This is a genomic window from Bariatricus massiliensis, from assembly GCF_900086725.1.
Classification (GTDB): Bacteria; Bacillota; Clostridia; order Lachnospirales; family Lachnospiraceae; genus Allocoprococcus; species Allocoprococcus massiliensis.
Map to the genome: position 1 here is coordinate 230,687 of NZ_LT574838.1, position 57,671 is coordinate 288,357.

Here is a 57,671-nt window from a genome sequence, read left to right on the forward strand (position 1 = left end):
ATTGGCCCCGGCTTCTCAGCGGGGAAAATACCTACTTCCTCTATGCGCCGGACTGCCGTTTCACCTTCACTCACAGGGAGCTGAGAAAGGCGGGTGCATAACATGAACATCGCTTTTGACGCTTACCAGAACATGGACCCCTCTCATATCCTTCTCGCTTCACCCGGCGGCAAACTGCTTACCACTCTAAACGGTATCCAGCCGGACTCTGTCTCCTTAAAGCTGCAGCTAAATAATACCTGCGAGCTCTCCTTCACGGTGGAGCGCTACATTTCCATCGAGGGAACGGTCACGGAGTCCAACGGCTACCGGCTGTTAGATGAAAAGATGAAGCTCTATGTGGAAGGTATCGGCTGGTTCATTATGAAGACACCGTCCATTTCAAATGACGGAACTTGTGAGACGAAATCGGTCGAAGCCGAATCTGCGGAAATCGAATGGGTGGATAAGAATCTCAAAGGCTTCAAGGTGAACTGCGGCACAACTGACTCCGCAGAAATGCTGATTCCCGGAAATGTAGAACAGGTGGACAGCGTCGAATTTGCCCGCCGCCAGATTCAGTTCTGCGACAAGGAGGAACCGGAGTTCAGCCTGCTTCATATTGCCATGAAAACCGCCGGACTCACCGGCTGGTCCATCGGTTATGTGGATGATATACCTAAGGTTTATACGGCTTATGAGGACGGTGTGCAGAAGGAGAAAGCGGTACAGCTCAAGGATGAAATCGGAGTGTTCGACGTAAGCTCCTCCGGTCTTTATTCCTTCTTCACACAGGATTTAGCCAAGTTCTTCGAATGTATCTTCCTCTTTGACATCGAGAACTACGCGGTCAATGTCTACCGTGCCGAACATCTAGGAAAAGATACCAATGTCACTATTTCTTTCCGCAATTTCCAGAATTCCAACGAGATTTCCTGCTCCAACTCCGAAGATATCTGTACCTGCTGCTATGTATCCGGCGGCGATAATCTGGGCATCGAGCAGGTGAACTTCGGCTGGAACTATATTGAGGACAAATCTTACTTCCTCAACACCCGCTATTTAAGTCCTTCCCTCATCGCTAAATATAACGAGTGGAAGCAGTACACCGAATCACGCCGCTATGAATATATCGACCTCACCCGGCAGTACAACCAGCAGCTGGATATTATGACCGAGCTCACCGACCGTGTCCCACTGGACGACTGCTCCACGGAGTGGAATAAGTTCAGTGACGAGAAGCTGCTTGCGGCCCGGGATAATTACACCGCGCAAAAGGCCGGATATGAGTCCTTCTATGTGGATGAGAACGGCAATTTTGACGAGGCAAAGCTTGCGGCCTCTGATGACGCTGACACCTATTATCAGGTGCGTGATGTCATCTTACCCAACATTGAAATTGAATTGTCCAACCGCAGCCTGCCTTCTTCTGTAGGAAAACAAGATTACGTCAGCACCTATCTCACGGACTGGAAGCTCTACGGTACCGCCGAACTGTCCGTCAAGCTTGAGATGTACCAGAATCAGAAAGAAGTCTGCGAATCCGGCCACTATGACCTTCCTTATGAGGAATATGAAGCCCTCTCCGGAGATACAGATAATGTTGAGGCAGCCCAGCAGTACCCGCCCCACACCCGGGATATGCACGAAGAAATGCACGCCCAATACCAAGACGCCCTGCTTCAGCTCGACGAGACCATCTCCGGCTCCTGTGCAGAAGCCTATGCCATGCGTATGCTGGAATACGGAGAGGCCGAGCGGCTTATGGAACAGATTTTCGAGAAACGGGCTACGCTGGTAGAGGAGGTAACAAAAGAGACATGGCAGATAGAAGGGATTGCCCCCTTTACCGTTCAGGAGCTGGACGAACTCTCTCGTCTGGACAGCTTTACTGATTATGTCAATGACAACATGTTTCTCACAGACAGTGACGATTCCATCACCGCGCTGGACGAACGCCTCCGCCTGTTGGACGCGGCCAAAGCTGACTTAGAGACCCTCTGCCGCCCCCAGTACCAGTATGACACCTCGCTGGAGCATTTTATCAGTGACTATGCCTACCGGGAATTGACCCGCAGCCTTCAGCTCGGAGACTTCCTCTATCTGGAAGCGCAGGAAGGTTATTTTGTCAAGCTTCGCCTGATTTCCATCTCCTATAATCCCCTGTCACCGGAAGGCAGTCTAAACCTCGGCTTCTCCAACATGCTGCGAACCGCCTCCAAACGCTACGACACCACCTACCTTCTGGACATGCGGGGCTACTCCGGGCGGAACCAGATATCCGGGACACCGGGCAGCTCTCTGCGGCAGGAGGACGGTATCACCCTGCTTCCCGGTCTTTTGGAGAAGATACTAGCCTCCTCCCAGTATACCAACAACGTAGAACACGCCGTCAGCCAGCATTTCCAGAGCATCATCGGACAGCTCGTGGTGGCCAAGGGGCTGGAGGCGGAAATGATAAAAGCCACCGACCTCACTGCAGACAACGGCTTCTTCCAGTATCTCCAATCCGCCCTCATCGCGGCTGATAAGATTGTGGCCGACAGCGGTGAGTTCAAGCAACTAAGCGCTCTTGTGGCTGCGGTGGATTCCCTGCTTGCGGGCAATGTATCGGCAGAGTTAGGACACATCATCAGCCTGACCGCCCAGAATGTCCGCATCGATGAGGCGGTAATCCGCGATTTGATTGCGGCCCAGATTACCGTGGGCATGTTGAAGGCCGGGGACATTTCTGCCGACAGCTTCCATATCGCCTCCGACGACGGCGGCCTCCAGATTGCAGGAAACACGATGCAGTTCAAGGACGCCGGCGGAACCGTCCGCATACAGATAGGACGTGACGCCCACGACCAGTTCACCTTCTGCCTCTACGACGAGAGCGGAAAAGGCGTGCTGATAGATTCACAGGGCGTGAAGGCGTCCGCCCTCTCCGACGGCCTGATCAAGAATGAAATGCTGGCCGGTGGAATCACCAAGGATAAGCTCTCCTTCCACACTGTGGAGACCGACGAAAACGGCAAGGTCAACTCCAGCCAAATCGTGATAAACGGACAGGGGCTGGATATGAAGTTTACTTCCATTGAACAGACGGTACACAATCTTGACGATAAGATTGAAAGTAATCTCCCCTTCCGTCTGGAGCTGTTCAGTTCCGGCGGAAATGTATTTACAAACGGAAAGATTGACTCTTATCTCACCGTCACCCTGTACCGTGGTAATGAAGAAGTCACAAGCCAGTACCCGGACTCCTGCTTTATCTGGACCCGCCACAGCGGCGATGCCGAGCTGGACGCCTACTGGAATTCCCAGCACTTGAATGGCACAAAAGCGCTGCATATCACAAACGAAGATTTATATAAAAAGGCACAATTTCGATGCTGCTTCTGGCTGGACAACGAAATTGCCGCACAGACAACTTAATTTAGGAGGATATGTAAATGGCAATAAAAGCTAGTAACCAGATTACAATTATTGATATCGACGACGTGGGGAGGCTGGGAGTCTATCTGACCAGCAGCCTTCCCCTGTCAGCGATCTATGACCCCAACACCGATACCTACGCCCCCAGCTGGGCGGCCACCAATCTGAAGGTGACTCCCGTACTATACCTCAATGACAAGGCGCTGTCCCTCACCGCTCCCGGTGTATCCATCTCTTGGAAACGGAGAGAGGGGGCAGACTCTGAGGGAAACCTGACTGCGGGAGAATCGGTGGCCGGTGGAATCCTGACGGTGAGCCAGAACAAGCTGAGTACCGTGAGCAGCCGCCTTCTGAGCTACCTATGTTATGTGACCTACACCGACCCCGATACCGATGTGACCGTCAACGCCCAGAGCGTGCTCTCCTACTCCCTCCTACAGAACGCCAACGAGCTGCACTATATTTCTATAGACGGTGGAAATGTATTTCTATATGACTCCGCCGGAAACCTGACCGGAGATTCTCAGCTTACGCTCACAGCAAACCCGGTAAATGTCACAATCAGCCAATGGCAGTACCGCAAAGCTGACGGCGCCTTTGAAGCTTACCCGGCCACCTCCGACAACGCTACGGTCAGCGGCAATACCTTACATATCAAACCGTCCCACGCCGTATTTTTCCACGATACGGCAGTCATCAGGGTACTTACCGATGACGTGGATGTCTACGATACCGTCACAATCACCAAACTGCGGGACGGGGCCCATGCCGTGGCAGGCGCCCTCACCAACGACGCACACACACTGTACGCCAACAGTTCCGGCACCGTTTCCTCCTATGCAGGCGCGGCCTCCACTCTGGCAATCTACGAGAACGGCAGCGACATCACCAATACATTTACCGTCACCACCACCCCCTCCTCCGGCATCACCGGTACACAGTCCAGCGACAAAAAGACTTATACCGTCACAGGAATGACCGTGGACAACGGATACGTGGATTTCACGGCTGTCCGCAGCGGCTACGCTTCCATCACAAAATGCTTCGTTCTTACACGCGTCAAGGCCGGAACCAACGGCGCGGCGGCCCGGACTTATTTTATCGAGACTGATACTTTGGTACTGAATAAAAATGTTAACAATGTATTTACCCCGTCTAAAGTCACCTTCCAATCCTTCTACCGGGACGGAACGAGCGCCGCCCGCAGCGCTTACAGCGGACGTTTTAAAATCGAAGAGTCTACAGACGGCTCTGCCTATACCGTCAAATACATCTCCACGGCCAACGAGGCCTCCAAAGAGTACACCCCTTCCGCCGCCAACATTGCGGCCATCCGCTGTACACTCTATGCGGCCGGAGGCACGACAACCGCTCTCGACACCCAGACTGTCCTGATTACAAGCGACGGCAGAACCGGGGCGGCGGGAGCAGGCGGCAGCTCTGTAATCGTCGGCAATGAAAGTCAGGTCATCCCTTGCAGCAGCGCCGGGAATGCCCTCTCTGCCACAGACATCGTTATCCCCTTTGCCGGATATAAGGGCACGGTAAAGGTTCCCTGCTCTGTGGCTGTGGGCGCCCTCCCCACCGGAATGACCGTAAAAAGCAACACCGGCAGTACCACAGCCGCCGACGGCTCTCTTGTTCTGACCGTTGCCTCCGGCGCCTCTCTGGGCTCCGCCGACACGATGAGCGGAACTGTAGATTTGACCTTCACCTGCAACGGCACTACGGTTGTGAAAAAGTTTACTTGGACGAAATCAAAAGCCGCGGTAAACGGCACAAACGGAGTCAACGCGGTACTCTTCCAGATTACCTCCCCGGCAGGAAATATTATTTTCAATTCCTCAAACAATGTCTCTCTGGAGACGGTCATGTACTCCGGGACATCCACGGTCACCCCCTCTTCCTTTGTCTGGAAAAAATACGCCAGCGGTTCTTGGGCGTCCATCAGCGGGCAGACTGCCTCAAAGCTTACCGTCACTCCCGACATGGTGGACGGTTATGCCAGTTTCTCCTGTACGGCCGTCTACGGCGGAAAGAGCTATACCGCCTATGCTACCGTCATAGATAAGCAGGACAATTATGCAGTCGAATGTATCAGCACCATGGGCCTGCAGATTAAGAATGGACAAGGTTACGGCGTCATTTATTACCGCTTGTTCCAAGGCGGCACCGAGGTAGACGCCCTGAAGTCCACTAACTTCCTCACCGCCGCTCCGGCCAATCCGGCAAACGGCGACTTTTATTATGCCGTAAACCGCACGGCCAAAACAGTAACACTGAAAAAATACAACGGCACAACTTGGGCAGACGCAGCTGCCTCCGACCTTCCAAAAGAGACCTACCACACCTACAGGCTGGATAAGAATTCCCTTCCACTTGACGGCGGCGAAGTCTGGAAGACCGGAAAAGCCATCTATATAGACGGCTCTGACATCGATGAAAAATGCACCTTTGTCGTTGAAGTTGAGTAAAGGAGTGACAAACGCTTGAAAACATCAAACCAAATAACCATCACGAACGTGCTGGACGGCGCCGACGGCTCCAATGCCAGACTCTACATGCTGGAGCCCTCCACGCTTGTCATCAAAAAAAGCAGCGATAACCGGCTCTCCCCTGCCGCCGTCACCTTTTCCGCCTATTACCGTGACGGTACTGGCACGGAGCGCACCGCCTACTCCGGGCGTTTCCTCATCGCCGAATCCATAGACGGTACGAACTTCACAAACAAATACACCTCCTCTGCCGACGAGGCCGCCAAGACCTACACACCGTCTGCGGCCTCCAAGGCCTTAAAGTGCACGCTCTACGCCGGCGGCGGGACCTCCCGTGCACTGGACGTACAGACTGTCGTCATCCTGACGGATATTGACAATCTGGAAATCAGCGGGCGCAACCTGCTGCAGGGAAGCGGCACTTCCTCCGAAATTATCGGAACCGGAGCCGCCAATACCGTGGGATGCCAGTATGATCTGACCGTGCCCTCCTCTGCCATTCAAGGGAAACAGACTGTCTTCGCCTGTGAATGGGCCTATGAAGGCAACACCCCCGCCGGGACATTTTACTGGCAGACCGTGGGCACAACAAATGCCTCGGTCACCTCTCCGGTGACCATCGCTTCCGGCAACGTGTCCGGGCAGATACAGCAGACATTTACGCCCGCTGCCTCCGGCAGCTTTACCGCACTCCGTGTGCGGACTGACGGAGTGAAAGGAAAGCTTGTTATCCGCAATCCAAGACTCTATCTGGGGATGAAAGATATCGGGTGGACACCGGCGCCAGAGGATTTTGACGCGGCGGTGGGAGCGGTGACAAGCAGTGTCAGCTCCTTAGAGACAAAAGTGAACCAAAACACAAAGGAAATAACTACTAAAATCACCCAGAGTGATATGACAACTGCTATCAATAATTATGATGGTTCCAAAATTAGTGCCATACGGGAACAAGTGAGCTCCACGACAGAAAGTATCAAAGGAATAAATACTAGTGTTGGATTACTGGAGACTAAAGTAGAAGAAAAAGCTGACGGCTCCACAGTCAAACAAATTCAAAAAGATTTCACCGATTTTGTACAAAATGAAAAAGAATTTCGTACATCTGTCGCTTCCACTTATGCCACAAATAATTCATTGAATAATTATCCAACGACAGCGCAGATGAAATCTGAAATCGACCAAAAAGCTGATACAATAACTAGTTCGGTTAAAGAAGAAATAGATGGTGTCGTGGCTAATGCCACCGATCTTAAACAAACGGTGGATACTATTTCCGGAACTGTGACCTCCATAGACGGCAGAGTCGGAGACTTGGAGGTGACTGCCGGTAAGATAACTGCGGAGCTGAGTGACGCAAATGGTAATATTACTAGTCTGAAATCTGAAGTTGGCAAAATTACCACTACGGTTACCAGCAATGGAGAAAATATAAGTAACTTGCAGCAAACGGCAAAAGAACTCTCTTCCACTGTCACATTAAAAAAGGATATTGACTTAAATAATATCCGTTATGTCCGTGACTGGTTAAAAAGAAGCTCTGCTAATGAGGAAAACCGCTGGGTCAACTGTCAAATCTGGGGACACAATGAGGACTATGCTGAGGGGCTAACTCCGGCTGGTTATGCCAATTTTGAATCCCCAGCCGCAATCGGTGTGTCCAATCCCGGTAACTATACCGCTAAATCCTCTCTTGAAGACAATAATCACAAAACTCAATATTCCGTCATCAATTCTTCCGACTGGTGCTGCTTACAGCTTGACTTAGGCGAAATCAAAAAAGTAGATTACATAATAATATGGCATTATTTTGCTGATGAACGTCAATGTGAGCACAAACTTCAAGTATCTCGTGACGGCAAAAGCTGGTACACTCTTTATGACAGCACGTCTCAAGGCCGTTATGTTGAATCTGTGGATGGCAAGGTCTATATTTTAAATGATACTTATATTGTCGACAGCTTTTCAAATATTACTCAGGATTTCAACGGTATTAAAACATTGGTCTCTAACACTGGAACGGCTATAAAAACTTGGGATGAAGCAGTCAAAGAACTAGCCGAAAAAGCAAACAATAATACAGAAAAGTTAAGCGATATGGAAGCTTATAAAACGGAAACCAACACGAGTATAGGAGCACTAACTGAAAAATATACAAGCATAGAATCAGACCTTAAATCTATTCACTCCACTGTACAGAGTTTTGATGAAAATTATGCCAGCAAAACTGAAGTGTCACAGTCTGAGACAGAATGGAAAGTCCGACTCTCTCAAATAGGTCTATACGACGAAAGCGATATCGTTCAACAGGAAACTAATTTTACTGTTTCCTCAAAAGGAGCAGTCCTCAGCAATGGTAAGGACCAAGAAATTTGTCTGGTGGCTAACGACGAAGAAACCGGATTGTTTGGAAAATATAACGACAAAATAATTTTTCAAGTAACTCAAGACTTAACTATAGCCGAACGATTTCAGGCCAAAAATGGTATGGACTGTCTGACTATAAAATTGGTACCCAAGACCTACACAAAAGATGGCAAAACCCTCGGAGCATTGATGCATGTAAAGTCCGGTGGTACATCATAAACATAAAGGAAGGTGATAATCATGGCAGGAACAACAAGTGGTTCCTTTTCAGTAAATGCCACATATACCACAAGTGGCAATATCGGAGACTATGTAACTTTTTCATGGAACAGAACAGGGTATTCTAGTAACACACCTTGTTACAGTGATATTAGCTGGAGCCTAGTGCTACATTCTAATGGCGCCGGATATATTAGTTCAAGCGCCTCTAAAAGCTGGAGCGTCACAATTAACGGCTCCACATACTCAGGCACGAACACTATAGGAATTGGAAATAACACTTCTAAAACCTTAGCTAGCGGTTCAACAAGAATTAATCACAATGATGATGGTACAAAAACTTTCAGCGTGTCTTTTAGTCAGGCGTTTAACATCAATTTTAACGGATGGGTCGGCACAATCTCCGGCTCTAAGAGCTTTGAGATTCTGACTATCCCCAGATATGCAAATTTTAATGGCATGCCAGCAATCACAGACATCACACAGACGTCTTTGAATTTGAGCTGGTCAGCAAACGCAACCTGCAGTTATGTTAATTATTATCTCAACGGTGAAGTTGTTAATACTGAGCACAATATCAGCAGCACCTCCCACAGCTTTACATTTACCAACTTGTCACCAAATACAACTTACACTTTGAGCGTAAGAATTTGGCGTAAAGACTCTAATCTTTATACAACATCCTCAAACATCAGTATCACAACTTTACCCATATCTTCTCTTGTAACGCAAGATACCTTCTCTTTGAATATCGGTGACAATTTGTCTCTATCATTTCAAAATGAAGACAAAAATGCCTCTACACTGAAATTAAGTGTGGAGGATGATTCAGGCTCTTGGATTACCATTAATTCCGCTCAGGTAACCGTACCAATCAATGAAGCCACTTATTTATGGCATCTTTCTTCGTATGCCACTACCTTATATGAACACTGTACTACGAAAAACGAGATGAATTTCCGAATATCATGTGGTGTTACTTTAAATGGAAAATACTATGAAAACATCTATAGTGGTATCATGCATGTCACAAATGCTAATCCGTCCTTCAATGCATTTACTCTGGCAAATACGAACACCACAATAACCAATCTCCTTGGCGTTACGACCTCCACCATACAGAACATGGGAAACTTCCGGGTACAAATCCCCTCTGCCAGCAAAGCCATCGCACAAAAAAGCGCTTCAATTGTAAAATACATTGCTTATCTCATACCTAAAGGTGCCACAAATGTAGTCAAAACTGCTGAAGCCGTATATTCATCTACTTCTCAAGTTAACATAGATATCGGAACTTACTCAACAGCAGGTACCTATCAAATTTGTGTATTTGCAGTTGACTCACGTCAAAATGTCTCCTCTACAATAGCAAAAGACTGCATTATTATTCCTTACCATGCTCCAGTTACCAATATTAATATTTATAGGATGAATGGTTTTGAAAAAGAAATATTTTTAGAACTGTACTCACAATACTCTCGTCTGGCTATCGGCTCTACAGACAAAAATTCTCTTGTATCTATCATGTACCGGTATGCTGAGGTGGGTACTTCACTTCCCTCATCCTGGAAGTCAATAACAGATTATTCATCTGGTATAACAAGTGTCAATGCAACAGATTCAAAACTCACTTATATTAGAAACACTTTGTCTAACTATTTTATTAAAGACTTATCTATTGAAAAATCTTATAATTTTGAATTCAAAATTACAGATAAAGTAGACTCTGTCATTTACTCTATGACCGTAGAACAAGGAATTCCAATACTGGGTGAATTTGATGACGGGCATATTACAATCGGAATGTCGCCGGAACTGGACAACAGTGCAAAATTACAGGTAGCCAGCGATATTCTTGTCACAGACACAGACGGCACAAAACGCATGCTTCTTGAAACATTAAAAAATTTTATGATTTCAAGTGATACAGAACCAACAAACCAGATAGTAGGAGGGATTTGGAATAAAACCTCTTAACTTATGAATAAAAGAAAGGACTAAACAGATGGCTATTTTACAGGGAAAAGAAATTTTAAACCCTTTCATCCACAAAGCAGGCGGTTATGTCAAGTCCCTGCTCTCTTCTAATCATGTAGAAATGAATGACGGCAATACCTTACAGAATGCCATGGATCATATGTTAGACAAAATTTATCCTGTTAGCAGTATTTATCTAAGTATCAACGCTGCTAATCCTAATACTTATTTAGGTGGCACATGGGTTGCTTGGGGCGGCGGACGAGTACCTGTAGGTGTGGATACGTCCCAAGCAGAATTCAGTACTGTCCAGAAAACGGGCGGTTCAAAAACTCATAAGTTAACGTCAAATGAAATGCCTAGCCATTATGGCCATGTTCCTTCTGACGGGGAACAATGGAATGTCGGTAACACAGCACGATATATGGACATTGCAAAGTTAACCGCTTACGGTTCTAGCGGAAGAGGATGGAGTATCTTCGCCGGGAATGAAGTCATTCCCGGCGGAGTAAACAGGGGCGGGAATGCAGCTCATAATAATCTTCAGCCATATATAACTTGCTATATGTGGCTTAGGACTGCCTGATTAGAGTATAGAAATTACACAATAATTAAATGAACTAACCTAAAATGGGAAATGAAACATCTAGAAGGAAGAGGAACTAAAAATGGCTGTTTTGACCGGAAAAAATGTATTAAAACCATATATTAAAAAAACAACTGGTTACATAAAATCTTTATTGTCATCCCAACATGTAGAAATGGACAATGGCAAGACTTTACAATTTACAATTGATGAAATTTCTAACATTTTAACCAACAAATTCTCATATAAACAAATAGGTAATACCGTATTGAAATTTGAAAGCGGCGTACTTATGCAATAGGGTGCTGTAACTTTAGGCAAAGCAAGTTCTGCCGGAGGTATTGCTACTTCTACAGTTACTCTGGTAACTCCTTTTTGCAATAACCAATATCATATATTTCTCTCTCCTTACAATAATGGTAATGTTACAAATTCATATTGGGCCGGGGATGGCGGTGGTAATGACGCTAGAACAACCAACAGTTTTCAAGTAGACTGTAAAAATCAAAGTACTATTATTTGAAATCAAATTTGTCTACTTCGCTATTGGAAGTTGGAAATAATACCTTATCCCATATTAATTAATCACTCGAAAGGAGGAGCCTTGAAATATGGCTATTATAGCAGGCAAAGAAATTCTAAGACCATATATTAAAAAGACGGCTGGATACATAAAGTCACTCATCTCTTCTCAACATGTAGAAATGAGTAATGGTACGACATTACAATCTACTATTGATAAAATTAACAACAATTTATCTTATGAGTCGGGTCAGATCGTAATGTCTGGAACTCCTGTTGGATGTACCGCTACCATTCTTGAATCCAATAGTCTCTATGTTAAAATAGGAAAATTAGTATTTTTCAATGCAGAATTAACAATTGGAAACAATGGTACCAATCCAAATCTTACTGTTTCCATACCGTGTCTACCGTACAATACTAAAGTACATTCTACCTTTTCCGCTGGATACCAAAATTGTGTTGTTAAAGCAAACGGAAGTGATAATAATACAGTATTGAAGGCTGGAGCATATGGGAATGGTAAAAATGTTTACCTTTCCTATTCAAGCGGCGGACGTGTTTGGACTGCATCACAAAAAGATATCATATCGGGCAGCGGAGCTATTTTGATAAGTGGATTTTATATCACAGACGAATAATACATCGATAGTCCAAGCAATATTATAATTTCATATACAAAACAAAAAGGGGGGGACATAAAATGTCCATTATAGCAGGAACAGAAATTGTAAAGCCATATGTAAAAAAAGCAGCCGGATATATTAAATCGCTATTATCCGCTCAACATGTGGCGATGAATAATGGAATGACACTACAATCCACTGTTGATGAGATAAATAATAATTTGTCCTTTTCTTATATTAAATCATCATATAGAACAGCTCTTTGGAAAGAATCTGGTACTGTACCTTTTGTTTTATCGGAAAAACAAGGAAATTGTTTTTCATTAGATTCCTCTGGGCAAGTTATTATTGGTGATAACGTCTCTGCAGTCAGAGTTTATGCGAGCGTTGGCTGCGGCAGTGGTACTAATAACAGAGCATGGGCATATTTAGTCCATAATAATACCGAAATAGATAACGGATTGGAATATGGGAATTACGCAATAATTAAATTAACTAATATAATATCAGTTAAAAAAAATGACAAAATAAGTATCACTTTTTATGAAACAAGAGGAATTTGTATTGACGGGTTATCTTGTAATTTAATTGTAGAAAAAATTTATTAAAACATAATAAAACGAGAAGTGAAACATCTAGAAAGAAGAGGCGCTAAAAATGGCTATTTTGACCGGAAAAAATGTATTTAAACCATATATTAAAAAAACAACCGGATACATAAAATCTCTATTATCTTCTCAACATGTGGAAATGAAGGGTGGAAAAACATTACAGACTGCTGTCGATGAGATAAATAATAATTTAATTAGTATAAATAGCAATTTGCAGACCATGCTAAAATGTGCTGTACATAGCGATACTTACACAGTTGGTGGCAAATCTATTCGGAAGATTGACATTAGCAGCAAAATCCCCCGCACAGTTGAATATGTAGCTGGATGGACCGCCGTTAGAACAGACAACCCATCATTGTACACAGCGACACTCAGTACATTCGGTGACATCACTGAACTTATCGTTACTAACAGCGACACCAATAACAAGGATATTAGCCTTGTTGTTTATGTGTTATACAAAGACAAACTATAGTTTTGTATTATTAAGAACTGTCATAAACATATAATACCCAGTCATCTCCACTCCGCTCTCTTTTTTGATTTGCGTAAACTTGGTTCCCACTCTCAAATTGATTACACATCGCAGATTAGAATATATTGCACAAGGAATAAGTATACACACTGGTGCCACCGAACAATTATTATACACTTGTAACATTGAAAGAAACTCCGTATTAAAAGGATATTTATATTATGCCTTATCAAATTAATGAATGGGATTTTCTACTTTTATGATGAATGATATAAATAAAACTTCATGTTTTAGAAATTAACATTTGAAATGGGGTGATTGATATATGTCTATATTGACTGAAAAACAAATATTGAAGCCATATATTAAAAAGGCAACCGGATACATAAAATCTTTATTATCTGCTCAGCATGTTGAAATGAATAATGGTATAACATTACAATCCACGGTTGACCAGATAAATAATAATTTAACTTTATTAAATAGCAATTTAGGTGCCGGGGGAATCGTGGAATCCGGCAACGGTTACGTGCGTTATAGAGATGGCACACAACTATGCTGGACAGCCAAGAGCGCAACATACAATTACAGCACAGCATACGGTTCCGTATATCACACCGGAATTCAATACTTCGAGTTTGCAAAGGCATTCATCACCAGACCTTCAATAACCGCTTCTGCCGGTTCCGCCGGCCTAACATATGTGGCGAGTATACGAGTATCCAGTGACTGGAAATCTGTAGGATTAATATTCTGCAACCCTGCAAGCACGTCAGGGTTGTTAACTGATATCAGCATTATAGCGGTCGGCCGCTGGAAGTAATTTATAGCTTACTCAACGTACCATTCGGCACAAGAAACAATGTATCCTCCGCACTGTACTTGGATATTCGTGCCTTTGAAGAACCCTACTTTCCCTGTGGATGGAGTTATGACACGAAATAGTCCCCGGTCTGTCCACGGAATACAGCAACCGCTTGGACATAGGAATCTGGTCTGTCAGATGTAGTAAGGTTGGCTATAGCTCCGTCAACAGACGATACACCATTCATTATTTGGAGGATGCGATGATTACCGCATCGGGTCAGCTTGGCACCGTTTCCCAAGTCTATAATATCGAGAACTAAATTGCTATTTAACTCTCTAATTAATTTAAATTTCAGAATTTATAATATATTCTCATTAAAAATATATATTCACTTTAAGCATATAAAATATGACAATACAATAAAACCTCCGAGTTTATATACCTGACCGTTGGAAATAGATTAAACTTTAATTCTTAGAAAGTAACATTTGAAATGAGGTGATTCAAATTTGTCCATATTGACTGGAAAACAAGTACTAAAGCCATACATCAAAAAAGCAACTGGATACATAAAATCTTTATTGTCCTCTCAACATGTGGAAATGAATGATGGAAAAACATTGCAATCCGCTGTTGATGAAATAAATAATAATCTAAATGCTATGTCTTATGAGAGGTTAAGCATAGGCAAATGGCTATTAAAAAAATATAGTGACGGTAGTTGTGAGATGAGGGCAACTTTTGAGTACATTGACGCAAGCACAGACTATGTGCAGCATATAGAAATGCTCCCGATACAACTGATTTGGAAGCAAAATGCTTTTCTGAATTCAACTGGGCAAGGAGGATATGCTAAAAATGTTTCGCCTTATGATAATACCTCTTTGATGGACAGGGTCAACATTACTTATCGTAATTCGTCTTCTAATTCAATAAAAAGTCAAATTGTTGTATATGTATATGGACATTGGAAATGATGCATAACTGTAGTTTGTATTTTACGATTCTGAATATGTAAGATGTAGCCTGAATTGTTGTGCGTAGCATATATGCTGCTGGGACAATGCCCATTGCGTAGCCAGCAGGGCGGCTACCAGATACTCCAAAGAGGAATGTAACCCCGCCTGTTGCACAATTATAAAATCCTTTACCGCCCTCAAGAGTAGCACTTGAAGAAACTCAACATTAATAAAATTCTTACATCCTAAAATAACAAGAATACATAATCGTTGGAAATAGGTTAAACTACAAGTTTTAAAAATTAACATTTGAAATGAGGTGATTTAAATTTGTCCATATTAACTGGAAAACAAGTATTAAAACCGTATATCAAAAAAACAACCGGATACATAAAATCTCTATTATCCGCTCAGCATGTTGAAATGAATAACGGCATAACATTACAATCTGCTGTTGATGAGATAAATAATAATTTGACTACTTTAAATTCTTATGATCTAAATGTCCCTGTGGTTATTGGATATCGTAACAATAAGCCAGTGTATAAACTTATAAAACAGTTTCCTTCCACAACTTATAATTTAAGCATTAACGGAGAAATAAAAATCAGCATACCAGAAATAGTAGGTAAACAGCTAATAGGATATACTTCAAATCTATTTGCTAGTTACGGTTGTTACATGCTTCCGTATGCTTCTGCCCCCAATAGATATCCCACTACATTAGTTCGTCATTTATACACAACTGCCGACGCATATGCCAGTTATCATAACAATGGAGAAAACTGGGCAAATTGGACGCTCGAAATTGTAATATATTATGTGTAGACAACAAAGATAGGAAGTAAAACATCTAGAAAGACGAGGAACTCCAAATGGCAGTTTTGGCCGAAAAACAAGTATTAAAACCATATATCAAAAAAGCAGCTGGATACATAAAATCCTTATTATCCGCTCAGCATGTAGAAATGAATAACGGTATAACATTACAGTCCGCTGTTGATGAGATTCATAATAACTTATATGAAACAAAAAAGAAAATGAGCGTTTTAAGTATAGACACTCAGACAACAATTACTCACCCAACTGCTTGGGGAATTACAATAGTACCCTTTAGAGAAGAAACCATAAATACGGATACTTCTCTTTTCACCTTTGATACTGCCTTACATGGTATTGTTATAAACAAAAATGCCGCCATTAAAATTAATGGTTATTTCTTTTCGCTTGATAACGGACTCTATACTATGCCTACGATTAATGGAAGCTATGCTCGAACTTATGCGTCAGGAGTAAATGATACTTATCTAGGTGGATACACGGCAACATTTGAAGTGTATGCTAAAGTGTCTAAAAATGATAAAATACAACTTGGTTTTGGCAAAAAGCAATCTATAACAACATCAATTTATGGGCAATTATGTGTAGAACTTATTGAGGCTTTATAAGTTCCACGGTATATAGTATCACTTGAATTATTATTTCTCTCCCACTAAATGAAAGGATCAATTCCCATGATAAACAACGACACTAATCTTCTTCTCTCCATGTTGGAAGGTCACGATGCAGTGGAAGTGGCCACCGTCCTTCTCTGCATCCTCATCCTTACTGTCATGGTCTGGAAGATAAAACAAAAAATTAACCAATATCTCACCTCCCGTCTCCAACACATGGAGGAGGAAGCACAGGAAAAGCAAAAGCTCTTCTCTTTAATAGAAAAATGTGAAAACCGCATTACTGAACTGGAGAACAGGCAGGCCATAGACTCCAGTCAATCTGACATTTACATTCAGACGCTGAAAGAATCTATAGAAAATCTATCCAAGCAAGTCACACAAATCAGTCAAAAGCTCGATTCCACCAATCTGGAACTTCTCAATCAAAAAAAGGAATCCAACGAAACAAAGGTAAACGAACTGCGGGACCGGCTTCTGCAAGGTTACCGCTACTACACATGCGCTTCCACCAATCCGTCCCGCACATGGAATGAGATGGAGGCAGACGCATTCTGGAAGATGTTCCGGGATTATGAAAACAGGGGTGGAAATGGTTACATGCACACAGATGTGGAGCCTGCAATGAGAAAACTGCCTATAACGAAACTATTTGACGAAGCCAAAGAATAAGGAGGTCATTATGGCATCATATAACATACACGCAGGGCATTGCCCACAAGGAAACGGCGCTTCCGGAGCGGTCGGTATTTTAAAAGAATCTGTCGAAGACCGTCTGGTCAAAGACGAGGTAATCCGCCTATTGAGGAATGAAGGACATACCGTCTACGATTGTACCGTCAATTACAACACAACTCAGACAGGCTGTCTCAGAGGTATCGTCAACATGTGTAACCAACATACGGTAGCACTTGATGTAAGCATACACTTGAACAGCGGCCGGAACGATTATTCTGGTGATGGGAGTACAGGCGGAACTGAAGTGTTCAACTATGACACCCGCACAAAAGCTATTTCAGACCGTATCTGCCACAATATCAGTTCCACCCTCGGCATCCGCAACCGTGGCACCAAATATTCCAAAAATCTCTATGTACTAAATAGTACTAAAAATCTTGCTATTCTTATTGAATGTTGCTTTGTTGACGACAAAGACGATACAGACAGATGGGATTATCGAAAATGCGCACAGGCTATTGTAGAGGGAATCTTAGGGCGCACCATTTCCCCCTCCTCCTCTTCATCTAACACTTCCGTAAGCGCTCCAACTATTTCTTCCAATTCTGGCACTTCATCCGAAATTCAAGTAAAATATCAGGCTTACGCAAACGGCAGATGGTGGGCTGATATTACCAATTACAATACTAGCAATTCCGACGGATATGCAGGCGTCATCGGGGTGCCCATTATGGCTCTTCGCGCGAACACAGTGGGTAAACCGGAAGTTTGCGGTTATCTCGAATATCGGGCACACAGCCTGAACGGCGGATGGTTCAACTGGCAGCGCGATCGGCAAAAGGACTCCGCCGGTGAAAACTTTGCGGGTAACTGCCGCACAAAGCTAGATGGACTACAGATGCGTCTCATTTCCTGCCCCGGACATGATGTACACTACCGTGTCCATACAATAGGAAAAGGCTGGCTCCCATGGGTGACCGGATACGGCAGCGGAGCCGACGGATATGCCGGTTGGTATGGATATCCCATAGACGCAGTTCAAATTTATGTGTAATGGGGACAGGTCCCAACGCGTTGGGACCTGTCCCCCTCTACAATTCCAAAAATATTCCGACTACTCAACTCTTCCTCTCTCCCTGCAGCTTTCCTCTACACATTGTGTGCATCCCTCGGAGGTTTTTTGTCACAAAAAATCTCCAGCCACATCATCGTGGCCGGAGACGAATTATATAACATCCTATGTTTTGAATTGTCTGAATATTCCCAGATTTGTCGACGGGGACGGGTCCCAATGCATCGGGGACTGTCCCCAATGCGTCCCCAACGAGTTATTCTGATAATTCTAACCCTAATTCTTCTAATTGTTTTACATCTACCGCGCTCGGTGCCTCTGTCATCAAGTCGGAGGCATCTTTCACTTTCGGGAATGCAATCACGTCTCTGATGCTGTCTTCTTTTGCCATCAGCATGACCATGCGGTCCAGACCGTAAGCGAGTCCTGCGTGTGGCGGTACTCCGTACTTGAATGCCCTGAGGAGGAAACCGAACTGTTCTTCTGCCTGCTCCGGCGTGAAGCCCAGCACCTCGAACATCTTATTCTGAATTTCCTGATTGAAGATTCGCACGCTGCCCCCGCCGATTTCGTTTCCGTTCAGCACGATATCGTAAGCCTTTGCACGCACCCTTCCCGGGTCGGTATCGATATACTGCAGGTCTTCTTCCATCGGCATGGTAAATGGATGATGCATCGCGGTGAAACGGTTCTGCTCATCGTTCCACTCGAGAAGTGGGAATTCTGTTACCCACAGGAACTTGTACTCGCTCTTATCGAGCAGCTCCATCTGGCGTGCCAGCTCGAGGCGGAGATTCCCGAGGACATCCCAAACCACCTTATTCTTATCGGCCGCGAAGAGAAGTAAATCCCCGTTCTCGCCGCCCATCGCCTGAATAAGCGCGCTCATCTCTTCCTCTTTCATGAACTTCGCGAAGGAGGATTTCACGGTACCGTCTTCTTGAATCGCGATGTACGCAAGTCCTTTCGCGCCGAAATCCTTGGCAAAATCTACCAGCTTGTCAATCTTCTTTCGAGGCATTGCTCCCTGTCCTTTTGCGTTGATTCCACGGACGGACCCCCCATTTTCAACAGCGCCCTTGAACACGACGAACTCGCAGTCTTTGACTGTCTCCGTCACGTCCACAAGCTCCATTCCGAAGCGGGTATCTGGCTTATCGGAACCGTATCTGTCCATGGCCTCCTGCCATGTCATCCTCGGAATCGGAAGGGACACTTCCTCCCCAAGAATCTCCTTGAACACCTTAGCCAGCAGTCTTTCATTGACATCGATGACATCATCCACATCCACGAAGGACAGCTCCATATCAATCTGCGTAAATTCCGGCTGGCGGTCCGCCCGAAGATCCTCGTCGCGGAAGCATTTTACTATCTGGAAATAACGGTCATACCCGGAGCACATCAATAACTGCTTAAATATCTGCGGTGACTGGGGCAATGCATAAAAATTGCCCGGATGCACACGGCTCGGCACCAGATAATCTCTGGCCCCCTCCGGGGTGCTCTTTATCAAAAACGGAGTCTCAATCTCAAGAAATCCTTCTTCCGCAAGGAACTGACGTGTCAGCGTCGCCACCTGACTCCTCATAATCAAGTTACGCTGCAAGTCCGGCCTTCTCAAATCAAGAAAACGGTATTTCAGGCGAAGCTCCTCTTTTGTCTTAGAATTCTCCTCAATCGGGAACGGCGGCGTCTCTGACTCAGACAAAATCCGCAACTCCTCCGGCTTGATTTCCACAGCGCCGGTAGCCAGATTTTCATTTACCGCACCGGAACGTGCCTCCACCGTTCCTACCACAGCCACGACAAACTCACTTCTGAGCTTCGCCGCCTTGGCAAGCATCTCATTATCTGTACTTTCCTCTTCAAACACAACCTGAATCAACCCGGAACGGTCGCGCACATCTACAAAGATAAGCCCTCCCTTGTTCCGGTTCTTCTGTACCCATCCCATAATCGTCACTTTTTCACCGATATTCTTCTCGGAAATCTCCGCACAACGGTGCGTACGCTTCAAGCCCAGCATCAATTCTGCCATTCTTCTCTCCTCCTACAATTCTCCTACTGAATCTCTATAACAATCAACAATATCCAGATATCCGTCCGCATTCAGCTGCTCTTTCTGGAACTTCTTATTCTTCTTCATATTCGCAATCAGCACCTGCTTCCCTGCCTCACGATCCGCCTTTGCCATCGCCAGCACCTTCAGAATCCCTTCCTTGTGCATGTTCTTCTCCAGAAGATAGGCTTTTTTCTCCCGTCTTGTGGGCACTTCATAGCCATTTTCAAGAAGCAGCATGACAATACGCTCAAACCCGATGGAAAATCCACAGGCCGGTGTGTCCTGTCCCGTAAATTTGCCTATCATCTTATCATAGCGCCCGCCTCCTGCCACAGAGCCGCCGAATTCATCCATCACGACCTCAAAAATCGTACCGGTATAGTAAGACTGCCCACGCACAAGTGTGGGGTCGAATTTGACCTTGAACTCGGCCTCCTTCGCACTCTCCACGCTGGATATGATCATCTCCATGCTGTCCGCGATTTCCACGTCCAAATGGCCCGCAAGCTTCTCCTTACAGAAGCGGATGCCCTCCACATCCCCGGATATCTCGTCAAAGAGCCCGAGATACGTGTCCACGTTCTCCGCAGAATATCCCATCTCCTGAAGCTCCGCCTTCACGCCGTCTGCCCCGATTTTATCCATCTTGTCGAGGATGATAAATACCTCATCGTAGTCCTCTTCTTTAAATCCACTGTAGGAAGCCATCGCCTTCAAAATGTTCCGGTCATTGATGCACACCGTAAAATTATGAAAATCCAGCTTGCCGAGCATAGCCGTGGTCGCCAGAATCAGTTCGATTTCCGCAAGGTTGCCCGCTTCGCCGAGAATATCGATATCACACTGCATAAACTGGCGGAAACGCCCTCGCTGCGGTCTGTCCGCACGCCACACATTGCCAATCTGCATGGCCTTAAAAGGAGACGGAAGCTCATTTGCATGGTTCGCATAATATCTGGCAAGCGGCACCGTAAGGTCATAGCGAAGCCCGCCGTCAACCAAATCCAGCTCCTCCTTGGCCGTATCGATTTTCAGCTTCTCGCCACGCTTCAAAATCTTAAATATCAACTTCTCATTGTCGCCCCCCTGCTTGCTGCACAGGTTCTCGATATGCTCCACGCATGGAGTCTCCATAGAGGAAAATCCGAATGTTTTATAAGTATCTTTGATCAGACCAATGACATAGTCCCTGATTTCCATCTCTGCCGGAAGCATGTCCTTCATCCCGGTCACCGGTTTCTTCTTTAACGCCATAACCATTCTCCTTTTCGTTCTATCATTTCATCGATGCGGGAAATATATTCCCCCACATCCTTGACATTCTCAATCCGTATCAAATTCGTCTTTCTGCCGTTCCTGCTGCCCGGCGCGTCGATTTCATAGGGAAGCACCACCTTGGTGGAAGCTCCCGCTCCCGCCGCCACGATGGACTGCCGCTCCTCCATAATAAGTATATTGTATATTCCGGCTTTGTCAACCTTTGCATAGCCAACATTTTCAAAATTTCCGGCAATATTTTTCTGACGGTACAGATAATAAGGCAAAAGCCCCATCTCCTGCGCGCATGCGGCTGCCATGTCGATCATCTGCTCCAGCTCTCGGGCCATCTGCGTGTAATTCAAGGACTCTGTACTTTCTCTGCGCTCTCTGGTGAGGCGTGAACCATGCTTCATGGCGAGCGCGTGCACCGTCAGGCTGTCGGGCGCAAGCTCCTGAATCTGCCGTAGCGTGTCCCGCATATCCTCCGGGTGCTCTCCGGGAAGCCCCGCAATCAAGTCCATATTAATATTGTCAAAGCCAAGCTCCCTTGCCATATGGAAAATGTCAATGATGTCTTGTACCGTGTGCCGTCTCCCGATAATGTCCAGCGTCCTCTGCTGCATCGTCTGCGGGTTGACCGATATTCTTCCTACTTTATGGCGTGCTATGACGGCCAGCTTCTCTCTGGTGATACTGTCCGGGCGGCCCGCCTCTATGGTAAATTCTTTCAAATCCGCGAAGGAAAACTTCTCCTCCAGACAACTCAAGACCCTGTCCATCTGAGGCGCAGTCAAGGTCGTGGGCGTACCGCCTCCCATATAAATGGTATTCAGCTTTTTCTGCCGTGAAACATCCGCGATAAATTCCAGTTCCTTTATCAGGGCATCCACGTATTCGTCCGTGCGCTTCTCCCATTTTGCAATCGGATAAGAAGTAAAAGAGCAGTAACTACATGTAGTCGGGCAAAACGGAATTCCGATATAGAGACTGTACCCGTCCTCGCAGTCCAGAAGCTCAAGCTGGGCCTTCTCCCGCCGTACAATCTCAATCCCAAGCTGAGCCTTCTTCTCACTGACCACATAAGTATCGTGCATGAAATCCACAATCTCCCGGTCGGAAAGCCCCTCTTCCAGTTTCTCCATAATCATCTTTGTAGGACGCACGCCGGTCATATTGCCCCAAGCATGGCTCTCCCCGGTAAGCTCCTCCAGCCAGCGGTATAATTTTTTATTGATATAGCGCTTCTCCTCCCGCTTATCCCCGATGTCCGCCGTCTCGCCCTTCTCCACGCAAAAACAAGAACCGCCCTCCATGTTTATCATAACCAGCGGTTCTTGTGTCGTTTCTACGGTCTGGCCGATCGGCTCGTCGGGGAAGAAGGATTTCACAATATGAAACATGTCATATGTGAAACGTTCATTCTTGCACCTGATTTCAATCATGTCCTTAACCTCTTCACTTCTTTCTCAACTTTTACACAAAAGGATTACTCACCTTTTCATTTCCAATCGTAGTCGCCCCCATATGTCCCGGATAGACGATCGTTTCATCCGGCAGCATGAAGAGCTTCTCTTTGATCGAGCGGATCAAAGCCGACATGCTGCTTGTAGCGAAATCCGTTCTTCCCACAGAACAGCAGAATAACGTGTCTCCACTGAAAAGTATTTGCTCGGATTCCACATAATAGCAGACTCCGCCCGCGGTATGTCCCGGTGTATGAATTACCTTGAAGTCATACCCTGCCACTGTAATCACATCGCCGTCATGAATCACATCGCCCTTCGGATAGCTGTAACCGGCTGTGTAAACGGTGGACTCGTTAAGCTGTGGTGTGTGCAGAAGCTCCAAATCCTGCTCCTCCACATATACCGGCATCTCCCCGAACCGCTCAATGATTCCGTCAATCCCCATAATATGGTCAAAATGGGCATGAGTCAGGAAAATAGCCTTCACCGTCAGCCCTTCCTCCACAATATGGCTGACCAGATAAGAAGGGGCGGCAGCAGGATCCACCAGAACTGCCTCCTTGGTCTCCTCATTCCACACCAGATAACAATTGGTGCTGATTATTCCTGTAACAAACTTCTCTACCTTCATCTCTTTACCCCACTGCTCGTTCTATATCTAACACGCCCTCAAGCTGGCGCAGCTTCTTGGTCACCTTCAGCAGGTCGTCCTTGTTTCCTACTATGAAGCCCGCCTCGATGGTGGCCGTGCCCTGCTTGTTTGTGCGTACATTCATTGACTTTACATCAAGATTCATCTCGGTAAATACTTTGGACATATCCATCAAAAGTCCCTGCCGGTCGTTGGCATACATCTTAATCTCCGCAAGATATCTTCCGCCCTCGTTCTCCGCCGGTTTTTCCCATTCTGCTGTAATCAGACGGGCACGCTCCGCCTCGGACAGATGAATGATATTCACACAGTCCGTGCGGTGGATGGACATTCCACGTCCTCTTGTGATAAATCCTACAATCTCATCCCCCGGCACCGGATTGCAGCATCTGGAGAAACGGACGGCCATATCATCGATTCCCTTGACGACAATGCCGCTCTTTGACTTGGTGATGTGAATCCGGTTCTTGGCAGCCTCCGCCACCTTCTCCAGCACACTCTCATCCGTCAGTTCCTTCTTATGATCCTTGCCGTACTCCTCGGCAAGCCGGTTGACGATCTGGCCCTCCTTCAGGCCGCCATGCCCAAGCGCAGCCAAAATAGACTCCCAGTCCCGGAATCCATACTTCTCCTGCACTACCTGCATATATTTCGGTTTCGTCAAGTCCGAGAGCACAAACCCCTTGGACTTACAGTAAGAGGCCAGCATTTCCTTGCCCCTTATGATATTTTCTTCCTTAAATTCTTTCTTGAACCACTGGTTGATTTTATTCTTTGCCTGTGTACTTTTTACGATATTCAGCCAGTCGCGGCTCGGCCCTTTCGAGTTCTGTGACGTGAGAATCTCAATACGGTCGCCGTTTTGAATCTTATAGTCGATGTTGACAAGCTTCCCGTTCACTCTGGCGCCGACCATCTTGTTACCGACAGCCGTGTGAATGGCGTAGGCAAAGTCGATAGGTGTGGAGCCGTTGGGCAGGTTCTTCACATCGCCGTTCGGTGTAAAGCAGTACACATCCTCGGCAAACAAATCCAAATCGCCTTTGAGCAGGTTCAAGAACTCCCGGTTGTCGGACATATCTCGCTGCCACTCCAGAATCTGGCGCAGCCAGCTTAACTTCTCCTCTTCTTTGGCCTCGACACTCTTCTTTCCGTCGTCGGTCTCTTTATACTTCCAATGGGCCGCAATTCCGTATTCTGCAGTCTTGTGCATCTCCTCCGTACGAATCTGAATCTCAAAGGGCTGCCCCACCGAACTCATCAGCGTCGTGTGGAGCGACTGGTACATATTCGGCTTTGGCATGGCGATGTAATCTTTAAAACGTCCCGGAACCGGTGTGTACATCTCATGAATCACCCCTAAAGCCGCATAGCAGTCCTTCACAGAATCTACAATTATACGCACCGCGAACAAATCGTATATCTGATCCACCGTTTTGTCCTGATTGACCATTTTCTTATAGATACTGAAAAAATGCTTCACCCGCCCATTGACCTCGGCATCGATGTTGGCATTTTTCATGTGTTGTGACACCTCGTTCACGATCTGCTGTACGAACTCTTCCCTCTCCGTCTGTCTGGCATTGATCTGCTTGACCAGATCGTAGAACACCTCCGGCTGAGAGTATTTGAGCGCCAGATCATCCAGCTCTGTCTTAATCTTTGATATACCAAGCCGTTGTGCGATGGGCGCGTAAATGTCCATCGTCTCTTTTGCTTTCTCTTTTTGCTTTTCCGGGCGCATGAACTGCAGCGTCCTCATATTGTGCAGGCGGTCCGCAAGTTTGATAATAATGACCCGGATATCCTTGGCCATGGCGAGGAACATTTTCCTCAAATTCTCGGCCTGTACCTCCAGCTTATCGGATGAGTAGGACAGCTGCCCCAGCTTGGTGACGCCGTCTACCAAAAGTGCGACCTCATCCCCGAACTCTTTGCGGATTTCTTCGTCGGTCATGATAGTGTCTTCTACTGCATCATGAAGCATCCCCGCAACAATTGTTTCTTTATCCATCTCAAGCTGTGCCAGAATAATGCTGACCCAGAGCGGATGTATGATATAGTCTTCACCGGATTTTCTCTTTTGCCCCTCATGCGCCGCTTTCGCAGTGCGGTATGCCTTCTCTATCATGGACACGTCCGCGGACGGATGATACTTGCGGACACGTTCAATCAAGCTGTTGTACAATTCATCCGGGTTCTGATAATCTGCAGGTGCCTTTACGGCATGGCCATCCACCAACTCCAGATGATTATTTGCCGCATCAAAATTTGCTTCTTGTACCGTCACATCTGCCATATCTTCCCCCTCCTTTTCCTTTTAATTCCCGGGATACTGAATAATGGATTCCACTTCGTATCCTTCTAATTTCTGTCTGCCGTTCAATCCCATGAGTTCCATGAGAAATACACATTTTACGACCGTACCGCCGAGACCTTCTATCAACTTGATAATTGCCTCAATCGTACCTCCGGTCGCCATAAGGTCATCCACGATAACCACACGGTCCCCCGGCTTGATGGAACGTTTATGAATCTCGATCTCCGCCACTCCGTACTCCAGCTCATAAGTCATAGAAGCCGTCTCACAGGGCAGTTTTCCTTTCTTTCTGACCGGCACAAACGCTTTGTTCAGATTATAAGCAACCGGCATGCCAAAGATGAACCCTCTAGATTCCGGCCCGATTACAATATCAAAATCAATATCCTCTATTTTTTCCTGCAGCTGGTCAATCGCCATATGCAGCGCTTTTGCGTCCTCCAATATACTCGTAACATCCCGGAATATAATTCCTTCCTCCGGAAAATCCGGTATGCTGACAACATAATCCTCTAACTTTTTCATTTGCCGTCCCACCTTTTAAATTTAATCGCCCTAATTGCACGCATGTGCAATTATTATACCACCTACGCAGGAAAGGAAGCGGCACATGTGACATTTCCTTTTCAAGTAGTGGCTTGCCGGTATAATATGCCGCTTTGCGGCATAAAGGCAATGCAATTGCCTTAATTGCACGCATGTGCAATTATTATACCATAAATTTCGAATTTTTCAAATTTATTTGTAATTTTGCACTACAATCTGTGGTGTGCGGATTCCTTGATATTCGTTGATATCTGGGTAATAGGTGAAGGACATATAGATGTCCTGTCCTCTCCCCGCCAGTAGGTTTCTCTGTGCCCGCTCTCCAAAAGCCGTCTCGATGTAGGCAAGAAAGTCTTCCACATTTCCGAAATAAATGGCGTCTATCTCTGTGCCTCCTGTGTCTTTGACTCTCATTTTCAGGACGTTCCTGTTCTTCCCAAGTACGCGGGCGCTTTTCACTTCGACCTTGCGCTCTGCAAATACGGGCTTGGGATTGGCCTTCCCGTAGGGTTCCAGCACGCCCAATTCTTTCACAAATCCCTCCGTCACGTTGCAAAATGGGAGCTGCATATCAATGGATACTTTTTCAACCAAATCTTCCTCCGTGATTCCGGACGTGTCGTTGATTGCTTTCCTGAATTCTGCCAGATTCTCCTCCGGGAGGGAAAGTCCCGCCGCCATCTTATGTCCCCCGAACTTGCTCAGGAGATTCCGGCAGCGGTTCAGCCCTTCGTACATATGCCAGCTTTCAATGGAGCGGCCGGAACCTTTCAGCCCCTCCGCCGCTTTGGTGAGCACGAATACGGGCTTATAATATTTCTCCCTCACCCGTCCTGCCACAATTCCTGCCAGACTTTCATGACAGTTGGGGAGATAAATGACCAAGACCCGGTCGTGGTAAATGGGTGTAGTCTCTACCTGTGAAAAGGCTTCCTCCACCGCGGCCGCAGTCATGTCCTTCCTGCTGTCATTCAGTGCCTTCAAGTCTCCCGCCAGCACATCGGCCTCCCTGCTGTTATCCGCCTCCAAAAGCTCCAGCGCCCGCTTGGCGGTATCCAGTCTGCCGCTGGCATTCATGCAGGGCCCAAGGACGAATCCGATATGGTAGGCAGACAATCGTTCTACATCCACCCCTGTACACGCAATCAATGCTTTCAGCCCCTTATTTTGTGTCCGTTTCAGCATTTCCAGTCCCTGCTTCACAAATATCCTGTTTTCATCCACCAGATCCATCACATCGCCCACGGTGGCAATGGCTACATTTTCCATCAAATAATCAATATCGTCCACATCGGCTCCCATGGCTTCGCATAGCGCTTCCGTCAGCTTGTAAGCCACAGCCGCCCCGCAGAGCCCCTTGAACGGATAAGGGCAGTCCTCCCTTTTGGGGTCCACCACCGCGTCTGCGGGGGGCAGCAGGTACCGACGCCCTTCCTCTGTATCCTCATAGGGGACTTCATGGTGGTCGGTCACAATGACGGTCATCCCAAGGCTCTTTGCATAGTCGATTTCTTCTGACGCGGCAATCCCGTTGTCGCAGGTCACAATCGTGTCCACGTCCGCGTCCAGTGCACGCTCTATCAGGTGCCGGTTCAGCCCGTACCCATCCTTCATCCGGTCGGGAATGTCACTGTCCACATCGGCTTTCAAATAAGCAAGCCCCTTCATCAGTATGTAAGTGGATTGAATCCCGTCGATGTCATAATCTCCGATAATCCGTATCTTACTGCCGTCCTTGATTTTTTCCATCAACACGGCCACGGCCTTGTCCATATCCTTCATCAACATACCGTCGTACAGATCCGCTATCGTACCGTTCAGATAACGGTCAATAGCCTCGTCGCCGATAATTTCCCGGTTCCGTATCAGCGACGCGATCCGTGGGCTGATGTGGAACTTTTCGCTGATTGCCTGAAAGTCGGCTCCTTTTCTTAATAGTACCCAGCTTTCCATATTTTCTCCTAGCTTTTGTCCAAAAAAGGTGCCGGAAGAATTCCCCCAACACCTTTCTGTATTTACTGTTTATTTTTCCTTTTTCATGAACTTCGTCCGCATCACATACCACAGAGCGCCTGTCACACATACGGAAGAGTAAGCGCCGCACACGATACCTACCATCAGCGGGCTCGCAAATTCTTTGATGGAGCTTACTCCCATAACGAAGAGTACCGCGACCATGACAAATGTAGTCAGTGAAGTGTAGATACTTCTTGTCAGTGTGTAAGTAATACTCCTGTTCACCACATCTGCAAGTTCGTCATTTCTCTTGCGGCCTTTCATCTCCTCGCGGATACGGTCGAAGATAACAATGGTCGCGTTGATAGAGTAACCTACGATAGTCAGCATACATGCGATAAACGTATTTCCTACGGTTACTCTTGCCACTGCGTAGAACATCAGGACAACGAGTACATCATGTACCAGCGCAAGCACGGCGCTCGTCGCAAAGCGTACATCTTTGAATCGGAACCAGATGTAAAGCAGCATACAGATGGTTGCAATGAGAACCGCCACAATGGCGTCCTGACGCATTTCTGAGCTGACCGTAGAACTGATATTTTCAGCGGTGATTTTGGCCGCATCCACGCCGAACTTATCTGCCAGCGCCTGATTCAGTGCCTCACGCTCATCCAAGTCAAGTGTCTGTGTCTTGATGATTACCTGATTGGTGTCTTTGACTTTCTGGGTCTGAACATTCTTATCCCCGGTCACTTCCTCTACTACCGGCACGATTTCTGAATCTATCTCTTTGATGCTGTAGTCTTTATCAAACGTTACGTTCGTAGAAGTACCGCCCTTAAATTCCAGACTGTAGTTGAGCGCGCCGTTCCCCTTGGAGGACTGGATGCCCATCGCCACAAATCCCACGCAGATTACTGCGATTGAGACAGCAAAGAAAACCGCCTTCTTGCCGAGGAAATTGATTGGCTTTCTCGCTTCTTTCTTCTTTGCGTAGAACTTCACGTCCCGGATTCCTACCGCATAGAATGCGTACACAATCATCCTTGTGATAACAAGGGCTGTGAACATAGACACAACAATACCGAGGGCCAATGTCTGTGCAAAGCCTTTTACACTTCCTGAGCCTTTTAGCCCCAGAACGATGGCGGCAATCAAGGTTGTTACATTCCCGTCCACAATGGCGGACATGGCTTTGTGGAAACCGTTCCTGAGCGCAGACTTCACGCTGATACCAGCCGTGACTTCCTCACGCACACGGGCAAAAATAATGACATTTGCATCCACGGCCATACCGATGGACAAGATAATACCGGCGATACCCGGAAGTGTAAGCGTGATATCAAACGCATTCAGCAGGAGCAGAACCAGTCCTGTATAAATCAAAAGCGCAAGGCTGGCCGCGAATCCTGGAAGCAGGTATACCACGCACATGAAGATAAATACGATGGCAAGTCCGATTGCCCCGGCTTTTAAGCTGGTGCTGATTGCTTCCTCACCAAGCTGGGCGCCTACCACATTGGAGCGCAGCTCTTCCAGCTCGAGCTGCAGGCCGCCGATTCGGATAGTGGAAGCCAGAGTCTCCGCCTCTTCATAGGAAGCCATGCCTGTGATGACCGCTTCTCCTGCGGTGATTGCTTCATTTACCCTCGGGGAGCTTATCGTCTCTCCGTCGTAGATGATGGCAATCTGTTTTCCTACATTCGCTTCTGTTGCCTCCGCGAACTTTTGTGCCCCTTCTTTTGTAAGTGTCAGGGCAACCACATATTGGTTATTTTTTGTCGTCTTATCCTGCTGAGTTCTGGCCTCCGCAGTCTCTACGTCCGTACCCGAGAGCACTGTCTCTCCCTCTGAGTCCTGAAATACGAGGGAACCTGGCTTTCCTAGCTCCTCCAGTACTTTATTGGCGTCTGAAACACCCGGAATCTCGATACTGATACGGTCGTCACCTTCCTGATAGACCGTGGCCTCCGTACTGTACTGTTCCACACGCTTCTGCAGCTTGTAGATGGTGTCTGCCATCTGCTCTTTTGTCGGGTTCTTATCCTTTGCCTGATACGTGATACTGACACCACCGGCGAGGTCAAGGCCGAGCTTAATGTTTTCTACAGCGCCTGCTTGTGAAGCGCCGAATCCTTTCCAGCTTGTGAAGCCCAGCAGCCCGATGAGCACTGCCGTCAGAATGAGGCTTGCGATGCCTTTATTCTTTTTCATGTCCTACTTCCTTTCTTCTGCCAATGCAGCCTTTATCATAATTGCGCATTCCACGCGTTTGCGTTCCATCTCACACCCGATATCATAAGCATCCTGAAGCCCGCCCGCATATTTGTAGGCGTTGGCCATACAGCCTCCGCTGCAGTAAAATCTTGCAAAACAGTTTTTACACTTTTCTTTTGTGTATACATTGCAGCAGCGGAACTCGTCTGCAATCTCGGGTCTGGTAATCCCTTGTTCCACATTTCCCATCAGGAAATCTTCATCGCCCACGAACTGGTGGCACGGGTAGAAGTCTCCCCACGGTGTCACGGCCAGATATTCGGTACCGGAGCCGCAGCCGGAGAGGCGTTTAGAAAGGCACGGCCCGCCCTCCAAGTCAATCATAAAGTGGAAGAAATTAAATCCTTCTCCCTTGTTCTCTTTTTCAATAATATATTGCGCAAGCTTGTCGTACTCCTCGAAAATCTGCGGCAGGTCGCTCTCCCGGATTGCATAGGGATCCGTCTCGTCTCCCACCACAGGCTCGATGGACATCTGTTTGAATCCTAAGTCTGCAAAATGCTTGACATCCTCGGAGAAGTCGAGGTTGTTTCTGGTGAAAGTCCCTCTGATGTAGTAACGCTCCTGATTTCTGGAGTCCGCCAGTTTCTGGAACTTTGGCACAATCAAGTCATAGCTTCCCTTTCCGTTTCGGAAGGGGCGCATATTGTCGTTGACCTCTTTTCTCCCGTCAAGGCTGATTACCACATTATCCATCTCTTGATTGATAAAATCCTGAATCTCATCATTGAGAAGGACGCCGTTGGTCGTCACGGTGAAGCGGAAATGCTTGTCGTGAAGCTTCTCCTGCTCTCTTCCGTAGGCCACCAAGTCTTTCACTACCTGCCAGTTCATAAGAGGTTCTCCGCCAAAGAAATCTACTTCCAGATTCCTTCTGGTACCGGAGTTCGCAATCAGGAAGTCTAAAGCCTTTTTCCCTACTTCATAGCTCATGAGGGCCCGCCTTCCATGGTATTCTCCCTCTTCCGCGAAACAATACTTGCATGCAAGGTTGCAGTCGTGTGCGATGTGCAGGCACAGGGCCTTGACCACGGTCTTTCTCTTAATCACTTCACCGATATACGGCTCGTATGTATCTGGCACGAACAACTGACCAGCCTCGGTCAGTTCTGTTATATCTTCCAATGCTTCCTTTAATTCTTCTTCCGGATACTTTTCGCCCAGCGTTTCCTTTATCAGGCCCCAGACAGCTTCTGATTTCAGGCTCTCTGCCGTCTGTTCTTCATTCTGTCCTCGAAGTATGGCTATCACGTCATAGCAAAGCTCGTCCACGACATGGACGCAGCCGCTGTTGACATCCAGCACAATCCGGTATCCGTTGTTTTGGTACTGATGGATCACAACCGGTACCCCTTTCTATTTTTACTTGTTGTTTTTAAACATCAATAGACAGCGGCCATTAGCCGCTGCCTGTTTTTCTCATATCCGGCGGCTGCCACCGCCTTATATTCGAGCTATTTGCTCTGTTCGCATGTCTGGTTTCCTACTGTGCAGGATGTTTTACATGCAGACTGGCAGGATGTCTGGCATTCTCCGCATCCGCCCTTTTTGATTGTATTGTTCAATGTCTGTGTATTCAATGTTTTGATATGTTTCATTGCAATATCCTCCTTTTACTCGTATGTGCTATAGTATATCACATGAATCTGGAGGTAGTCAACGTTTACCTTGCATGAGGAATGATAAAATTGTCTTCTATTATCTCCTTTTCCTCACTACCGGTATCGGCGTCGGGTCTTTTCTGTCCAGATTATGTATATACTTTTCTGTTTCCTTTACAATCACCGGCGATAAAAGCAGTACCGCAATCAGGTTGGGTATGGCCATCAGTGCATTTAAGGTATCCGCGGCCAGCCATACTATATTCAGGGAAACCACCGGGGCTATTCCTGCAACGGCAACATACAAGATGCGGTATGGGGTCAGCGCCCTTCTCCCGGCAACATATTCGACGCACCTCTCCCCGTAATAGGCCCAGCCTAATATCGTTGAGTACGCAAAGGAAATGATGCCTACTACGAGAATCGTAGTCCCGATGACTGGAATCTGTTTGAAAGCCAATGTGGTCAGCACTCCCCCATTGATAATCCTGCGCCCATCGATGGCAGGGTTTTTCATAATAGTGGACACAAGCACCAGCCCGGTCATAAGGCTTATCACAACCGTATCCCAAAAAGTCCCGGTGGCTGAAACCAGCGCCTGACGGACCGGGTTGCTGGTCTGTGCCGCCGCTGCCGCGATGGGAGCCGAGCCCATCCCTGATTCGTTGGAAAACAGCCCTCTCGCAATGCCATAGCGCATGGCAAGCATCACCCCGCCGCCGGTAAGGCCGCCCGCCGCTGCTCCGGGTGCGAATGCAAGCCGTATAATAGTAAGAATTGCCGGTATCAAAAAATCACGGTTCATATATAAGATGTAAATACACCCAAATATGTAAAACGCCGCCATGAGTGGCACCAGCTTTTCACAAACTTTGGCAATCGTTTTGATTCCGCCGAAAATGACCAGCGCCGTGCATGCCGCTGTCACGATTCCAATCAGCTCCGGGGGAGTCCCCATATTTTTTTCACAGACTGTGGCAATCGCATTGACCTGCGCCGCACATCCGATACCGAACGACGCGAAGGCGGCGAACAGCGCAAACAGCATGCCGAGCCATTTCATATGCAGTCCCCGTTCCAGCGCATACATTGCCCCGCCCTGCATATGGCCGTCCTCTGCCCTTACTCTGTATTTTACCGCAATCAATGCCTCCCCGTACTTCGTAGCGATGCCAAACACACCGGTCAGCCAGCACCAGAACACAGCGCCCGGCCCGCCCAAGGCAACCGCTGTCCCCACACCGATAATATTTCCTGTCCCTATGGTAGAGGCCAGCGCCGTAGTCAAAGCGCCAAATTGGCTCACTTCCCCTTCCGCGTCCGGATCCTTGGCCACCGACAGCCGTATTCCCGTAAATATCTTCCGCTGAATAAACCCGGTGCGCACTGTGAGATACAGGTGGGTGCCCAAAAGAAGGGCTATCATCGGCCAACCCCAGAGAGCCTCATTTAACGCTTTTATGAAAGCATACCTCCCAGCATGCCGCCCGCCCCGCACAGGACGCAGGAGATTATCATATTAGTACCACCCTGCACGGTCCGATAGACCCCAATAGATATGAGAAGCAGAAGCACAAAATACAATACGCCTAATATCAATCCCCACAGGAACCGTCTGACCCTCACCAGCTTTCCGATGATAAAACCACCTGCCAACGTCGACAGAACATACACCGCCATGATTCCAATCTGCACCTTCTGCTCATCCAAATCAAATTTATACAACAGCAAAGTGACCAGCAGCAGCAATAATGTAGTAACTATGTAGGATGCCAGCAAAGATTTGAGCATCCAGACCATTTTAAATTCCTTCTGCGCCTTTTTTTCCATACACCATCCCTCCTTGTCTAAGACAGTGTATGCTGGCATAGCCCAAAATATTCCAAAGGGAGACTCCAAAGGGGACAGGTCCCAACGCGTTGGGACCCGTCCCCTTCTACAATTTAAAGAATTATCTAACAACAGGCCGAATTGTCGACGGGGACAATCCCCGATGCGTTGGGACCTGTCCCCAACGCGAATTGGCTTTGGTATAGTTCTGCGTAAAATCCGTTTTTAGCCAGCAGGCTTTCGTGATTTCCTTTTTCGATGATTTTTCCGTCTTTCATGACAAGTATCACATCGGCCTCCCGGATTGTGGAGAGTCTGTGTGCTACAATAAAGCTGGTGCGTCCTTCCATCAGTCTGGCAAATGCGTTCTGTATCTTCACCTCGGTTCTGGTATCTATGGAGGATGTGGCCTCGTCCAGAATCAGCATGGGCGGCCGGCAGAGCATAACACGGGTTATGCACAGGAGCTGCTTTTGTCCTTGAGAGAGACTTCCGCCGTCCTCGGTAATCCAAGTGTCGTATCCTTTCGGCAGCCGCTTAATAAAGCTGTGCGCGTGGGAGGCCTTTGCCGCCTCCACAATCTCCTCCGCTGAAGCGTCCGGCTTTCCCATGATAATGTTATCCCGGATAGTCCCGGTTTTGAGCCAAGTTTCTTGGAGTACCATTCCAAAACCGGCGCGCAGGCTTTGTCTAGTCATATCCCGGATATCGGTACCGTCCACCTCAATCCGTCCGCCGGTCACATCGTAAAACCGCATCAGCAGATTAATCAAAGTCGTCTTTCCACACCCGGTGGGGCCTACGACCGCAATCCGCTGCCCCGGCTTCACATTTAAGTTCAGATGCTCTATCAATCTCTGCTCCTTGAGATAAGAAAATGACACGTCGGTCAAATCCACATGCCCCTTAATATCCGTCAAATGCAACGCATTTTCCGTCTCTGGCACCTGCGGCTCTTCCTCGATTAAATCAAAAATCCTCTGCGCACAGGCAATGGCATTTTGAAGCTCCGTCACAACTCCTGATATCTCATTGAAAGGCTTCGTATACTGGTTGGCGTAACTCAGAAAGCAAGACAGCTGACCTACCGTCAACGAACCATTCACCACCGCGAACGCCCCCGTAATGCCGACCCCTGTATAGACAAGGCTGTTGACGAACCGTGTGGCAGGATTGGTGATGGACGAGAAAAATATGGCCTTCAATGAACAGTCCTGAAGCCGCCCGTTGATCTCGTCAAACCGCTCCAGCGTCTCATTCTCCTGCCCGAAAGCCTGAACCACCTTCTGATTGCCGATCATCTCATCAATCAGCCCGGTCTGCTCCCCCCTCGTCTCCGACTGGAGCTTGAACATCGTAAATGTCCGTTTTGCTATAAAATTAGCCACCACAAAGGACACGGGCGTAATCAGTACCACTACAAACGTAATCTTTACATTGACCGACAACATAAATCCTAAAGTCCCGACAATCGTTGCCACCCCCGTAAATAACTGTGTAAATCCCATCAATAGCCCGTCTGCAAACTGATCCACATCCGCGATTACACGGCTGACCACCTCCCCGTAAGGGTGGCTGTCAATATACTTGAGCGGCAGAATCTCTATCTTGCGGAACGCTTCATTCCGTATATCCCGCACGACTTGATAAGTCATCTTATTGTTGCATACATTCATGATCCATTGGGCCAGAGCCGTTATCAGCGTACAAATCCCAATCTGAAGCATGATTTTAAATACACCCGGGAAGCTCACCAGCCCCTCCGCCACAATATAATCCACCGCTTTTCCCGTAAGCTTTGGCACATAAAGCGTAAGAGCCACGGTCACTGCCGCCAGCAGCATAGAAAATACAAGGAATATCCGGTATTTCCCAAGGTAACGGAACACCTTTTTCACCGCCGCAATCTGGCTTTCCTGTCTCATCTTCTTATCTTCCATCTGCACCCGCCTCCTTTGGAAACTGTGAATAATATATTTCCTGATATGTGGGGCAGGATTCCAAAAGCTCCTGATGCGTCCCGATACCGGCCATCACCCCGTCGTCCAGCACGACAATCTTATCCGCGTACTGGATAGAAGCCGCCCGCTGCGATACAATAAAGACCGTAGGACTGTCTTCCATCTCCTGTATTGCCCTTCTCAGTCTCGCATCCGTGGCAAAATCAAGAGCGGAGGCACTGTCGTCCAATATCAAAATTTCCGGCTTTCTCACCAAAGCTCTGGCTATAGTAAGCCGCTGCTTCTGTCCGCCCGACAGGTTCCGTCCTCCCTGTTCAACTTTAAACGCCAGTCCCCCCTCCTTCGTATCCACGAATTCCTTGGCCTGCGACACCACAAGCGCCTCTAAAAGCTCCGCCTCCGTCGCATCGCCCTTGCCCCAGCGCAGGTTTTCCGCAATTGTCCCCTTAAATAAAACCGCTTTCTGCATCACGACACCGATTTTGTCACGCAGAACTTCCAGTTTATAATCCTTCACATCTCTTCCGTCAACCAAAATCCGCCCCTTGGTGGCATCATAAAAACGAGGAATGAGATTCACCAGCGAAGACTTTCCAGAGCCGGTGCCGCCGATAATGCCGATAGTCTCTCCCCGCAGGGCTCGGAAACTAATATCACTCAGCGACTCTGCCCCCGCCTCCTTATATGTCAGAGATACATGCTCGAACACCACCGCCTCACGTTCCTCGGCCGCCACGTCCCCCGCTTCAAGCAATCCGTCCTCCATCTCCGAATGCATCTCAAACACATTCTGAATCCGGTTGCCGCAGGCGATAGCCTTCGTCACCGTAATAATCAAGTTTGCCAGCTTCACCAGCTCCACCAGTATCTGCGACATGTAATTAATCAAGGCAACCACCTGCCCCTGCGTCAACACCCCGGAATCCACCCGGAGCGCCCCCACATATATGAGCACGATAATGCCCCCGTTCACAAGAATATACGTCAAAGGATTCATAAGCCCGGAAATTCTTCCTACAAACTTCTGCGCGTCGGTAAGCGTCTGGTTACACTCCTCAAACCGCTCCCTCTCCTCTTCCTCCTTATTGAACGCCCTCACGACTCTGGAGCCGGATAGATTCTCTCTCGTCACCAAAAGCACCTTATCCAAATTTGCCTGCACCTTCCGGTAAAGCGGCATACTGATGAGCATCACGCCGAACACCACGATTGACAACAGCGGTATCGTAACCACAAACACGAGCGCCGCCTTCACGTCCACCGTAAATGCCATAATCATGGCGCCGAACACGATAAACGGTGAGCGCAGAAATAGTCTCAGGACAAGATTCACCCCGGACTGCACCTGATTCACGTCACTGGTCATCCGGGTAATCAATGTGGAATTCCCAACCCTGTCCATTTCCGTAAATGAAAGGTTCTGAATATGTTCAAACAGCGAATGCCTCAACGCGGCAGAAAATCCAGTGGCCGCCTTGGCTGCAAAGTACTGCGCCGTTATCGAACAGGCCAAGCCCACAATTCCAAGCGTCACAAGCACCAGACACATCCTCACAATGTAAGGCCTGTCCTGCCCCGCTATTCCCTTGTCAATTACAGCCGCCATAACAAGCGGTACGAGCAGCTCAAACGACGCCTCCAAAAGCTTGAACAGCGGCGCCAAAATCGTCTCCCTTTTATATCCTTTCAAGTAAATTAATAGTTTTTTCATATAGTCTTACTTTCCCTCCCAGCCTCATAAAGTCCCGGCAATACGTTTATATAATACCTTATATGGAGAAAAAAAGGTATATTTTTACAACCATTTTTTTAATTTATGTAAAAAGCTGCCGGTTCCGCCCAAACGGCAAAAACCGGCAGCCATATGCTGCTCATCTGTCACTGTTCCATTTGTCTTCCCAAAAAACCGGCTGCACAAAGCGCCAGCTTCTGCTCCGTTTCCCCCGGCTTCTTCTTTCCGTCCTTGGAAAGAATAATCACTGCGCCGATAGCGTCCCCTTCACAGATTATAGGACTGATAACTTGGCTGTCATATTCTTCTGTCTGTTCCGCTGTCAGTTTCGTATATTTTTTATCTCCCGGCACCGCAACAATCTGCTCACGCCTGCCGATGGCTTCCTCAAGCTGTTTACTGATAAACTGCTCCTGCAGCTCCTTCTTCCCCGGCCCTGCCGCCGCTATCACTTGATCCGTGTCCGTCACGCACACCAGATATCCCAGCGTTTGTGCCAGACTCTCGGCATACTGTTTTGCAAATGTCCCAAGCTCCCCGATAGGAGAATACTTTTTCAATATAATCTCGCCTTCTCTGTCCGTAAATATTTCCAGAGGGTCTCCCTCTCTTATCCTTAATGTCCTGCGAATCTCTTTCGGAATTACCACACGTCCTAAGTCGTCGATTCTCCGGACAATCCCTGTTGCTTTCATAAAAATTCCTCCGTCTACATACTGGTTTCACATATTTCTGTGATGCTAGTATTTGTAAACAGAGGAAAATTTATACCAATACTCTATAGCAAATTATCGACGATAAATCACAGGACTTGAATCTCCACTTTAATACTGATTTTATAATTCTTTTCAGTATCAACGTATTTTATCTGATTACAAAACTTCGCAATCTATAGTCTGTTCAGCTAGTGTTTCTAAAACTTTCATAATACTGGAATATTCAATATCGGCTGCATATGTATATTCTTTTCGATAACGTAGCCACGTAGACTGCAACTCCAAACTTTCTCGTATCCTTTCCAAAATTTCCGGTATATTTTTAAAGAGTGAATCGGAATTTCTATGAGATGCTGTTGCCCAAAATGCATCACAGAAAATCTTTGCATCATATTTTTGTGTTTGGAACAAAATATACACATCATAAAAGTCCCTCGGTCTTGTAGATAGGGGGCCTCTTCTCAATATCGTTTCAAATTTTTCTGCAAAAACAGTTTCGATATTATACGCAAGCACCTCAAATTCTACTTTTTCATCAAGCAGCCCATGGAACTTATACCATATAGGCCGCGGAGTAATCACATCTCCCGTAGTTACATCAACTGTAAACGGAGTCCTTATTGTATCATAAACCGCCTCCAGAGACACCCTTAATCCACCATAGACATCATAAAGTTTTCCTCATTTAGCCGAAATGCCCTGATTGTTGCATCAATGTCCATTGTTGAACGGTTATCGATACCAACCAAGGCTGCTACCAACATACCACCCTTTAATATAAACTTATCTTTATACAATGATTTCGAAAGACGCTCCAGCAGCCTTTCAAACATATAGTTTTGAAGCAAAATCTGTGCAGAAACACTTTTCTGCTTTGCCAGATTTTTAAGTTTACCTTTTAGACTCATTGCTTCAGAACTCATAATAATACCTCCATGTATTGCCGCAACATTTTAGTCACCTTAAACTGCTCAGCGTAATGATACAGTTTATTCAAATCCTTTTTTGGTGCAATGGCATATTGTCGAATTGCTTCCGTCACAATCTGGATATCCATTCGGTTTCTGCTTCGCAGCACATCACAAATAGTTCTGTCCTTATCATAAACCCGTATCAAATTTCCCATGCCGTTTCTTTTCTCTATAACACCCAGCGAATAGTGCTCCGGTGAGACATAATACACTTTACAACTATCTATTATCCATTTACTCGGCTTATAGTTACTGGGTACTGTTACAGAATATCTATTCGGTGTCCGATTTGTCAATTCATGGAAAAACAGGGCAGTTTCATGGGAATAGATTAACTTTGGAACTGCAGTCTGTTTTATAAACATATCGTCTCCAAAACTATCTGCTGAAATATAAATCCCATGTGCTGCCCTTTCAATTATTTTTTTTTCTACCATATCGGCTAATGCTGACTTAGAAATCCCTGCTTGCTGTGCCTGACTGCAAGTGAAAAGTCCATTTTGCCTTTTGAGTAATTCATAAACTTTATTTTCAATCCTCATACCATCACCTACTTTCATACTGATATTGTAGTTTATTTCGGTACAAAAGTCAATATATTCAAAAGTGACCGCACGTTCCCTTAAATGAATGTACAGTCACTCTATAAAGTGTTATTTAATTTCTACTTTTCAATATGCCCGTTTGTCTATGACGTCCTGTGTCACCACCGTCACGGGATACTCTATATTTTCCACAAACACAGAAGGCACCGTCTCATCGTGTACATAAATTTCTTCATCGACGTAAGAAAACTTCGGAGGCTCTTTCCCTGCCTCCAGCTGCTCTATCACGGCCTGTACGCGAGGCCCCTGCATCGGATTGCACTCTGCGATACAGGATATCTTATCTTCCAGCACGTAATGCATGGCATCTTTTTTTACACCGTCGAAGGAGACCACCATAATTTCCCCGGCCTCAATATCAGAGCCTACCCTTTTGCCCGCAGCCTCCACCGCCTCGATGACGCCGAAGGCTTCGTTGTCGTTCTCGCAATATACAATATTGATGTCGTCATATTGTTTCAGCAGCGATTCCATGACTTCCTTTGCCTTTGGCAGTGTAAAGTCTCCGGGAACCTCCGCCAGCAGCGTCATATTGGAATTGGCCCTGCATGCCTCTTGAAGTCCCTGTGTCCGCCCAATCTGGGCGGTGGCGCCGATTGTTCCTTGTATATTGACAATATTGGCATTGTGGATACCCTTCGCCTGAAGGTATTGATTAATCCATTCACTGGCCTTGGCGCCCTCCAGCTGAAAGTCAGAGCCTACCCAAGCCGTGTACAGCTCTTCATCCGCCACGTCCACCATCCGGTCAACAATAATAACCGGAATCCCGGCATCCTTCGCCTCCTGCAGGACAGTGTCCCATCCCGCCTCCACAACGGGAGCCAGCACAATATAGTCGACCCCGCGCTGTATAAAAGTACGGACAGCCATAATCTGATTGGCCTGCTTCTGCTGGCCGTCCTCAAAAAGCAGCTCATATCCATTATCCGCCGTAAAGGTCTGTTTCATAGATTCTGTATTTTCGCTTCTCCAATCCGATTCTGCGCCCACCTGTGAAAATCCCACCACCAAAGTTTCTTTTGAAGAAACTTTGTCCGAATCCGCCGGTTCACTTTTCTGCAGTGGGCTACGGCTGCAGCCTACTGCAACCGTACAAAATACAATCATCAACACGATAAACAGATTTCTTTTTGCCATCCTTCTCCCCCCGGTATATTCCAAAGTTTTGAGCTAAGCCTTTTTCCTGCGGGCGATGACCACGCTCTGGATGAGCAGGAACAGGCACAGCATCGCAGCAACCGTGATTCCTGTCCACCAAGCTTGATCAAGCCCAGCAGACGCCACAATGTTCTGTATGGTGCTAAGCGCCAGAACCCCGAATAAAGTACCCGCAATATTTCCAACACCGCCGCTCAGCATCGTGCCGCCGATAATGGAAGACGCAATCGCATTCATCTCCATGCCGGAAGCATGTGACGCGGAGCCGGAGCCGACATGCATAAAATAGACAAATCCGCCGATGCCTGCCAGAAGGCTGCAGAGCAAATGAGCCAGAAACTTCGTCCGTTTCACATTGATGCCAAGCATCAACGCACTCTGCTTATTGCCGCCCACCGCGTAGAAATTTCGTCCCAGCTTTGTCCATCTTAACACACAGAACAGCACAATGACAAGCAGGATTGCCACTACGACTCCTATTTCAACATAGGCATCCACATATTTTCCAAGCTTATTTACTGAGCCAAGTCCCGGCACGACGACCCGGGTAGTCTTCAATTTGACAAACGCCTCATTCACCACATTAAACGGGTTCGTGTTGACAATCGTCGTCATGCCCCGGGCGAAGAACATCCCCGCCACAGAAACAATAAACGGCTGTATGTCAAGGTACGCCACCAAAAATCCTTGTACAAGACCAAATGCAAGCCCGATTGCCACCGCAATCACAATCGCACCGAACACACTGCCGTCATGATGGTCCAGATAGACCGCACAGCACATGCTCACCAGTGCAGCCACACCGCCCACCGAAATATCGATGCCCCCGGTTATCATAACAATACTCATACCGCAGGAGGCGATTATCAGCGCCGCATTTGCATTCAGAATATTTAAAAATGTCTGTGGTTTTAAAAAGCCTTTTCCTTGGAACACAATCGCCGCGATATACATAGCAAAGAAAACTATGATTGTTATGAGCAGCAGCAGGTTCGTATTCGTCATATTGTTCAGCCTGCCCCGAAGTCCCTTATTTGTTTCCGATGATTTCTTAGACGCTGCCATCTTACGCCACCTCCTTCGCATGAGTTCCTTTTATCTTCTTCCAAAGTGCGGAGCACTTCTCTCTTACGATTGGTGCGCTCAGCACGACCAGCAAAATAACGACCACAGCCTTGTAGGCGGACAGAGCGTCCGACTGCACATTGAACTTATAGAGTGTGGTAGTCAGGAACTGGATGACATAAGCGCCGAGGATGGACGCCGTCATGTTGAACTTTCCACCGCTGAGAGCGTTACCGCCCAGCGCCACCGCCAATATGGCATCCATCTCAATATCCTTCGCTATGACAGAGTAGTTGATGGATGAAAGACGGCTTACCTTGATAAGCCCCGCAACCGCAACACACAGTCCTAAAATCACAAAGGTCAGGAACTTGATAAACTGCGGATTCAAGCCATTCAATCTGGAAGAACTCTCGTTGATGCCGACAGCCTGTGTATACAGTCTCAGGTTCGTGAATTTCAATACCAGCGCTGTGACTATCATACAGGCAGCAGCTATGAAAAACGGCGTCGGAATGGGAATCCCGGGAATAAACCCGCCAAAATAAGTAAATGTTTTGTCGCTTACGATGGGGAGCTCGTTGTTGTTGATCCACGCCGCAATAGAACGTCCCGCCGTAAACAGTATCAAGGTCGCCACCATGGGCTGAATCTTAAAATATGCCACCAACGCTCCATTGAACGCTCCGAACAGCATGGCTACCACACAGCTTATAAGAAAAGCCACAATAATCGGAGCCTGCAGTGTATCCGGTCTGGAATCCGTTCCGCAGAGCACGCGCAGGATTACACTGCCGCTGATAGCGATGGCCGCCCCCACGCTGATATCCTGCCCACCGGTCGCCGCCGTAACCAAGGTCATGCCAATGGCGAGAATCGCAAGCTCTGAGCCGTAATCCAAAATCGTAATCAAATAGCCGGATAGAACCGGGTCTCCTGCATTATTATGCCCCAGCGTAACTGTATAGAAGGAAGGATCCATAATGAGATTGAATATGGCAAGCAGCAAAAGCGCCGCAATGGGTATAAAAATCTGCTGCCCTGCCAGCCTTCCGAGTACCTCTGATATTTTTGATTTATTCTTCACATTATTCTGCATTATTCTTTCTCACCTCCGGCAATCGTACCCATAATCTTATTCTGAGTAAGGTCTTCTCCAGACAGCTCTCCTACTACTTTCCGGTCTCTCATGACAATCAGCCGTGAGCAGGTGCGGAGCATCTCGTCTGTCTCCGATGAGATAAATGTGATACTCATTCCCTTCGACGCCAGCTCAAGCACCAGTTTCTGTATGTCTACCTTTGTTCCCACGTCGATTCCTCGTGTCGGCTCATCCAAAATCAAATATTCCGGGTGGGTCAACAGCCAGCGCGCAAGAATCACCTTCTGCTGATTTCCGCCCGAAAGCGATTTTATCGGAGTATCGGCCGAAGCTGTCTTGATATCCAGAAGTCTGATATATTCATCCGCGAACTTATTAGCTTCTGCCTTTGTGAACGGCTTGAAAAATCCTTTCAGGACCTGAGCGGCCAAAATGATATTGTCCCGCACGGACAAATCCCCTACAATACCGTCCATCTTACGGTCTTCCGGGAGATATGCGATGCCGTTCTTCATTGCGTCCAGCGGCTTGTTTATCTTGACCGGCTTCCCGTCCTTCTTGATTGTCCCGCCCGTCAGCTTATCAGCGCCGAAGATGGCACGGACGCACTCACTTCTTCCAGAGCCCAAAAGTCCGGTAAATCCGTTGACCTCCCCCTTCTTAATATAGAAGTCAAAAGGCTTGATTCCGGCGTCGCTGACCAGTCCCTGCGCCTCCAGCACCGGTACGGAAGTGTCTTCCTTGTACTCCAGCTCCGCATCCCGGATTTCCGCCATATCGTCCAGCTCTTTGCCCAGCATCTTCGCCACCAGTTTAACACGGGGAAGCTCCTTGATTTCGTACTCACCTACCAGCTGTCCGTCGCGGAGAACCGTAATCTTATCGCACACTTCATACACCTGCTCCAAAAAGTGTGTGACAAATATAATTCCTACGCCTCTGGACCTCAAATCCCGCATCAGCCCAAACAGCTTTTGAACTTCCTGCTCATCCAGCGAAGAGGTGGGCTCATCTAAAATCAACACCTTACAATCCATATCCACCGCCCGGGCAATGGCTACCATCTGCTGTATCGCTATGGAGCAACTCGACAGCTGCTGTCCTGCCTTCGCCGGTATGTCCAGAGATTTCAGTATCTTATCTGCATCCGCATTCATCTTTTTCCAGTTCTGAACAGCCCCCTTCGTCCGTCCTATGTACATATTCTCAGCGACAGAAAGGTTTGGGCAGAGCGTAATTTCCTGATATACGGTGCTGATTCCAAGCCTCTGCGCGTCCTGAGGAGACTTGATGACAGCTTCCTTGTCATGACCTTTTAAGAATATCTGCCCTTCGTCCTTCCCATACACTCCGGTCAGCACTTTGATCAACGTCGATTTTCCGGCGCCGTTCTCTCCCATCAATGCATGAATCTCACCTTCACACAGTGTAAAATCCACCGCCTGCAGCGCTTTGACTCCGGGAAAACTCTTGTGGATATTTTTCATTTCTAATACAGCTTTCTCTTTCACCTGTGTATTCACCCCCTGTAGGAATTTCAGAAAATAAGCGCGACACAAGCATTTTGATTACCAACCAACCTGCGCCGCGCTGTCTGTTTCAACAGTCTCTAATTAACTATTTTAGATTAAATACCGTATGTATCCACATCTTCCTGTGTAATCGTGGTGGCATCAAATCCTTTTTCTTCCATAATGACAACTTTCTCAGCTACAGTGCCGCCGTCTTCAATTGTCTTGATAATCTCATCAATATAGGAAGCCTGGAAAGGATTACACTGTCCGTCATAATTCCAGTTCTGAGCAAGAAGTTCTTCAAGAGCCCACTTGTTGCAGTCAAATCCCATGATAATTACGTCTTTGCCAACACCGTGAGCAATATTAGCTTTGTCAAGAGCCGCAACCGCGCCCTTTGCCATATCGTCATTTTCAGCATAGATTACGTTGAAAGATTCACCAGAATCAATGACTGACTGAACAATCTGCTGTGCTTTTTCAGCATTCCATTCTGCTGTCTGCTGTGTAACAAGCTTCCAGCCGTCAGAAGAAACTGCTTTGTCAAGCGCGCCTGTACGTCCCTGCTGAGCCGCGGAACCCATAACGCCCTGAAGGTGAATGATATTGTACTCGGAAAGTCCCTGCTCTTTCAGCCAGTCAACTGCTGTCTGTCCTTCCTGTGCCATATCGGAAACGATGGAAGCTTCATAAAGGCTCTCATCTGCATCGATAGTACGGTCGAAAAGAATTACACGGATACCTGCATCCTGTGCATCCTGCAGTACGGAATCCCATCCTGCTGTGTCTGCCGCGGAAAGAAGCAGATAGTCAACGCCGTCCTGAATGAACTTCTGCGCTGCTGTAATCTGTTCGTCGTTCTTCAAGCTGTACGCGAATGACGCGTCATATCCATTTTCCTTTGTGAACATCTCTTTCATGTCCTTGTCATTCGCTGTACGATATCCAGACTCATTTGGATCGTTGTTGATGATTCCGACCTTGATAAGTTCACCAGATTCTTTCTTTGTGTCGTTAGAGGAAGTCTCTTTCGATTCGGACTTTCCGCCACCGCCGCAGGCAGTCAGGCCTACCACCAGAACTACAGCCATAATTGCCGCCAAAACTTTCTTTTTCATTTTTGTACCTCCCTTAAAGTAGTTTTTTGATGGTCTTATCATATACCTTCGTATTTGATAAATCCATTAAGATAAATCACACAGAAGTTGATTATTTTATTTTCATTTAAGAGAGGTTCATTTTTCTATTCGAAAGGTTGATTTTTCTATGATTCTGTCTTTTCCCCCTCCATATACGGGAGACTTAGACTGGCCACCGTACCTTCCCCGTAGGTACTTTCCAAAGTTAATCCATACTTTTCCCCGAAATTCAAGCGTATTCTCTCGTTGACGTTATAAAGGCCGTAAATATCGTTTCCCGTAAGCACCTTATCGCGAATCCCATCATTCACCTGTGTAAGCCGCTCCTCCGTGATGCCGATTCCATTATCCTTCACCTGTATGACAAAGTGACCGGTCTCTATTTTCCCCGAAATCACGATTTGTCCAAAGCCTCTCTTATTCTTAATGCCATGGTACAGCGCATTCTCAACAAGGGGCTGTATCGTAATCTTCGGAATCAGGTATCTGTACAATTCCTCCGGCACTTGAATCTCATAGCGCAGAATGTCCTGATACCTCATCTGCTGTATTTCCAGATAGCTTCTCACATGCTGGAGCTCCTTCTTTATCGTCACCATATCCTCCCCCCGGTTCAAAGACGTCCTGAAAAATTCAGACAAACTTCCCACCATGTCCACCACCTTCTTCTCCTCGCCGGATTCTGCCAGCCAGATGATAGCGTCCAGCGTATTGTAGAGAAAATGTGGATTGATCTGGGACTGCAGAAGCTCAAATTCTGCCTTTCTGAGCCGCACCTGTTCCTCCGTAACCTGCCGGAGCAGCTCATTGATTTTATCAATCATCGTATTGAGTGAATCGCTGAGCATATTGATTTCCACCCCCGAACGGACTTGGGAGCGGACTTCCAGATTCCCCTTGGCGACTTGCTCCGTCACTTCACTCAGCTTCCTGATCGGCCGCGTAATACTGAGCGGTATATAATAGGACAAAAAGATAATTACCATCAAAATCACCGCAAATACAATCAGGGAGAACCTGATCATATCCATGAAGAATTCCTGATACTCGGTACGGGATAGCTGCAGGTCCCTGATTTCGTAAAAAATATACTGCGAAATCGTATCCTGTACAAGGGATGTCACGATTTGGACATCGTTTTCCCATATTTCTATATTATCCTCATATTTGTTGCCTTCCGAGATATTTTCCTCAATGCGGTCCTTATAAGTCTCCAGACTGGCCAGATACTTTTTAACACTTCTAAGGTGGTTCATATTCGTGTTAGAATCGGTCAGCCCTTCCAGCCTGCCCACGATCCGGTTCGCCTCGCCGAGCATCTTTTCAAGATTGGACTCTTCCACGCTTTTATTCTCCACCAGCAGGAGATAAGTCTCATAGTCGAAGTCCTTCTTAAAATCGAGGCTGAATTCACTGGCCACTACCGCCGAGTTAATCATATTCTCATACTCCCGGTTTCCCGCCCACAAATTATAGAAGCAAAATACGAGAAAAAGAACAATCGGTATCAGCAAGATAAAATAAGAACATCGGATTTTCGCGGCCAAAGTCAGGTTGGCGTAAATTCTTTGCAGCCTTTTTTTCATTCGCCCCGCTCCTTCCCCGTCTTCTCACTGCGGTACTGGGTGGGCGTCATTCCCTGTGTCTTTTTAAACAGATAGGAAAAATAGTGCGGATCCTTATATCCGACCTCCAGCCCGATTTCACTGCTTCTTTTGCTGGTACAGCGCAAAAGTTCTTTCGCCTTATTCATCCTGTAGTCCGTCAAATAGCCGGTAAAAGTCTGTCCGGTCTGCTGACTGAAAATGGTGCTCAGATGATTGGGGGAGAAATTCACATGGGAAGCCAGCAGATTCAGCGACAAATCTTCGTCCGCAAAATTATACTCTATGTATCTCTTCACTTCATCCACCACATCCCCGTAACGGTTGCTGGCCGCTTTCTCTCTCAGCTCCAACGCCTTCGTCAGTATTCGGACAACATAAGCCACGGCATCTTCTTTACTTTTCAAGATTCCCGCGGCAGCGTCGGGCGCATCGATTTCGTCTCTCGCGAATCCCAGCCCTTCCGTGAAATCTGACACACAGAAGTAAGCATCCATGGTTATATATTGCCTGAAAAGGCTGGAATTCATGGCGCTGTTGTCCAGTGCGTGGAAGAACTCTTCTATAAAGTAAACCACCTCATCCTTGTCCCCCATTTTAAGGAATTCCTGCATTTTGCTGCGATCGATCTGCTTGGGATTTACGCTTCTTATATTGAACTCCTCCTGATTCCCATATGTCCTCTGCTCTAATTCCCTGCTGCTTAATATCAGGCTCTCCCCAACCAGATAGCGATGGGCAAAAGCGTGGCTCGCGGCCTCAAAAGAACCCGGCAGTTCTCTCAGACGGTTCACTGGCTCTCCAACTCCTCCAAAATAGCGGACATTTTCATAGTCCGCCCATATGGCCTTCAGTCTGTCAATATAATCCTTTTGTATCTGTTCCAGCTCCTCCTTAGAGTCCGCCTTGAAGAGAAACGCCTTCCCTTCCAGATTCCTGTCAAAAATCAACAGGTTCGTCTCATTGTCCAGCGTTTTCATTCTCTCTTCTATCTCTATGAGAATATTCGAATATTCATCATGAGTCTGGTTCATGAACTGAATTTTTATCAGCACGATATTATACCACATGGCAGACAAATCCATGTCCAGTCTATCTGCCGTCTCCAGAAGTTCTGCCATTGATTTCCCGCCCGTGACAAGATGCTGAAACAGCTCTTTCCGCTCTTTAAGAGAATTTTCTTCCAGCTCAAGCATATATTTTTCCTTGATTTCCTGCTCCCTGCGCTTTTCTTCTATCTTATCCGCGAGCAGATCCACTTCCTTTAAAAGTTCTTCACTGTTGATGGGTTTGGTAAGGTATTCGGCCACTCCGATTTTAATCGCTTCCTTGGCGTACTCAAATTCCTCATATCCCGTGAGGATAATGATTTCCACCCACGGCATCTCCTTTTTTATGAGCCTGCTGAGTACGAGCCCGTCCATGAAAGGCATACGGATATCCGTAATAACGATATCGGGCTTCAGCTTCTGAATCATGGGATAGGCCAGCTCCCCGTCACTGGCTTCCCCGCAGAATTCATATCCGTGAGATTTCCAGTCAATCTTATTCTTAATCCCTTGCCGTACTACAAATTCGTCTTCCACTAAAAATACTTTTAACATAAACTCCTCCGTGTCCTCCCGTCCCTTTTATCATAACAAAACCCTCGTTTTGAGGGTTTTACTTGTTTCACTATTCTTTTTTTACCGGATGCCGGAGCACGGTGCGCAGATTCTCCGGTTTTGTCCGCCTCGGGTCTCCAAGATAAATTTCATGGTGGAGCCGCCCGTCCCCAATATCGTTCTGGTACCCTTCCTGAAGAATAAAGTTCTCTAGCAGTTCAATGGTGGCAGGCTCCTCATCATAAGGCCCTACATGCATGACCTGTGCGCAGAGCCCTTCCGTATAAGCCACGAAACGGGTGGTAGAAAAATCGATTTCCGGCTTTTTCTTCGAGAGCTCCTTTTTTGCCCATTCAAAAACCTCTTCTGTGACAAACTCCGGCTGTCTTATCATCGATATCCAGCGGAACCGGCTTTTATCGGTAATGTGCGTCCCGTCAAATCCCCCTTCGTCAGTCTCCCACAGTCCTTCCAGCGGCGGCACTACATACTCAAAATACCCCTCCGGCTGCCTGCCGCTCATCTTACTCATCTTGATAGTGAAGGAGAGACCATACAGAATCTCCATCGCCTGCTCGTAACTTTTCGATGTATTCGGATCCCCCTCCCCACTTACTTGAATGAAAAGCATCTCCGGCACATCAATCAGCATTGGTTTCTTTTTCGGTAAGTACAGGTCCTTATACTCTTTCTTATAATCCAGCTTTTCTTTCTTTTCCATGATTTTCTCCTTTTTATCTTAAGAGTACCACCCGTAACATGTCATTAGTATGTCATCATTCACATCATCCTAAATATTTATCTCTCATACTATCCAGCAGGCCCATGAATTCTTTTCTTAATTCTTCCGGCGCTGTCATCTCTGCCTTGTCTCCAAAGCTGAGCAGCCAGCTGAACAGATGATTTTTGTCCGCAAAGCCGTTCTTAAATTCCAGCTTGCCGTCCTCCCGCTCCACAAAGCACTCTATCCCGTACTCCTCTACAAGGCGCCATTTGACAGACGGCTCCAGTATTATCTCCGCCCGTATCGCAGTCGGAAACACCTTCTCTGTGTCAAGATTTATATCCGGCCGCTCTCTCGGCTCAAATAATTCTCCGGTATCTGTAAGCCCGAGCATCCGGTTCAGCTTGAACATCCGGTAGTCCTGCCTGTCCAGACAGAACCCCCAAACGTACCATGCCGCCCACTGGAATAATAGGCAGCAGGGCTCCACCATCCTTACACTTTCTCCACCCGGTGAGAAATATTGAAAGTGAATCTTTCTGCGCTCATGGATAGCCGCCTGTATTAATTCAATCTTAGGAGCCAGAGTCTCTTTATACCAAGAAGACAAATCAATCAATATATGGTCATTGGTTGTAAGAATCGTAGAATTTCCCACAGACAGCTTTTCCATAAGCTGCTGGTAACGGTTGGTCCCGGATACACTGTCCAGACTTCGAAGGCCGGCCAGTATGGCCTGCATGTCCGATGAAGTCAACAGTGTCTTGTCCATCCGGTATCCTTCCATAATAGAGATGCCTCCGTTGGCTCCCTGTTCCGTCACGACCGGAATCCCCGCCTTACACAGATTCTCCACATCCCGGTTGATAGTTCTTCTGGACACCTCAAATTTTTCCGCAAGATAAGGAGCCGTCACCTTCTCCTTCTGCAGAAGAATCGAAAGTATTCCGATTAAGCGGTCTATTTTCATGGTTAAAGCTCCTCCTTAAAGTTATATACGCAAAAGCGGCGTCACAGATATGGCTCCGGAAATATCTATATTGGAGGTCGGCCCCGCATAAGCCAGTACAAAGCTCAATGTCCCCTCCTCCGGCCCCGGTGTCCTGACCGTAAAGCTTCCCGGCGCAGAAGCATTTTTGCTGATTCCCGCCGTCGCAAATACAGAATACAGAAGTCCCGGCCTGCCGTCGATCTTAGGTAAAATCTGCAGATAGCCATCCTGCCCCGGAGTTGCCAAAAACAGATAATTCACCAGATACAAGTATCCCGGTTCAAGAATAATCTCCGTCTCACTACCAAGTTTTATGGCATCGCCCTCCTGAAAAACGGTGTGCATCGGCAGCACACTTCCGCTTGGCGGGTTGGCCAGCACACTATACTGCGCATAGGAATCGATGGGCACATATGGCTCCGGCCCGGGCATAGGACATGGGTGGCAGCATTTTTGACTCATAAATATTGTTCTCCCTAAATCTCTCTTCTTAGTTAGTCTATGAAATTCAGGAAAATACGTTCTTAATATTCTTTGCCGGCCAGAATCTCTTTGTAATCTTTATAATTTTTCTCCAAAAGTGCCGGTGTGTCCAATCCGAACGGACATTTTTTACTGCACTGCCCGCAGTGCAGACATTCCTCAATCTGTTTCATCTTAGCCTGCATCTCCTCGGTCAGCTGTGCGTCGGAAGGAGCCCTTCTTATCATCAGTGACATCCTCGCACAGTTATTAATCTCAATCCCTACAGGGCAAGGCATACAATACCCACAGCCACGGCAGAATTCTCCCAGCAGTTCTTCCCGGTCAGCCGCAATCACTTTCCGGAGCGCTTCATCAAGAACCGGTTCTTTATCCTGATAAGACAGGAATTCATCTAATTCCCGTTCTCTCTGAATTCCCCAGATAGGCAGTACATTGTCATACCCAAGCATATAGGCATAAATGGCGGCAGAATTGGTAATCAATCCCCCCGACAAGGCCTTCATGGCAATGAATCCCATGTCTGCTTTTTGGCATCCCTCCACCAACGCCAGCTCCTTATCGGAAGAAAGGTAACTGAACGGAAACTGGAGCGTGTCATAAAGACCGCTTTCGATTGCCTCCTCGGCCACGGCCAGACGGTGGTTCGTGATTCCGATAAACCGTACTTTTCCTTCCTCTCTTGCCTGAAGCATGGCCTCATACAGGCCGCTTCCGTCCCCCGGCTTCGGGCAGGACTCCGGATTGTGGAACTGGTAGATATCAAGGTAATCTGTCTTCAGATTTCGCAATGTAGTCTCGAGGTCTTTCCAGAATCCCTGCGCATCCTCCGCCATCGTCTTGGAAGCGATGTATATCTTGTCGCGCATCCCCTCAAATGCCGCTCCCAGCTTCTCCTCGCTGTCCGTATAAGCTCTGGCCGTGTCATAAAAATCAATGCCATTGTCATGGGCCTTGCGAAGGAGCTTGACCGCCTCCTCCTCAGAGATACGCTGTATCGGAAGCGCTCCAAATCCATTCTTATTGACCGTGATTCCTGTTTTTCCTAACGTCACTGTCCTCATCTTGATATTCCTCCTACTTTTCAACTTATTTTCTCTGCACTTCGTGCTCTGGAATCATACGCCCTCTAGCGTAAAGGGAGGGATGAAACTCTCTTCCGCCGTCCCGCCCTCCTGTATGAACGCCTGCTCTACGCCCAATTCAATGGCGTAATCAACGAGCCGGTCATACGCTCTGGGGCTGACTCTCCGGGCAAGCTCCGGGTACGGCCCACTGTCAAGTGTCTCCAGCGGTGTATATTGATTCATAAGGCTCATGTATATCTGATTGCCATACGTGTGAAAAAGATACTCCACCACCGCCCGGGCCTCCTTCAGGCAGCCCGGCAGGAGCAGATGCCGGACGATCACCCCTTTCGTCATGATGCCTCCGCTGTCGAACAGGGGAGGCCCCGTCTGGCGTACCATCTCCGCTACCGCCCGCTTCGCCACGTCCGGATAATCTGCGGCCGCCGAATATTTTCCTGCATGCACCTCGTCCAGATATTTGAAATCGGGGAGATAGACATCCACATATCCCTCCAGCCTGCGAAGTGTCTCCACACATTCATATCCACTCGTATTGTAGACCACCGGAAGATTCAATCCCTCTGTCCGCGCCCTTTGAAGCGCCGCTATAATCTGCGGCACAAAGTGGGTGGGCGTAACCAGATTAATGTTGTTCGCCCCTTTCTTCTGAAGCTCCAGAAAGATTTCCGAGAGCCGCTCCACGGTAATGGCCTTTCCGGCGGCCCCGGTGGAGATTACATGATTCTGGCAATAGATACAGCGCAATGTGCATCCACAGAAAAACACAGTACCCGAACCGTTATCCCCCGAGATACAGGGCTCCTCCCACATATGAAGAGCTGCCCTTGCCACTCTGACGATACTGCTTTCCCCACAATATCCTTTTGCCCCGCCGCTTCTGTCCGCCCCACAACTTCTGGGGCACAGCCTGCATCCTGACATATCTTTTCACATCCTTTAGAAACAGTATACATTTTTTCTGGTAATTTTTCCATATTATTGGTATAATAATTGCATTGCCGATATAATAACAGATTAAAAATGGAGGTATTTGACTATGAGTAAGATAGATGAAGTGCGGAGTGCCATGATTCAGTCCATGAAAGCTGGCGACAAGGAGACGAAGGAAACTTTATCCCTTCTGTTGTCTGCTTTGAAAAATAAGGCAATCGACAAGCGTGCAGACTTGACTGAGGAGGAAGAGGTTCAGGTTATTTTGAAGGAGATCAAGCAGACCAAGGAAACGCTTGAGATGACGCCTGAAGGCCGCACCGATATCATTGAAGAATGTACGAAGAGAATCGCTGTTCTGGAGCAGTACGCCCCAAAGATGATGGAGGAAGCGGAGATTGAAGAAGTGATTGATGCCGTGCTGGCCTCACTTGGAATCGACGCACCTGCTCCGCAGGATAAGGGCAGGATCATGAAGGAGCTGATGCCTAAGGTCAAAGGAAAGGCTGACGGTAAACTGGTAAATCAGGTTCTCATGGGCAGATTACATTAGTTATCCTGCATCCAAGCAGGGACATCAACGCAGAAATAATCAATGTACGGGAATATTACCGGGAGCTGGCTCCCTTCTCTGTAATATCCCCGTACATTTTTTGTCCAAATAATCTGCCACTTTAAAATTGCTGGCGCCGTTTCAGTTCTTCATACATTCTCTCCGACACCGGAACCTCAATCCCCAGCCGCTTTGCCTCTCTCACCAGATATCCGCCAAATGTCTCCAGCTCCGCCCTCTTTCCGTCACGGATATCCCGCTGGAGTGAGCTTGTGGCGTCCTCGGCCAGTTCAAAATAGAACCGGTGGATAATCGCCTCCACATGTTCTTGTGTCACATGGATTCCCTTCGCCTTCGCTACAAGGTAGGCCTCCTGAACCAGTGACTCGTATTCCTCTGCCTTTACCGAATCACTCCGGAGCTCGCCTATCGTATTCATATAGTAAGCGGTTTCTACATTGTAAGCACAGTTCAAAATATATTTGCGCCAGATTTCCCGCTCAATATCCTCCGCCTTTTTACAGTCAATCCCAGCTCCCAGAAGTAATTCATATGTCTCCTGAACCTTCTCGGCCTCCTCTTTTGAAGCATTTTGAATCCCGATACGAATATCGGCAAATCCTCCTTGGTGGATAATGCTGTAGTCTTCTCCCGCAAAAGCAACGATATAAATCAAAGAATCTACCACCAATCCTGCCGGGACGAGGGCTCTCACACGTTCTCCGGGGTCCGCCCCATTCATGACCGGGACAATCACAGTGCCGTCATTTACACAGCTGCCGAGCGTGGCACATACATCTTCAAGAGAATAATTTTTCACACAAATGAAAATATAATCCTGAGGCGTAAGTTCTGCCGCAGATTCTACCACCTGCATCGGACGCGCCGCCACTTCTCCGTGATAATCGCTGTGCAGGATAATGCCCTTCTCGTCTATCGCCTTCCGCCGTTCTCCTCTGGCCACCAGCGAGACCTGAGGATAGTTCGCCGCCAGCATGGCCGCCATATAACCTCCCACGCCTCCGGCTCCGACTACCGCTATTTTCTTATCATTGTAATTCTCGCCCATATTTCTGCCGCTCCCTATTTGATACGCCGATTCAGCCAGCAGATCATATCACCAATTGGTTCATCCTTCTCAAATTCATTAAAAATCTCATGATACATCCCTGCGTAAATTCTAAGGCTTTTATCCTTGGAAGAAATGTCTCCAAAAAGCTGGCGGGAATCCAGCTCACTGACAAGGCCGTCATCCGCACCGTGAAGTATCAGGACAGGGTCTACAAATGCAGCCGCTTCTTTCTTCAAGTATTCAACACCTTCATAGATGCTGTTGAGAAGGCCTACCGATATCTCTTTCTCTACATAGGGGTCGGCAGCATAAGCTTCACCTACTGCCGGGTCGGAGCAGACCCCGTCGCCCAGTGCATTGGGAGAATACATATCCGCAGGCGCGTCAATAGGAAGTTCCCCCGCACATGGGCAGTTGTACCTTGTCAGTGCGCCCGACAGAACAATACCGTCCGCTTTTCCCGGAAATCTGGTGGCAAAGCAGGTGGCGGCATAACCACCCATGCTGTGTCCCATGACAAACAGCGGCCGTCCCTCATTTTCTTTTGCTGCCATCTCCACCACCGCATTGACATCATCGCTGATTTCGGTCCATGCGCTGTAGAACACCTTCTTCCCTTCTGACCGTCCGTGTCCCCTATGGTCGAACCGGTAGACATTTATCTGTTGTGCGTTCAGTCTTGCCGCCACATAATCATAGCGACCCTGATGTTCACAGAGTCCATGCACGATCACGACTGCAGCCCTTGGCTTGGTCACCAAATCTTTCACCAGAAACAATTGGGTTCCGTCAAATGTTGAAAACATCCCTTCTGTCCTCATCTTAAATACCTCCTTTTCCCATGCTTTTCTAAGCAAGAACCATATTCTCTTGTTGTTCATTTTATTCTTCTGGCAGAAAAGAATCAATTAAATTTTTATTATATTTCTTAGATTGTTTCTTTTTTCATTTTACGTTATACTAAGTTCTATGGCGGCGGACTTATACCGTTTTCTGGATGCCCGCCGTTAAAATGATAATTAAAGGGGTCTTTACATATGAACAAAAAAGAAGTTACTGAAATCAAAAAACAATTCACTCCAAGCAACTGCGCCATCACCCGCATATGCGGCTGCTACGTGGACGGTGAAAAAGAAAAGAAAACAGAGCTGAAAGAGGCTTTTCTCTCACTGCCTGAAGATGAGATGTTTAAATATTTCGACATTTTTAGAAAGACTCTCTCCGGTACTGTAGGAAAGAACCTTTTGAACATGGAATTCCCTCTGGAGACTGAGGCCGAGGGCGGCACGCAGGAATTCCTGCTGAAGCTCAGAAGCAGCCGGCTTACCGATGACGAGCTGCTCGAACAATTTTACGATAAAGTGATCGAGGCCTATGACTATGGTGAAAATTATCTCATCCTTCTAATTCATGCGGCCTATGATATTCCGGGCAAATCATCAGACGGCTCAGAGATGTTCGACGCCTCCGATGAAGTCTATGACTACATACTCTGCAGCATCTGTCCCGTGAAACTGTCCAAGCCGGCACTCAGCTACCACGCCGAAGAAAACAGCTTCCACGACCGGATACGGGATTGGATTGTAGAGATGCCGGATGTAGGCTTCCTCTTCCCGGCCTTCAACGACCGCAGCACAGACATTCACAACCTGCTGTATTATTCGAAGAACGCCGAGCAGCTTCAGGCCAATCTTGCAGAACAACTACTCGGATGTGTCCTCCCACTGTCAGCCGGAGGACAGAAAGAGACCTTTCGTGCTCTGATTGAAGAGACGCTCGGGGACGAATGTGAATATGAAATTGTCAAGAATATACATGAAAACTTAAACGAATTGATTGAACAGAATGCTGACAATCCGGAACCCCTGTCTCTCGATAAGGCCGAAGTCAAATACTTGCTGGCAAAAAGCGGTGTGGAAGAGGAAAAGCTGGAGAATTTTGAACAGCAATATTCCGCCGCTGCCGGAGAACATACTTCCCTTCTCGCAAGCAATGTGGCAGACACGAAAAAATTTGAAATTAAAACGCCGGATATCACAATCCATGTAAAACCGGAATGTGCCGCCTTGGTTGAAACCCGCGTCATAGACGGCCGGAACTGCATCGTCATCGGCGTAGATGACAGAGTAGAAATCAACGGCATCACGGCCCGCACGGTCGTAGAACGGAATCAAGAATAAGAATATCCCGTGGAATTGGATGCCTTTCAGCATACATTTCCACGGGATACTTTTGTTTTTTATGATTTTCTACGTCTTCTCACCCTGAAAACGAAAACCCCAATGATGGCTAGCAGCGCTGCTGCTGCCGCGATGAACAGCACGGATATCTGTGCCGTATCACCTGTCATGGCACTGTTGACTTCCTTGCTTGTCACTGTCGGCTTACTGTTATCGTTGCCGGAAGAAGGTGTGTCGGTTCCTCCGGGGGTA

General features: G+C 47.1%; 51 protein-coding genes (2 of these 51 running past the window's edge). 18 read left to right on the plus strand and 33 right to left on the minus strand.

What is annotated here, in order from left to right; translation table 11 throughout:
- The 16 genes from BN6465_RS12790 to BN6465_RS12865 form a co-directional block, all read left to right on the plus strand.
- On the plus strand, positions 1–101 hold the final stretch of the coding sequence (locus tag BN6465_RS12790; RefSeq protein WP_066735881.1) for a phage tail domain-containing protein. Its footprint begins 1,000 nt before the window's first position; the window shows 101 of its 1,101 coding nt (coding positions 1,001–1,101); its start codon lies off the left edge, out of view; it ends in the stop codon at positions 99–101.
- Between the two features lies 1 nt (position 102).
- A complete protein-coding gene (locus BN6465_RS12795) occupies positions 103–3,399 on the plus strand; it encodes a phage tail protein (RefSeq protein ID WP_066735882.1) in 3,297 nt (1,098 codons plus the stop codon).
- Positions 3,400–3,416: 17 nt separating this feature from the next.
- Positions 3,417–5,873 carry a hypothetical protein gene (locus tag BN6465_RS20805; protein WP_066735883.1) on the plus strand — a complete coding sequence of 819 codons (2,457 nt, stop codon included), beginning with the start codon at positions 3,417–3,419 and terminating at the stop codon, positions 5,871–5,873.
- Between the two features lie 15 nt (positions 5,874–5,888).
- Complete coding sequence (locus BN6465_RS12805) at positions 5,889–8,477, plus strand: discoidin domain-containing protein (RefSeq protein WP_066735884.1); 2,589 nt, start codon at positions 5,889–5,891, stop codon at positions 8,475–8,477.
- 21 nt (positions 8,478–8,498) lie between these two features.
- Positions 8,499–10,454, plus strand: coding sequence for a fibronectin type III domain-containing protein (locus BN6465_RS12810; RefSeq protein WP_066735885.1), 1,956 nt, complete (start codon positions 8,499–8,501; stop codon positions 10,452–10,454).
- A gap of 28 nt (positions 10,455–10,482) precedes the next feature.
- Positions 10,483–11,040, plus strand: a complete 558-nt coding sequence (locus BN6465_RS12815; protein ID WP_066735887.1) for a phage baseplate protein — start codon at positions 10,483–10,485, stop codon at positions 11,038–11,040.
- An 82-nt stretch (positions 11,041–11,122) separates the two neighbouring features.
- Positions 11,123–11,341: a hypothetical protein gene (locus BN6465_RS12820; RefSeq protein WP_066735889.1), complete on the plus strand. Its 219-nt coding sequence runs from the start codon at positions 11,123–11,125 to the stop codon at positions 11,339–11,341.
- A 310-nt stretch (positions 11,342–11,651) separates the two neighbouring features.
- Complete coding sequence (locus BN6465_RS12825; protein ID WP_066735890.1) at positions 11,652–12,203, plus strand: hypothetical protein; 552 nt, start codon at positions 11,652–11,654, stop codon at positions 12,201–12,203.
- Between the two features lie 62 nt (positions 12,204–12,265).
- Positions 12,266–12,796 carry a hypothetical protein gene (locus BN6465_RS12830; RefSeq protein WP_066735892.1) on the plus strand — a complete coding sequence of 177 codons (531 nt, stop codon included), beginning with the start codon at positions 12,266–12,268 and terminating at the stop codon, positions 12,794–12,796.
- 49 nt (positions 12,797–12,845) lie between these two features.
- Entirely contained in the window at positions 12,846–13,277 is a 432-nt protein-coding gene (locus tag BN6465_RS12835; RefSeq protein WP_066735894.1) for a hypothetical protein, read from the plus strand.
- 325 nt (positions 13,278–13,602) lie between these two features.
- Positions 13,603–14,100 (plus strand): hypothetical protein, encoded by a 498-nt coding sequence (locus BN6465_RS12840; protein WP_066735896.1) that lies wholly within the window; start codon positions 13,603–13,605, stop codon positions 14,098–14,100.
- A gap of 494 nt (positions 14,101–14,594) precedes the next feature.
- Entirely contained in the window at positions 14,595–15,062 is a 468-nt protein-coding gene (locus BN6465_RS12845) for a hypothetical protein (protein ID WP_066735898.1), read from the plus strand.
- 312 nt (positions 15,063–15,374) lie between these two features.
- Positions 15,375–15,872 (plus strand): hypothetical protein, encoded by a 498-nt coding sequence (locus BN6465_RS12850; protein ID WP_066735900.1) that lies wholly within the window; start codon positions 15,375–15,377, stop codon positions 15,870–15,872.
- Positions 15,873–15,919: 47 nt separating this feature from the next.
- Entirely contained in the window at positions 15,920–16,492 is a 573-nt protein-coding gene (locus BN6465_RS12855) for a hypothetical protein (RefSeq protein WP_066735901.1), read from the plus strand.
- A gap of 66 nt (positions 16,493–16,558) precedes the next feature.
- Positions 16,559–17,170 carry a hypothetical protein gene (locus BN6465_RS12860; RefSeq protein ID WP_066735903.1) on the plus strand — a complete coding sequence of 204 codons (612 nt, stop codon included), beginning with the start codon at positions 16,559–16,561 and terminating at the stop codon, positions 17,168–17,170.
- Positions 17,171–17,180: 10 nt separating this feature from the next.
- Positions 17,181–18,230, plus strand: coding sequence for an N-acetylmuramoyl-L-alanine amidase (locus BN6465_RS12865; RefSeq protein ID WP_066735905.1), 1,050 nt, complete (start codon positions 17,181–17,183; stop codon positions 18,228–18,230).
- Between the two features lie 274 nt (positions 18,231–18,504).
- Here the strand turns inward: BN6465_RS12865 and aspS are convergent, their stop codons facing one another.
- The 30 genes from aspS to BN6465_RS13010 form a co-directional block, all read right to left on the minus strand.
- Positions 18,505–20,286, minus strand: a complete 1,782-nt coding sequence (gene aspS, locus BN6465_RS12870) for an aspartate--tRNA ligase (RefSeq protein ID WP_066735907.1) — start codon at positions 20,284–20,286, stop codon at positions 18,505–18,507.
- A gap of 12 nt (positions 20,287–20,298) precedes the next feature.
- On the minus strand, positions 20,299–21,564 hold the full coding sequence (gene hisS, locus BN6465_RS12875) for a histidine--tRNA ligase (protein ID WP_066735908.1): 1,266 nt from the start codon (positions 21,562–21,564) through the stop codon (positions 20,299–20,301).
- Positions 21,555–23,012 carry a coproporphyrinogen dehydrogenase HemZ gene (gene hemZ / locus BN6465_RS12880; protein WP_066735909.1) on the minus strand — a complete coding sequence of 486 codons (1,458 nt, stop codon included), beginning with the start codon at positions 23,010–23,012 and terminating at the stop codon, positions 21,555–21,557. Before hemZ ends, hisS begins: the two co-directional genes overlap by 10 nt.
- Before the next feature lie 31 nt (positions 23,013–23,043).
- Complete coding sequence (locus BN6465_RS12885) at positions 23,044–23,667, minus strand: MBL fold metallo-hydrolase (protein WP_066735911.1); 624 nt, start codon at positions 23,665–23,667, stop codon at positions 23,044–23,046.
- Positions 23,668–23,671: 4 nt separating this feature from the next.
- Positions 23,672–25,987: a RelA/SpoT family protein gene (locus BN6465_RS12890; RefSeq protein ID WP_066735912.1), complete on the minus strand. Its 2,316-nt coding sequence runs from the start codon at positions 25,985–25,987 to the stop codon at positions 23,672–23,674.
- A 21-nt stretch (positions 25,988–26,008) separates the two neighbouring features.
- Positions 26,009–26,533 (minus strand): adenine phosphoribosyltransferase, encoded by a 525-nt coding sequence (locus BN6465_RS12895; RefSeq protein ID WP_066735913.1) that lies wholly within the window; start codon positions 26,531–26,533, stop codon positions 26,009–26,011.
- A gap of 213 nt (positions 26,534–26,746) precedes the next feature.
- Positions 26,747–28,507: a single-stranded-DNA-specific exonuclease RecJ gene (gene recJ / locus BN6465_RS12900; protein WP_066735915.1), complete on the minus strand. Its 1,761-nt coding sequence runs from the start codon at positions 28,505–28,507 to the stop codon at positions 26,747–26,749.
- Positions 28,508–28,576: 69 nt separating this feature from the next.
- Entirely contained in the window at positions 28,577–30,727 is a 2,151-nt protein-coding gene (locus BN6465_RS12905) for a protein translocase subunit SecDF (protein WP_066735917.1), read from the minus strand.
- Between the two features lie 3 nt (positions 30,728–30,730).
- Complete coding sequence (gene scfB, locus BN6465_RS12910) at positions 30,731–32,131, minus strand: thioether cross-link-forming SCIFF peptide maturase (protein ID WP_066735921.1); 1,401 nt, start codon at positions 32,129–32,131, stop codon at positions 30,731–30,733.
- 113 nt (positions 32,132–32,244) lie between these two features.
- Complete coding sequence (gene scfA / locus BN6465_RS12915; RefSeq protein ID WP_066735923.1) at positions 32,245–32,388, minus strand: six-cysteine ranthipeptide SCIFF; 144 nt, start codon at positions 32,386–32,388, stop codon at positions 32,245–32,247.
- Between the two features lie 100 nt (positions 32,389–32,488).
- Entirely contained in the window at positions 32,489–33,817 is a 1,329-nt protein-coding gene (locus tag BN6465_RS12920) for an alanine/glycine:cation symporter family protein (RefSeq protein ID WP_066735925.1), read from the minus strand.
- A 32-nt stretch (positions 33,818–33,849) separates the two neighbouring features.
- The gene (locus BN6465_RS12925) at positions 33,850–34,221 is read right to left on the minus strand and encodes a TIGR04086 family membrane protein (protein WP_066735927.1); all 372 of its coding nucleotides are present in this window, start codon (positions 34,219–34,221) and stop codon (positions 33,850–33,852) included.
- Between the two features lie 125 nt (positions 34,222–34,346).
- Complete coding sequence (locus BN6465_RS12930) at positions 34,347–36,161, minus strand: ABC transporter ATP-binding protein (RefSeq protein WP_066735929.1); 1,815 nt, start codon at positions 36,159–36,161, stop codon at positions 34,347–34,349.
- Positions 36,151–37,893: an ABC transporter ATP-binding protein gene (locus BN6465_RS12935; protein ID WP_066735933.1), complete on the minus strand. Its 1,743-nt coding sequence runs from the start codon at positions 37,891–37,893 to the stop codon at positions 36,151–36,153. Before BN6465_RS12935 ends, BN6465_RS12930 begins: the two co-directional genes overlap by 11 nt.
- Positions 37,894–38,060: 167 nt before the next feature.
- On the minus strand, positions 38,061–38,609 hold the full coding sequence (spoVT, locus tag BN6465_RS12940; RefSeq protein ID WP_066735940.1) for a stage V sporulation protein T: 549 nt from the start codon (positions 38,607–38,609) through the stop codon (positions 38,061–38,063).
- Between the two features lie 177 nt (positions 38,610–38,786).
- Entirely contained in the window at positions 38,787–39,278 is a 492-nt protein-coding gene (locus BN6465_RS20525; protein ID WP_082891705.1) for a nucleotidyl transferase AbiEii/AbiGii toxin family protein, read from the minus strand.
- Between the two features lie 2 nt (positions 39,279–39,280).
- Positions 39,281–39,553 (minus strand): nucleotidyl transferase AbiEii/AbiGii toxin family protein, encoded by a 273-nt coding sequence (locus BN6465_RS21330; protein ID WP_082891706.1) that lies wholly within the window; start codon positions 39,551–39,553, stop codon positions 39,281–39,283.
- Positions 39,550–40,143 carry a type IV toxin-antitoxin system AbiEi family antitoxin domain-containing protein gene (locus tag BN6465_RS12950; protein WP_066735942.1) on the minus strand — a complete coding sequence of 198 codons (594 nt, stop codon included), beginning with the start codon at positions 40,141–40,143 and terminating at the stop codon, positions 39,550–39,552. Before BN6465_RS12950 ends, BN6465_RS21330 begins: the two co-directional genes overlap by 4 nt.
- Positions 40,144–40,272: 129 nt before the next feature.
- Positions 40,273–41,346, minus strand: a complete 1,074-nt coding sequence (locus tag BN6465_RS12955) for an ABC transporter substrate-binding protein (protein ID WP_066735944.1) — start codon at positions 41,344–41,346, stop codon at positions 40,273–40,275.
- 33 nt (positions 41,347–41,379) lie between these two features.
- On the minus strand, positions 41,380–42,432 hold the full coding sequence (locus tag BN6465_RS12960; RefSeq protein WP_066735945.1) for an ABC transporter permease subunit: 1,053 nt from the start codon (positions 42,430–42,432) through the stop codon (positions 41,380–41,382).
- Position 42,433: 1 nt separating this feature from the next.
- A complete protein-coding gene (locus BN6465_RS12965; RefSeq protein WP_066735946.1) occupies positions 42,434–43,531 on the minus strand; it encodes an ABC transporter permease in 1,098 nt (365 codons plus the stop codon).
- Positions 43,531–45,021, minus strand: coding sequence for a sugar ABC transporter ATP-binding protein (locus BN6465_RS12970; RefSeq protein WP_066738652.1), 1,491 nt, complete (start codon positions 45,019–45,021; stop codon positions 43,531–43,533). Before BN6465_RS12970 ends, BN6465_RS12965 begins: the two co-directional genes overlap by 1 nt.
- Positions 45,022–45,161: 140 nt before the next feature.
- Positions 45,162–46,166, minus strand: coding sequence for an ABC transporter substrate-binding protein (locus BN6465_RS12975; protein WP_066735951.1), 1,005 nt, complete (start codon positions 46,164–46,166; stop codon positions 45,162–45,164).
- Between the two features lie 146 nt (positions 46,167–46,312).
- Positions 46,313–47,773 (minus strand): sensor histidine kinase, encoded by a 1,461-nt coding sequence (locus BN6465_RS12980; protein ID WP_066735953.1) that lies wholly within the window; start codon positions 47,771–47,773, stop codon positions 46,313–46,315.
- The gene (locus tag BN6465_RS12985) at positions 47,770–49,395 is read right to left on the minus strand and encodes a response regulator (RefSeq protein WP_066735955.1); all 1,626 of its coding nucleotides are present in this window, start codon (positions 49,393–49,395) and stop codon (positions 47,770–47,772) included. Before BN6465_RS12985 ends, BN6465_RS12980 begins: the two co-directional genes overlap by 4 nt.
- Positions 49,396–49,465: 70 nt before the next feature.
- Positions 49,466–50,116, minus strand: coding sequence for a GyrI-like domain-containing protein (locus tag BN6465_RS12990; protein ID WP_066735959.1), 651 nt, complete (start codon positions 50,114–50,116; stop codon positions 49,466–49,468).
- A 64-nt stretch (positions 50,117–50,180) separates the two neighbouring features.
- Positions 50,181–51,089 carry a helix-turn-helix transcriptional regulator gene (locus tag BN6465_RS12995; protein ID WP_066735961.1) on the minus strand — a complete coding sequence of 303 codons (909 nt, stop codon included), beginning with the start codon at positions 51,087–51,089 and terminating at the stop codon, positions 50,181–50,183.
- A 21-nt stretch (positions 51,090–51,110) separates the two neighbouring features.
- Positions 51,111–51,572, minus strand: coding sequence for a hypothetical protein (locus BN6465_RS13000; RefSeq protein ID WP_066735965.1), 462 nt, complete (start codon positions 51,570–51,572; stop codon positions 51,111–51,113).
- 62 nt (positions 51,573–51,634) lie between these two features.
- The gene (locus BN6465_RS13005; protein ID WP_066735967.1) at positions 51,635–52,657 is read right to left on the minus strand and encodes an aldo/keto reductase; all 1,023 of its coding nucleotides are present in this window, start codon (positions 52,655–52,657) and stop codon (positions 51,635–51,637) included.
- 54 nt (positions 52,658–52,711) lie between these two features.
- Complete coding sequence (locus tag BN6465_RS13010) at positions 52,712–53,605, minus strand: radical SAM protein (RefSeq protein WP_066735969.1); 894 nt, start codon at positions 53,603–53,605, stop codon at positions 52,712–52,714.
- Between the two features lie 115 nt (positions 53,606–53,720).
- Between BN6465_RS13010 and BN6465_RS13015 the strand changes: the two genes are divergently transcribed.
- Positions 53,721–54,167: a GatB/YqeY domain-containing protein gene (locus tag BN6465_RS13015; RefSeq protein WP_066735970.1), complete on the plus strand. Its 447-nt coding sequence runs from the start codon at positions 53,721–53,723 to the stop codon at positions 54,165–54,167.
- 121 nt (positions 54,168–54,288) lie between these two features.
- Here BN6465_RS13015 and BN6465_RS13020 read toward each other — a convergent pair whose 3' ends face one another.
- Together BN6465_RS13020 and BN6465_RS13025 are read right to left on the minus strand one after the other, a co-directional pair.
- A complete protein-coding gene (locus BN6465_RS13020) occupies positions 54,289–55,236 on the minus strand; it encodes a ketopantoate reductase family protein (RefSeq protein WP_066735971.1) in 948 nt (315 codons plus the stop codon).
- A gap of 14 nt (positions 55,237–55,250) precedes the next feature.
- Positions 55,251–56,060 (minus strand): alpha/beta hydrolase, encoded by an 810-nt coding sequence (locus tag BN6465_RS13025; RefSeq protein WP_066735972.1) that lies wholly within the window; start codon positions 56,058–56,060, stop codon positions 55,251–55,253.
- Between the two features lie 216 nt (positions 56,061–56,276).
- On the opposite strand from BN6465_RS13025, the gene BN6465_RS13030 reads away from it, so the two are divergent.
- Positions 56,277–57,419 carry a DUF4317 domain-containing protein gene (locus BN6465_RS13030; protein ID WP_066735974.1) on the plus strand — a complete coding sequence of 381 codons (1,143 nt, stop codon included), beginning with the start codon at positions 56,277–56,279 and terminating at the stop codon, positions 57,417–57,419.
- Between the two features lie 59 nt (positions 57,420–57,478).
- On the opposite strand, the gene BN6465_RS13035 is transcribed toward BN6465_RS13030, so the two are convergent.
- Positions 57,479–57,671: the final stretch of a lectin like domain-containing protein gene (locus tag BN6465_RS13035; protein WP_066735976.1), read on the minus strand. Its footprint extends 3,812 nt past the window's final position; 193 of the gene's 4,005 nt are visible here — the last part of the coding sequence; its start codon lies beyond the right edge, outside the window — the gene reads right to left on this strand; its stop codon occupies positions 57,479–57,481.

Coding starts and splice junctions, on each gene's coding strand:
- BN6465_RS12795 (WP_066735882.1), top strand. CDS start 103: ATGAACATCGCTTTTGACGCTTACCAGAACATGGACCCCTCTCATATC.
- BN6465_RS20805 (WP_066735883.1), top strand. CDS start 3,417: ATGGCAATAAAAGCTAGTAACCAGATTACAATTATTGATATCGACGAC.
- BN6465_RS12810 (WP_066735885.1), top strand. CDS start 8,499: ATGGCAGGAACAACAAGTGGTTCCTTTTCAGTAAATGCCACATATACC.
- BN6465_RS12815 (WP_066735887.1), top strand. CDS start 10,483: ATGGCTATTTTACAGGGAAAAGAAATTTTAAACCCTTTCATCCACAAA.
- BN6465_RS12820 (WP_066735889.1), top strand. CDS start 11,123: ATGGCTGTTTTGACCGGAAAAAATGTATTAAAACCATATATTAAAAAA.
- BN6465_RS12825 (WP_066735890.1), top strand. CDS start 11,652: ATGGCTATTATAGCAGGCAAAGAAATTCTAAGACCATATATTAAAAAG.
- BN6465_RS12830 (WP_066735892.1), top strand. CDS start 12,266: ATGTCCATTATAGCAGGAACAGAAATTGTAAAGCCATATGTAAAAAAA.
- BN6465_RS12835 (WP_066735894.1), top strand. CDS start 12,846: ATGGCTATTTTGACCGGAAAAAATGTATTTAAACCATATATTAAAAAA.
- BN6465_RS12840 (WP_066735896.1), top strand. CDS start 13,603: ATGTCTATATTGACTGAAAAACAAATATTGAAGCCATATATTAAAAAG.
- BN6465_RS12855 (WP_066735901.1), top strand. CDS start 15,920: ATGGCAGTTTTGGCCGAAAAACAAGTATTAAAACCATATATCAAAAAA.
- BN6465_RS12860 (WP_066735903.1), top strand. CDS start 16,559: ATGATAAACAACGACACTAATCTTCTTCTCTCCATGTTGGAAGGTCAC.
- BN6465_RS12865 (WP_066735905.1), top strand. CDS start 17,181: ATGGCATCATATAACATACACGCAGGGCATTGCCCACAAGGAAACGGC.
- aspS (WP_066735907.1), bottom strand. CDS start 20,286: ATGGCAGAATTGATGCTGGGCTTGAAGCGTACGCACCGTTGTGCGGAG.
- hisS (WP_066735908.1), bottom strand. CDS start 21,564: ATGGCGTTAAAGAAGAAACCGGTGACCGGGATGAAGGACATGCTTCCG.
- hemZ (WP_066735909.1), bottom strand. CDS start 23,012: ATGATTGAAATCAGGTGCAAGAATGAACGTTTCACATATGACATGTTT.
- BN6465_RS12885 (WP_066735911.1), bottom strand. CDS start 23,667: ATGAAGGTAGAGAAGTTTGTTACAGGAATAATCAGCACCAATTGTTAT.
- BN6465_RS12890 (WP_066735912.1), bottom strand. CDS start 25,987: ATGGCAGATGTGACGGTACAAGAAGCAAATTTTGATGCGGCAAATAAT.
- BN6465_RS12895 (WP_066735913.1), bottom strand. CDS start 26,533: ATGAAAAAGTTAGAGGATTATGTTGTCAGCATACCGGATTTTCCGGAG.
- recJ (WP_066735915.1), bottom strand. CDS start 28,507: ATGGAAAGCTGGGTACTATTAAGAAAAGGAGCCGACTTTCAGGCAATC.
- BN6465_RS12905 (WP_066735917.1), bottom strand. CDS start 30,727: ATGAAAAAGAATAAAGGCATCGCAAGCCTCATTCTGACGGCAGTGCTC.
- scfA (WP_066735923.1), bottom strand. CDS start 32,388: ATGAAACATATCAAAACATTGAATACACAGACATTGAACAATACAATC.
- BN6465_RS12920 (WP_066735925.1), bottom strand. CDS start 33,817: ATGATAGCCCTTCTTTTGGGCACCCACCTGTATCTCACAGTGCGCACC.
- BN6465_RS12925 (WP_066735927.1), bottom strand. CDS start 34,221: ATGGAAAAAAAGGCGCAGAAGGAATTTAAAATGGTCTGGATGCTCAAA.
- BN6465_RS12930 (WP_066735929.1), bottom strand. CDS start 36,161: ATGGAAGATAAGAAGATGAGACAGGAAAGCCAGATTGCGGCGGTGAAA.
- BN6465_RS12935 (WP_066735933.1), bottom strand. CDS start 37,893: ATGAAAAAACTATTAATTTACTTGAAAGGATATAAAAGGGAGACGATT.
- spoVT (WP_066735940.1), bottom strand. CDS start 38,609: ATGAAAGCAACAGGGATTGTCCGGAGAATCGACGACTTAGGACGTGTG.
- BN6465_RS21330 (WP_082891706.1), bottom strand. CDS start 39,553: ATGAGTTCTGAAGCAATGAGTCTAAAAGGTAAACTTAAAAATCTGGCA.
- BN6465_RS12950 (WP_066735942.1), bottom strand. CDS start 40,143: ATGAGGATTGAAAATAAAGTTTATGAATTACTCAAAAGGCAAAATGGA.
- BN6465_RS12955 (WP_066735944.1), bottom strand. CDS start 41,346: ATGGCAAAAAGAAATCTGTTTATCGTGTTGATGATTGTATTTTGTACG.
- BN6465_RS12960 (WP_066735945.1), bottom strand. CDS start 42,432: ATGGCAGCGTCTAAGAAATCATCGGAAACAAATAAGGGACTTCGGGGC.
- BN6465_RS12965 (WP_066735946.1), bottom strand. CDS start 43,531: ATGCAGAATAATGTGAAGAATAAATCAAAAATATCAGAGGTACTCGGA.
- BN6465_RS12970 (WP_066738652.1), bottom strand. CDS start 45,021: ATGAAAAATATCCACAAGAGTTTTCCCGGAGTCAAAGCGCTGCAGGCG.
- BN6465_RS12975 (WP_066735951.1), bottom strand. CDS start 46,166: ATGAAAAAGAAAGTTTTGGCGGCAATTATGGCTGTAGTTCTGGTGGTA.
- BN6465_RS12980 (WP_066735953.1), bottom strand. CDS start 47,773: ATGAAAAAAAGGCTGCAAAGAATTTACGCCAACCTGACTTTGGCCGCG.
- BN6465_RS12985 (WP_066735955.1), bottom strand. CDS start 49,395: ATGTTAAAAGTATTTTTAGTGGAAGACGAATTTGTAGTACGGCAAGGG.
- BN6465_RS12990 (WP_066735959.1), bottom strand. CDS start 50,116: ATGGAAAAGAAAGAAAAGCTGGATTATAAGAAAGAGTATAAGGACCTG.
- BN6465_RS12995 (WP_066735961.1), bottom strand. CDS start 51,089: ATGAAAATAGACCGCTTAATCGGAATACTTTCGATTCTTCTGCAGAAG.
- BN6465_RS13000 (WP_066735965.1), bottom strand. CDS start 51,572: ATGAGTCAAAAATGCTGCCACCCATGTCCTATGCCCGGGCCGGAGCCA.
- BN6465_RS13005 (WP_066735967.1), bottom strand. CDS start 52,657: ATGAGGACAGTGACGTTAGGAAAAACAGGAATCACGGTCAATAAGAAT.
- BN6465_RS13010 (WP_066735969.1), bottom strand. CDS start 53,605: ATGTCAGGATGCAGGCTGTGCCCCAGAAGTTGTGGGGCGGACAGAAGC.
- BN6465_RS13015 (WP_066735970.1), top strand. CDS start 53,721: ATGAGTAAGATAGATGAAGTGCGGAGTGCCATGATTCAGTCCATGAAA.
- BN6465_RS13020 (WP_066735971.1), bottom strand. CDS start 55,236: ATGGGCGAGAATTACAATGATAAGAAAATAGCGGTAGTCGGAGCCGGA.
- BN6465_RS13025 (WP_066735972.1), bottom strand. CDS start 56,060: ATGAGGACAGAAGGGATGTTTTCAACATTTGACGGAACCCAATTGTTT.
- BN6465_RS13030 (WP_066735974.1), top strand. CDS start 56,277: ATGAACAAAAAAGAAGTTACTGAAATCAAAAAACAATTCACTCCAAGC.